This window comes from Rhodospirillaceae bacterium (genome assembly GCA_028819475.1).
In the GTDB taxonomy this organism is placed as follows: Bacteria; Pseudomonadota; Alphaproteobacteria; order Bin65; family Bin65; genus Bin65.
Window position 1 is genome coordinate 1 of record JAPPLJ010000013.1, and the last position, 57,671, is coordinate 57,671.

Sequence of the window (57,671 nt, forward strand, 5' to 3'; positions counted from 1 at the left end):
TGCTGGAGTTCCTCGGCAACATCTGCCGCCAGCCGCGCTGGGAGCGCCACCGCGAGGCCCGCGCCGCGGTGCGCGATTGAATTTGGTGGGAGTTCGGTGACCTGCCTGCACCGACTGGTCCAGATTGAAGGAACTGCCTGGAGTTGCAGGTTCCAACCTGCCCGCGCAGTCGGACAAAATTTTTTCGTAAGATGGTTTGCCGAAGACAGATTGTATGAGGCGCGGCGAATACAGAAGACGTGATTTTCGCACGGTTGTGCCAAACAAGTTCGATCACGGACACGAGTTTGATGCCGGAAGCTTCCTAAGAGATGACGGACACCAGTGCGTGTTTGTGCGAGTGGAACGAAGAAGCGACAAATTCCGCTGGATTGAGCGGGCCCTCGCCGGATCGAATAGTCCTACGCAACGAAACCCGCATACATGCTGCGATGCCTAGATCCGCGCAGTGGCGAAAAACGCGTACGCCCTAGTCGCGTTTTCCGATGGTGCGAGATACATCCCGGTGCTGCGCCGGTCGGTTAAGGTCCTGTGCGCAGTTGCTTAACGGGGCATAGACCCGATGTCTGAGGAACACTCGGTGGTGAGCACGGCTTTGGGCTTGCCGAATTGGGCGCAGCCTAGCGGTTGGCACCCGCGGATTCTGGATCGACCTCGGACGGTCGCGGCCTCCCGTGACGATTCCAACCTTCGTGTTCAAAATCTCGGTGCTCATGGTGTGCATCCCTCATCGCGTGGCAAGCGGCATTTGTTCCCGTCCGGCTGGCGGCCTACGGTACCTAGAGAACCGCGCCGACATCCTAGGTAACGTATCCCTATCGTCATCCCTGCACGAGCACGAGCGATCAGGCGAGGACGGCGCTGCCGCGATCTGCCGGCATTCCACAACCGGCTAACTGATCGCGCGCCGGGGTCGATCCAGCGGCGCGCGACGCGTTCGACGTTTGGTACGAGACTGGGCACCTGCCTGACGCCGTCGCGGCCCTGGGCTCGGCGGACGCCTTGGCCGATTGGAGCAATGTCGAGGAGTACGTCCATTTCTCCTTCTACGAGTTTCCGGACCTGCCTGCGGTGCTGCGCGTCGCGGCGTCGGTTGCTCTCATGGGGGATGATCGCCGCGTTCAGCCGCCACTGGGACGGCAAGGTCACCCGGTCCCGCGACGCGATGGAGCCGATCCCGAAGATCTGAGATTCCGTTCACGAAGCGCCGGGGCAGGAGAGCCGAAGTCGAGAAGCGGTCGGAGCGACGAGAGAGATGCAAACATGAGGGGTCACAAGTTCAATACAATCCATTTGCGTTACGAAGACAAAAGAGGCGGTCGAATTATGCATGACATGACACAATCTTGCTTAATCGAAGCGCTACCTGCCGTCAGAATTCTGTGCCAATGTGATGGTCTCGAATTCGGTTCGGGAAACGCAACGCGGATGGCGGCAACATGACTGACCTATTCATCGAGAAGGGATCGGGGCCGGCTGTGGTATTCAGTCACGGGACACTCATGGACGCGACGATGTTCGCACCGCAACTCGATTATCTTTCTGCTCGCTACAGGGCTATTGCCTATAACAGCCGGGTTCTTGTCGGACCGAATGTTGTGCATTCGCTTGACGACCTGGCAGACGATTGTCATGCATTACTTGATCGATTACATATCGAAACCTGCGTTTTGGGCGGAATGTCCGTCGGCGGATTTATGGCCACGACATTCGCTTTGAAATATCAGAACCGTCTCGACGGCCTGGTTCTTATCGGCGCCCCGTCGGTTTCGTTCAGTGCGGAGGACCAGGCAGCCTTCCGCAAGAAATTCAGCGAACTCGATGTCGAGGGGATGGTGCCTCGAGACTTTGCCGAATGGGTTGCCCCGCATTGTTTCGGCGAGACCACGCGTGCACGCAACAGGGCATTGGTCGACCATTGGATCGAACGCTGGACGACCGAAATTCCGGCCCGTGCCGTCTATCACCAGGGGCTTTCCTGGATCGCCAAGAGCGATGTTACCGAACGGCTTCGCGAGATCGCCGTGCCGACCCTCATTGTGCACGCCGAAGAGGATTTCCAGAACCCGATCGAGAACGTGCTGCCCATGCTGGAAATGTTGCCGAACGCGACGTTGGCGCGCGTGCCGGAAGCGGGTCATAGCTCGAACCTGGAGAATCCGGATGTGGTCAACGATGCCATAGGCCGGTTGCTGGAGACGATCTACTCATAGGCGGCCTACTCATGGGCGGCACGCGCACCCGGGATGCGCGCGGCGGCTCGCCATTGCCGCCGGTCATCGGCATGCCCACTCGCCGGTCGAATCGTTTCAATCCGTCGGCCCGGCTTCCGGAGCCACCCCCTTCCCGCGACAATGCGAGGACGGAGAGTTTCAGGCGCGGATTCAGGCGGGTGCGGGCGCACGAGGTTGTTGCACCGCCTGCGGCGTGATATGCTTGCGCACAAAGCTGGGAGGGGAAAATGTTTCGCAAAATTCTTGCTGCGTTCACGGCGTTTGGCCTGGCGGCCCTTGGAGCCGGACACGCATCGGCACAGTCGTTCGATTGTGCGGGCGGGGCTATCACCATCGGGATGGCTAAAGCGCAAACCGGCGGTTTCGCCTTTTTCGACAATGTCGATGCGCGGGGCGCGCTTATCGCCATCGAACAGATCAACGAAAAGGGCGGTATCGGAGGCTGCCCGATCAAGGTCATACGCGGCGATACGCAATCCGATCCGGCCAAGGCGCGTCAGGTTGCCGAAGAACTGATCGCACAGGGCGCTCAGCTTCTGATCGTGCCGGCGGATTTCGACATCGGCGTGGGTGCGTCTCAGGCAGCGCAGGCGGCCGGCATCCTCAGCTTCTCTTGCGCGGCATCGTCGACGGCGTGGACACAGGCGGTCGGGCCGCATCATTTTACGGCCGCGATTACGATTGAGGATTCGGGCAAGGCTCAAGCGGTGTTCGCCAACCAGAAAGGCTGGAAGCGGATGTACGTCGTGGTCAACGCCGCTTTCAACTTCTTTACGGCGTTGGAAAAGACCTTTCGCGATAACTTTGCCGGTGAAATCGTTGCCACCGACACCGTCGCCAACGATGCAACCGACTACTCCGCGAACGTGTCCAAGATTCGCCGGCTTGGCGACAAGGTCGACGCGGTTTACCTGAACGACTACTTCCCGCATGTGGGAACTTTCATCCGGCAGCTCCGCGCTGCCGGCGTCAATCTGCCGATTCTGGGGAATTCGACTTTTTCTTCCAAGGCGCTGCCCAAAGTTGTCGGCGCGAAGGCGCTGAGCAACGTCTATTACATTGCGCAGGGCTTTTATGAGGGGCGAAACCTCGATCCGGCGGTTGCCGATCTCGTGAAGCGCTACGAGAAAAAGTACGGAACGTTTCCGGAGAACCTGAATGTGCTCCCCGGTTATCAGGGGATGCTGTTGCTGGCGGATGCGTTAAGAAAAGCCGGTTCCGTGGATGCCGCAAAGATCTCTGCGGCTCTGAGTAGCCAGACCAACGTTGCGCTGCCAGGATCCACGCTTTACCGCTGGAAGAATCGCCATCCGGTACGCAGCGCAACCGTGATCGGGTTCGATGCCAAAGGCGAGTTCGTGAAGGTGCAGTCAGTCGATCCTCGCTGAACGCGACAATGGGCTCGCCAGCGGCTGGGCGGACATCGCCGGCTCCGGCACTTAGCGCTCTTGGCATCGAGAAACGGTTTGCCGGCGTTACCGCCCTCGACGGGATCGACATCGAGGTCGGGCAGGGAGAGACGTTGGGGTTGCTCGGCCCCAACGGGTCGGGAAAGACGACGCTGGTCAATTGTGTCTCGGGCGTCGTCCGCCCGAATGCCGGCCGCGTCCTGATCGACGGGATCGAGATCGGTCACCTGTCTCGCGACCGCCGGGCTCGTGCCGGTCTGATACGCACCTACCAAAACCTGCGGCTGTTTACCGATCTGACGGTCGCGGAGAACATCGAGGTCGGGCTCCTCGCGCAGCGGGGCCGTCCTCGTGAGCAACGTCGGAACCTGGTTCGTCGCTCCCTTGCCGATCAGGGTCTTGAAGACGTTGCTCGATTGCCGGTCAGCGAACTCCCCTATGGCGCCCAGAAGCGCGTGGAGGTGGCGCGAGCGCTTGTGTCGGAACCGAAGGTCCTGTTGCTCGACGAACCGGGGGCGGGGCTGGGTAGCAGCGAAACGGAACTTCTCTCGGAAGCGCTTCGCTCCGCCCGCTCGAGGTTCTCCTGCGCCATGCTGATGATCGACCACAACGTTAACCTCATCATGGGCCTGTCGGACCGGATCGTGGTTCTTTCCGACGGGAAGGTGCTGCGTTCCGGAACACCGGACGAAATCGCCGGCGACCCGGAGGTCATCAGCGTGTATCTGGGCCAGGTTCCGCAGAAGCCTCCCCGATGATCGAACTCCGAGGCGCAGCGACAGGGTACGGAGCGATCCCCGTCTTCGAGAATATGAGCTTTGCCGTCGGGAAGGGGAGCGCGATGGCGATCGCGGGCCCGAACGGCGCCGGCAAGACGACGCTCCTGCTCCTCATGGCGGGTATGCTTCCGCTGTGGCGGGGCGCCATGCATGTCGCCGGGAACGACGTGAGCGCGCTCGGCGCCGAAGAGAGAATTGGGGTCGGCGTCGTGCTGTGTCCGGAAGGGAGACGGATTTTCTCGACACTCACAGTCGAAGAGAATCTTCAACTGGGCGCAACCACGATACGCCGCAGCCTGCACAGGTCCGGTGTCCGCCGTGCGATCAACGACGGTCTCGAACAGGTCTATTCCATGTTTCCCATTCTGCGCGAGCGCCGTCATGGATCGGGCGGGGCGCTTTCGGGCGGGCAACAGCAGATGCTGGCGATCGGGCGCGCCCTCATGTCGAGGCCGGCGGTATTGTTGCTGGACGAGCCGTCGCTCGGACTTGCGCCGCTCATTGTCGACGAGGTCTACGCGCACCTCGAGGAGCTGAAGCGGAGCGGTTTGACGATCGTCGTGGTCGAGGAAGCGGCAAGCCGGGTCATGAGCTTTGCAGACACTGCGCTCGTTCTCAGGAACGGTCGGGTGATCCTGCAAGGCGATGCGAAAGAGGTTTCGGAACACCTCGATCTCGCCAAGGCCTACGTTGGCGGCGGCGCCGGATGATGGTCGCTTCGTTACAGGTCATCGTCGACGGCCTCAGCATCGGCTCGACCTATGCGCTGCTTGCGTTGGGCCTCAGCCTTGTCTTCAGCGTAATGGGCTTCGTGAATTTCGCCTATGGATCGCTCATCGTCTGGGCGGGGTACGCCATCGCGGTAACGGATTCGGTGGGCGCGCCCTATGCGTTGACGATCCTGGTCATGGTGGTGTTCACGGTTGTCCTTTCCATAGCGATGGGGCGTTTTGCCTTCCGTCCCTTCATCACGGCACCGCCGGCCACTCTCCTGCTGACTTCGTTCGGCGTTGCCCTCGCTCTCCAGGCGGTTGCGATCTTCGTCTTCGGCGAGGCGCCGAGGCATGTGCCGACCCCACCCGTGTTGATCGAATCGGTCTCCGTCGGCGGGGTCCGAATCTCGCTGCTTCAAATCCTGGCGCTGGGGCTCAGCGTAATCGTGCTGGTGGCGCTGAATCTGCTTATTCAGCGGACGACGTTCGGTATCGAGATTCGGGCCGCTGCCGAGGACAGCAAAGCGGCACAGCTTATGGGCGTCCGGCCGCCGAAGGTTCTGCTTGTCGTCTTCGCTATCAGCGGAGTCGTCGCCGCCGTCGTCGCCTTCGTTTGGTTTGCCCGCATCGGGACCGTCGACCCGAGAGCAGATCTGACGCCGACGCTCAAGGCGTTCATTGCTGTCGTGCTGGGCGGCCTCGGGACCATTCGCGGGCCGGTGATCGGCGGTCTTCTGCTGGGCCTGTTCGAGAGCGTCCTCGCCAGCTTCCTGACCACCGATCTCCTTGCGTTCCAATCCGCGTTCGCCTTCGGCCTGGTGATTCTCGTCCTGATTCTGCGGCCCCAGGGCGTGGCCGGCCGCGTCGTCGAACTGGCCAAGTGATGCGGCTCGGCCTTACCCACGACCGCGGGCCCGGCCCATTTGCTCTCCTGGGCACCGTCACCGGCGGAACGACGATTGTGATCGCGATTTCCATCGCGGTTCTGATCTGGGTCTGGGCGGCGGGCGGACGGTCCGAAAGCCTGCTGGTCAACGTCGGCATCACGGCGATCATGGTCATCGGCTATCAGGTTTTCGTCGGCAACACCGGTATCGTTTCATTCGGTCACCCCGCCTTCGTTGCGATCGGCGCCTATGTCGGCGGCCTCGTCGCTGTCCCGTCCGGAATCAAGAGCGCGATTCTGCCCGACCTGCCTCATTGGCTGATGAATCTCTCGGTCGGATTCTACCCGTCGATTCTCATTGGAGGTGCAGCCGCCGGGCTCGCGGCGCTGGTCGTCGGGCCCATCGTCATGCGGCTTTCGGGCGCCACGGCGGGCATCATGACCTTCGGCCTTCTCGTCATCACCAACGAAGTGATCCGCAACCTGGATCAGTTCACGCGAGGTACGCAGACCTTTTTCGGGGTACCCAAGGCTTCGGGCCTCCTGGACGTTTACGGTCTTCTTTGCGCGCTGACCGCCGTGAGCCTGGCGTACAAATTTTCCCGTTTCGGACTGCGGACAAGGGCGGCGCGGGACGATCCTCTGGCTGCCGAAACCTCGGGCATCAACGTCGTGCGGACCAGGGTCGGCGCCTGGGTATTGTCTGCCTCGATAACCGGCGTCGCCGGCGTGCTGCTGGCGCACCAGCTCACGGCCTTCTCGCCGCAGTCCTTCTTCATAACCATGGTTATTCCCGTCATGGTCATGGCGGTTCTCGGCGGGACCGCGAGCATCATAGGCGGCGTCGCCGGCGTCGTGGTGATTTCCGCCTGGCTGGAGTTCATGCGCGGCATCGAAGGGGGCTCGCTGTTCGGCCTCGTCGAGATTCCTTCGATCTTCGGCATCTCGCAACTGACGCTGGGAGTCGGATTGATCCTGGTTCTCCGGTTGCGGCCGCGGGGCATTTTCGGGTCGACGGAGTTCGCCTGGCGGCTAAGTGGCAGCAGGCCCAGAGACCGGGACCCAGACCGAGGCGCCACACAGGGGCAGGGAGAGTGAGACCCTTCGAGACTGAACGGTCGAGATCGAAGGTCCATCACGGACAGCGGGCATTGACTTCGACGATTGCCTCTCGGATTGAGCAGGGGCGTGCCCCAGGAGGACCGACGTCCGGAAGTGTGTTCGCTGCGTTCGTCGCGAGGCATTGGCCGGTCCGCAAGGGCGCCGCCGTCCCGGTCGCAACCGGGCTGACCCCGATCGGCATCCGGCGCAGCCATGACTAGAGGCGACTGGCGCCTCGGGATCGACATCGGCGGCACGTTTACGGACTTCGCCGCTTTCGATCAGCGCCGCGGAAAACTGCACATCCACAAGCAACTCACCACGCCGGGGGATCCGTCGGAGTCGGTGTTGTCGGGGATACCGGTGCTGTTGGGCGAGGCCGGCATCGGCATCGCCGAAATCGACAGCATCGTCCACGGCACCACGCTGGTGGCCAATGCGCTGATCGAACGCAAGGGCGCCAGGACCGCCATGCTGGTAACCGCAGGGTTCGCCGATGTTCTCGATATCGCGCTCGAGCGGCGCTACGATATGTACGACCTGCGCACACGCTATCCCGCGCCGTTGGTGCCGCGTCGGCTGCGCATCGAGGTCGGGGAGCGGATCGGCGCCGATGGCAGGGTGTGGGTGCCGCTCGATCCGGCCTCCCTTGTCGGCGCGGTCGCCCGGCTTGTCGCCGACGAAGACATCGAGGCCGTGGCCGTCTGTTTCCTCAACTCTCCCGTCAACCCGGCCCACGAAGCGGCGGCGGTAGAGCGCCTTGGCGAGGCCTGTCCCGGCCTCACGGTGACAAGCTCGGCGGATGTCATACCGTTCCTGCGCGAGCACGAGCGTTGGTCCACGACCGTCATGAATGCGTTTGTCCAGCCGATGTTCAGCCGATACGTCGCGCGTCTGGAAGCGGGACTGGGCGATCTCGGCTTTGTCGGTTCGCTGGCAATCACCACCTCCTCCGGCGGCTGCCTCGATCCGCAGACAGCGCGCCGCTACCCGATACGCGTGCTGGAAAGCGGGCCCGCTGCCGGCGCTCTCATGGCGTCGCTGATCGGCCGACGTACGAAAACCAAGGACCTGCTCGCCTTCGACATGGGCGGCACCACGGCCAAAGGGGCATTGATCCGCGGCGGCCGGCCGCTCAAGCGGTACGATATCGAGGTTGCACGGGTTCACGACTTCAAACCCGGCAGCGGACTGTCGGTGAAGACGCCGGTCGTCGATCTGATCGAGATCGGCGCCGGCGGCGGCTCGCTGGCGGGCGTCGACGCGCGCGGACTGATCAGGGTCGGACCGCAAAGTGCCGGCGCCGATCCCGGCCCGGCATGCTACGCCCGCGGCGGCGACAGGCCGACGCTGACGGACGCCAACCTTGCGCTCGGCTACCTCGATCCCGAATCGTTCCTGGGCGGCGGAATGACCCTGGATCGCGCTGCGGCACAGGCGGCGCTCACGCGAGAGTTCGGCGATGCTTTCGAGATGCGGGCGGCCACGGCGGCCTGGGGCATCCATGAAACCGTCAACGAACAGGTGGTGCGCGCCTTTCGCAACCATGCCGCCGAACGCGGCTTCGACTATCGCGGCGCGACGATGGTCGCGTTCGGCGGAGCGGGTCCGTTGCACGCGCTGCGGGTCGCACGCAAGCTAAGGATCGGGAAAGTCGTCTTCGCCGTCGGCGCCGGCGTAATGTCGGCAATCGGGCTGCTTGCAAGCCCGCAGGCGTTCGAGCTGCTGCAAAGCGATTGGGTCGATCTGGACGCTCTCGATGCCGCGTCGTTCGACCGGCGCTTTGCGTCGCTCGTCCAGCGGGCGGCGGCGCCCCTCGACAACGCCCACAGGGGCTCGAGGAACGGATTCGCTGTCAGGCGCGCTATCGACATGCGCTATAGCGGCCAGGGCTACGAGATCGAAGTCGTGCTGCCGGATGGCGGAGGCGCAGACCTTCTGCCCCGGCTGTCCGGCCTGTTCGACGAATGCTACGCGCGCGTCTTTGCCAGGCCTTTCTCCAAACGGCCTATCGAGATCGTCAATTGGAAGGTCGAGGTCAGCGTCCCGGCGCCGCCCGGAGTCGCGGATTACCGTCCCGTCGTTCGTCGCCGCGCGGGCAAGCGAATCGGTGCGCGGCCGGCCTGGCTGCCGGAAGATGAAGATTTCGTGGAAACGCCGATCTACGACCGCTACGCCCTGGAGACGGGCGATGAAATTACCGGTCCGGCGCTGATCGAAGAGCGCGAGTCGACCATCGTGCTCGGTCGCGACGACAGCGCCGTGGTCGCCGCGTCCGGCGACCTGATCGCCACACCCGCCGCCGTCGAGGCCATGACATGAACCGGACGATCGATCCGATCGCGCTTGGCGTGGTCTGGGACCGGCTGATTGCAATCGCCGACAGCATTCTGCTGTCGATCGTGCGTTCCGCCTTCTCGGTCGGTGTCCGCGAGGCCTGGGACGTCGCCTGCGTGGTCTTCGACCGCGAAGGCCGCTCGATCGCGCAAGCGGGCTTGAGCATGCCGGCTTTCATCGGCACGGCGCCCTATACGATCGAACACCTGTTGGCGCGGTTCCCGCCGGCGACGTTGGCCGAAGGCGATGTCCTGGCGACCAACGATCCCTGGATGGGAACCGGACATACACCGGACCTCTGCGTTGTCAGACCGGTCTTTTACCGTGGCAGTCTGGTCGGCTTCGTCATGACGATCAGCCACCTCCCCGATATCGGCGGCAGGGGGCTGACCATCGACAACCGCGAGATCTACGAAGAGGGATTGATCCTGCCGCCATGCCGGCTGTACCGGGAAGGGCAACCCAATGACGAGGTTCTCGACATTCTGCGCGCTAACGTCCGGGTCGTCGACGAGGTCATCGGCGACATCGAGGCGAACGTCGCCGGCGGCGCGGTCGGGGAGCAGCTGATCGGCGAATGTCTTGACGAGTTCGGTCTCGAGGACCTGCAGGCCGTTGCCGACGGCATCGTCCGCCAGTCGGAAGCTGCCACGCGGGCTGAACTGAAGTCGGTTCCGGATGGCACATACACGAACCGGCTAGAGGTGGAAGCCCCTGACGGGCCGGTCATTCTCGCTTGCGCAGTCACGATTGCCGGCGATACGGCGACAATCGACTATACGGGAACCGGCGCGGCGGTCGGCAAGGCGATCAACGTGCCGCTGTGCTACACGCGTTCGTTCACCGGCTACGCGATCAAAACGCTGACCACGCCGGCGATCCCCAACAATCAGGGAATGCTGGCGCCGCTTCGAATCACGGCGCCGCAAGGCTGCATCCTCAACGCGTCGCGTCCGTCGGCGACGGGCGGACGCCACACCGTCGGCTGGTTCATCGTGCCACTCGTCTACGGCGCGTTGGCGGAAGCGCTGCCGGACCGGGTCCAGGCCGACTCCGGCATGGTTTCGCTGTTCATCGTCGCCGGCGCCCGCGCGGACGGGCGCGAGATTGCGACCCAGTATTTTCTCGCCGGCGGACTCGGCGCCATGCACGGTCTCGACGGGCACCACACGACGCCGTCGCCGACCAACAATGCCGTCGTATCGAGCGAAGTCTGGGAGGCCGAGACCGGTGTGCGCGTGGTGCACCGCAGGCTGCTTCCCGATTCCGGCGGCGCCGGCCAGTGGCGCGGCGGACTCGGCCAGGAAGCGGTGCTGTCCAACGATTCAGACATTCCGGTCACCGTTTCGATGTTCGGTATGCGATCCGAATTTGCCGCACGCGGCCTGTTCGGCGGCCGCTCGGGCGCGTTGCGCGAGTTCCGGCTCGATGGGCAGCCGATTCCCGCCAAAGGCCGGGTGACGCTCGGACCGGGCCAGACACTGACCGTTCGCGAGGCCGGCGGCGGCGGTTATGGCGACCCGCGGCGGCGCGACAGCGCGGCGCGCGCGGCCGATCTGGCGGCAGGTTTCGTCACGGCCGAAGGGCTGCTCCGCGACTACGGCGACGAACCGCGGAAGGGCGCCTGACTCCCCGGCAACCGCTTCGGACACGCCGGATAGGTTTCCGAACGAAGTCATCGCACTCTAGCGTGCCGCGATCTCCGCCAGGGCCTTGAGCAATGTCCGAATTTCCGCCAGCGAATTGTAGTGGCAGAAGGTGATGCGCAAGCAGTCGTCCATACCGAGTTCCCGGAGAATATGGCCCGAGTAACCGTCGTCGACCCGGGCATGGACGCGAATGCCGAGCGCCGCCAGGTCGCGCACCAGTGCCGTGGACGCGAAGCCTTCGAGCCGGAACGAAACGATGCCTTGGCGGTCCGCCATTTGCGGCGGCCCGATCAGCGAGACACCGGGAATGTCGATGAGACCCGCAGCGGTCTCGTCGCCGAACAGGACCAGATGCAGCAAGGCCCGCTCATGGTCGGCCATCGCCGCGGCGCCGGCGAGCAGCCTGCCGCGGCGGTCTTCCCTCTCGGTGAAGTGGTCGCCCAGCCAGCACAGATAGTCCACCACGGCACTGTGGGCGGCAAAGATACCGGGGTCGCGCGAGCCGAACTCCCAGTAGGTCTGCGGCTTGCCGTGCATGCGGTCGTGCGGCAGCGACGACAGCCGCGGGCTGAGCCAAGCGAATCCCGTCGATAGCCGCGAGAACGCCTTGTAAGCCGAAAACACGTAGGCGTCGCAGTCGTAGTCGTCGACGCGCAACGGACCGTGCGGCACCGACTGGATGCCGTCGACGATGATGTAGCAGTCGGGAGCGACCGCGCGGATGGCGCGAACGATGCCGGGCAGGTCGACCTGGAAACCGGTCAGTTGGCTGGTGTGGATGACGGTCGCGATGCGGGTGTCCGCGGTTACGGCGCGGGCATAGTCGTCCGGGGTAACCGTGGCGGCGCCGGCGTCGAAGCTGATATCGTACGAACGCCGCCCGGTTGCCTCCGCCCAGTATAGCGCGGCGTCCCGGCTCGCCGGGTGCTCAAGCGTGCTCGACAGGACCGGACCCTGCGGCGCAACCAGCGCGACGGCGCGAATGAACCGGTGCAGCAACTCGGTCCCTGTCTCGCCGGAGATCGCCTGCCCCGCGGTCGCGCCGAAATAGAGCATCAGGTCCTGGCGCCCGCTTTCGATAATACCGGTGAGGAAGCGCGACGCGTCGTTGTCGCGGCCCTCCTGATCCGGCAGCAGCGCAATTTCGGCGCTGCGCTCGACCGCCGCCTTCAGCTTCAGCGAACCTCCGCCGCTCTCCAGGAAGATGCGCGGCTTTCCCGTAATCGGGCAGCGGTCGGTATGGGCGAAGCGGTCACGGACGGCATTCATCAACGCCGGCGCGAAGGCACGCCCGGGATTGTTGCGGGCCGCGTCCGAAGTATCGAGCGTTTCAGGAAGGGTGCCGGTCACCTGCTCTACGGCGTGTAGACGCGGTCGAGAAACGCCTCGAGGGCGCGATTGGCGGCGACCGGATTCTCAAGATTGGACGTGTGGCCGGCGTGCGGGATCTTGACCAGACGGGCATCCGGGATATTGGCCTGCATCTCGCCGAGATGGTCCATATTCATGCGCACGTCTTCGTCACCGCACAGGATCAGCGTCGGTACGTCGATCTGCGCCAGCGCCTGGGTCAGGTCCGGCTTGTCCAGCCACGACAGCGCCTGGTGGTAGACAGAGCGCGCAGGAATGGACGTGCACCAGCGTTCGACCCAATGATCGACCAGCGCCGGATTTTCGCGCTGGGTGGTTTCGCCGAAACACAGCGGCGCCACCCATTCCGCAAACGCCCTCGGCAGCATGCCGTCGCGATCGAGCGTGCTGAAGCGCTGGCCGAACTCGGCCCTTTCCTCGGGACTGAACGCGTAAGCGAACGCGTCGATCAGAACCAGCCCGTCGAGGCGATCCTGGTAGCGCAGCGCAAAATGCATCGCCATCATCCCGCCGACCGACATCCCGACAAGAACGCAGGTCGCAATCTGCAGCCGGTCGAGCAGGTCGCGGCAATCGTCGGCGAGATCGTCGAGCGTGTGAGGAACGTTGGGGCCGGCCAGCACGCGGCTGTTGTAGGCGATCGTGCGGTAGGAGTCCGACAGCGCCACGATCTGCGGGTCGAACATAGTCCGGTCCATGAAGGTGCCGTGCGAGCACACCACGGCGGGGCCGGTGCCCCGCTCGATGTACAGGTCGTGCATGTCGGCCGCCTCCTCCAGCCCGACGCCGGGCCGCGCGCGAAACCGCCGGGCCTGCCCTCTTGCCGCCCGTCTATTGCGATGCGATCCGTTCGAGGAAACTGCCGATCGCCTCGTTTACCACCGCCGCTTGCTCCAGGTTTGCCGTATGCCCCGCTTTGGGAATGCGCGCGAGAGTCGCGTCGGGGAGGACGTCGAGCATCGGCAACGCGCGTTCGATGGGAATCGGGACGTCTTCCTCGCCATGGATTATCAGCACCGGCACCTCGATCGCGCCCAGGCGATCGGTGATGTCGTCCTTCTTGATCCACGACTTTCCCTGGCAGAAAACGGAGCGGGCCGGCACCGTCGTCGCCCAGCGGTCGATCCAGTGGTCGACCAGCGCCATGTTTTCCGCATACGTGGTCTCGCCGAAACAATAGGGCGCGGCCCACTCCGCGAATTCTCTCGGCACCATGCCGTCAACGTCGAGCTTGTCGAACTCGGCGCCGAAGGCCACCTGCTCTTCGGGCGTATATCCCTGCGACGTCGTATCGAGAAGGATCAAACCGTCCAGGCGATCCTGATGCTTCAACGCAAACGGCAGCGCCATGAAGCCGCCCACGGACATGCCGGCGACGACGCATTTGTCAATCCCGAGCCGATCGAGCAGTCGACGGCAGTCTTCGGCCAGGTCATCGAGCGTGTGGAGACCGGGTTCACCGGTGAGCACACGGCTGTTGTAGGCGATGGCGCGGTAACCGCGTTCGGCCAGATAGTCGATTTGCGGTGCGAACATCGTCGCGTCCATGAGCGTGCCATGACTGAAGACCACGGCCGGTCCGGCCCCCTTTTCGACGTAGTGTTCGTGGTAGCTCATGACGTATCCCTTCCCTCCGTGGATTGGCCGGCGCAACAGTCCGACGCCGATCGGAACGCTAAAGCACTGACCTGGTTTGATTGTGAGGGGGTTAAAGCCCCACGCGAACAACAGTCTGCATTCCTACCTCATAGTCCGCAAGATCCCGTGGAATCGACAATCGATGAACGACAATACAGATGTAGAAAATAGACAACATAGTCTGTCACAGCAGCCACGTTACAAAATGTACTGACTGCCGGGCGGCACTCTTGCCGGCTGTCTATTGAAAGTCGATCCGTTCAAGAAAACTGCCGATCGCCTCGTTGACCGCCGCCGCCTGCTCCAGATTCACCGTATGACCGGCTTTCGGAATGCGCGCGAGAGTCGCGTCGGGAAGGACGTCGACCATCGGCAACGCGCGTTCGATGGGAATCGGGACGTCTTCGTCGCCATGGACGACCAGCGCCGGCACCTCGATCTCCCTCAGACGATCGGTGATGTCGTCCTTCTTGATCCACGATCGTCCCTGGTACAGAACGGCGCGGGCCGGCACCGTCGTCGCCCAGCGGTCGATCCAGTGGTCGACCAGCGCCATGTTTTCCGCGTAGGTGGCGGCTCCAAAACAATAGGGTGCGGCCCATTCCGCGAATTCTCTCGGCACCATGCCGTCGACGTCGAGCTTGTCGAACTCGGCTTCGAAGGCCGCCTGCTCTTCCGGCGGATACGCCTGCGAGGTGACGGCGATAAGGATCAGTCCGTTCAGGCGATCCTGATGCTTCAACGCGAACGGCATCGCCATGCAGCCGCCCACGGACATGCCGGCGACGACGCATTTGTCGATCCCGAGCCGATCGAGCAGTCGGCGGCAGTCTTCGACCAGATCATCGAGCGTGTGGGCGCCAGGTTCACCGGTGAGCACACGGCTGTTGTAGGCGATGGCGCGGTAGCCGCGCGCGGCCAGATAGTCGAGCTGCGGCGCGAACATCGTCGCGTCCATGAGCGTGCCGTGACTGAAGACTACTGCCGGGCCCGACCCCTGTTCGACGTAGAGTTCGTGGTAGCTCATGACATATCCCTTCCTTCTGTGACGGCCATTCCCGGTTCGCTTGTGTTGCTACCGGTATACCGCGACAATGAAGGTCAGACCGCGCGTCACTCGGGGTGAGACACCCGGCACCTGCGGCCCGGAAATGATTCCGGCCGGAGACGGGTATTGCAAGTGGGATTTCGATTGTCCCGCGGTTCTTGAAGCGCACGGTTGGCGGTCGCCCGTCGAAATAGATCCGGCCTGCAGGATGGGCGAGCGGGCAGGACGTGTCCGGCCGCAGACATGGTGTCGTGGGGGTGTCCGAAATGGTCGCGAAAGCGCGGAAGAGAGAAGAAGGGCCGTATCCTTTTTCGGTTGACGAATATGAGAGCCGCTTGAAGAAGGTCCGCGAAGGGTTGCAGGAAATTCGTGTGGACTTTCTGCTCGTTACCAGTTCCGTCGATATTTTTTACCTGAGCAACTTTCAGAACTCCGGTCAGGAGGCCTTCCAGTGCCTGATCGTGCCGGTCGACAGCCCGCCGCACTTCGTCTTGCGGCGGTTGTACTTCACGGCGGTCGCCGGTCTGTCCTGGATCAAGGACGGCACGCCGGTGCCGGACACCGGAGAGCATCTCGATGTGCTCGTGGCGAGTCTCCGCCGAATGGGCGCGGACAGGGCCCGGATCGGATACCAAGACCGGAGCCTCAGCCTGCCGCCCGCGATTCTCGATGGTTTGCGCAAGGCCCTGCCCGAGGCCAGCCTGGTTCCCGCGAGCGGCATCGTCGAGCGCTGCCGGGCGGTCAAGTCGCCGGCGGAAATTTCATATATCCGGCGTGCCGCGGCTCTGTCCGTGAAGGGCATGGAGGCCGGCATCGCAGAGATCCGGCCCGGCACGGACGAGAATCAGGTGGCCGCCGCCGTCTACGACACGATGGTCCGGGCCGGAAGCGACTATGTGAGCGCGCAGCCGATCGTCGTCTCGGGTTCGCGTAATCCGCCCTACCGGTGCGTGACCGAGGGCCGGGTCATTCAGAACGGGGAAAGCGTCTGGTTCGAGGCTTCGGCCAGCGTGCACCGATACGGCGGTCCGATCATGCGGACAATCTCGGTGGGGGAGCCGTCGGCAGACCTGAAGAAGGCTTCCGACGTCATGCTCAAGGCCCTCGACCGGCTGCTCGACGCCGCCGGGCCCGGTGTCACCTCCGGCGACGTCGACCGGGCCGCGCGCAGCTTCGTCGAGGAACGGGGCTACGGACAATACTGGCTGCACCGCTCGGGCTATTCCGTCGGCGTGGGTTTCCCGCCGAGCTGGACCGAGGGCGAGGTCATGGACCTCAAGCCCGGCGATTCCCGGCCTCTCCTGCCCGGGATGGTGTTTCATTCGGTGCCCTGGATCCTGCTGCCGGGTGTCGGTGCGGTGGGAAACAGCGAAACTTGGACGGTGACAGACGACGGGATCGAAGTGCTGACCGACACGCCGCGAGAGCTCAGGATTCGCAGATGATCCGGGCGGCCAGTTGCGATCCTTCCTAGAGACCGGATAACGGCCGGGACGCTGCGATAACTGCGGATCTGGAGCCATTTCCGGCACGGGTGCCGCTAGTTTGCTGAATTGCCGATGGCAATCGAAGGGCAGAAAACCATGAAACCGGACCTGAAAATCGCCGACAGCATGCTCGATCTGATCGGCGACATTCCCCTGGTTCGTTTGAACCGTGTCGGCCGGGAGAGCGGGGTCGAAATTCTCGTCAAACCGGAATTCCTCAACCCCAGCGGCAGCATAAAGGACCGGATCGCCAAAAGAATGGTCGAGAAGGCCGAAGCTCAGGGGGATCTCCGCGAGAATTATCGAATCATCGAGGCCACAGGCGGAAACACCGGAACCGCGTTGGCGTTTGTCAGCGCTGTCCGGGGCTATGATTTCGTCGCCTATGTTCCGGACAAGATCGCCGATCCGTCGCGTGTCGCGATCATGCTGGCCTACGGTTGCGAGGTCGTTACCGTCGATACCGACGCCTACGAAGCCGCCCGTACGGGCGAGAGCCCCGCGGACTCGGATACCGGAGCGCACGGCGGGTACCTGGAGCTGGGCGGGCGGCAATTGTGCCTCGATGCCGAACGCGAACAGGCGGACGTGTGGTATGCGCGGCAATATTCCAGTCCCGCCAACGTCGCCGCCCACCGCGAGGAAACGGCAAAGGAGATCCTGGACAAGACCGACGGTGCGCTGGATGCCTTCGTCGCATCCGTGGGCACCGGCGGCACGCTGTTCGGCATTGCGCAGGCGCTCAAGGAACACGATCCGGAAATTTCGGTCTGGGGCGCCGAACCGGCGGGAAAGCCGATGGTTGGCGATCCGGGCGCCTATCCCCTGATCCCGGATATTTCCGACGGCATTATTCCCGACATCCTGGAGAGCGGGCTGATCGACGGAGTCTTTTCGATTAACGACGAGGAGGCGATCGGCATGGCCCACCGACTGGCGGAAAGCGAGGGAATATTTTGCGGCATGTCGGGCGGCGCCAATGTCGAGGCCTCGCTTCGCCTTGCCGGAAGACTTGGTTCGGGCAAGCGCATCGTCACCGTCCTGCCGGACAGTCGCGATCGCTATCTGCAGTTCGAGAAATACACGACGTAAGCGGCCCGTCGGTCCGGCGCCCGAGCCGTACGCCGTGGCTGTTGCGAGAAATCCGGGCTAGAATTCTTGCGGGCGAGAATTGCCGAGACCAGGGGAGAGACCGCCCATGGAACCGGTTGACGTCATCGTTGTCGGGAGCGGCGGGGCGGGCCTGCTGGCGGCCTGCGTGGCGGCGGAGATGGGTTGCCGCACCCTGCTGGTCAGCAAGGGTCAGGTGGCGCGGTCCGGCGCGACCGCCACCATAACCGGCGACACCTGTGTCGATGGCCAAACCGCCGTCCACGAACTCGGCCTCAAGGCGGACGACAGCGATACTCAGGACGCCTTTTTCGAGGACACGGTCGTCGCGGGAAAGTTCATTAACGACCGGCGACTCGCTGCGGCCATGGTCTCGGAGATCGGACCCGAGGTGAAGCGGCTCAGGGAGGACGGTCTGCGCATGTCCGATCCGGTCCTGACCCCCGGCCATCGGACGGCGCGCGGGGTCTGGTTCTCGGGCATGGAACTGATGCAGGTCTTGCGCAAGAGAGCGCTCAAGGCCGAGGTGATGGTTCGGGAGGAGTTCTTCGCCACCGATATCCTGACAACCAACGGTGTGGTCGCGGCGCTTGGCGGGCTCGATCTCCGAAGCGGGGCGGTGGCCTGCATTCAGACCAGGACCGTCGTGATCGCCTGTGGCGGGGGCATGATGGTGTATCCCGTGCAGACGGCGCCCGAGGAGCTCACCGGCGATGGATATCGTCTTGCGCTCAGCGCCGGGGCCGAGCTGATCGACATGGAGATGGTGCAGTTTCTGCCGTGCGTGCTCGCTGAGCCGCAGATCTGGCGGGGCATACAGTTCCCGTGGCTGCTCGGCCCGCAGGCCGGCGTTCGTGCCTGGCTGCTCAACCGGTACGGCGAGCGGTTCATGGAACGCTGGGATCCGGAGCGCATGGAACTGTCGACCCGCGATGTCATCGCGATCGCCTGCATGAAGGAGGTGCTGGAGGGTCGCGGCGGACCGAACGGCGGGGTGTATCTGTCCTGGGCGCACCTTCCCGGCAATATCATCGACTTCATGCAGGACTGGTCGTTCAAGACGCAGATGCGCGGGCAATGGCGCTGGGAAGGGTTCGATTTCGCCGGGCTGGTCGAGGAAATAAAGGCCGGCCGGGCAGTGGAAGTCATCTCGGGGAGCCATTTCTTCATGGGCGGAATCGCGGTCGACGAGAACTGCGCGACGCGGGTCCCGGGGCTTTATGCCTGCGGCGAGGCGGCGGGCGGGGCCCACGGCGCAAACCGGCTCTCCGGCAACGCGGGCAGCCAGATTCTGGTTCAGGGCCGCCGGGCCGGCGTTGCAGCGGCGGCTCACGCCGCTGCAACGGGTCAGGAGCCGGTTCGCCGCGATAGCTGGGAAAGTGTCTCCGCCGGGCTCATGGCGCCCCTGGAGCGCGACGGCGAACTACGGCCCTTCGAGTTCAGGGAGCGGATCCAGGAGATTGCCCAGCACCACGTCGGTGTGGTGCGTACGGGGGCCTCGCTCGCCGCGGCGATGGACGAGGTGAGAGACCTGCGCGAGAACGCGTTGCCCCAAATCTCCTGCCGAAGCAAGGAGCGGCGCTACAACAAGGAGTGGGTGGAGGCCATCGAATGCGAAAGCCTTCTCGATACGCTCGCGGCGATCGTGATCGGTGCGGACGGGCGGACGGAAAGCCGGGGCGCCCACTACCGGGAGGACTTTCCGACGGAGGATAGCGGTGCCGCTCCGGCAAACGGCTTCATCAATCGGCATAATGGGGCGCTGGTCCGTACGACCCGTCCGGCGGACTGCCGGCGCATGGCGTACCCGTCGGACACGGCGTAGACCGGGAAGATGCGTCTCACCGTTGTCAGAGGTCCGCCGGAATGCAATGAGGGCTCGAACGAGCAGTCATTCGAACTGCCGGACCTCAGCGGCGCCAGCGTCAGCAATGCCCTGCAATATATCAATCGCCATATCGACGGCAGCGTCGCCTATTATCTTTCGTGCCGGCGCGGTCTCTGCGCGTGCTGCGTGGTGCGGATCGACGGCAAGATCGAAAAGGCGTGCGTCGTGCCCGCGCGGGACGGAATGGTCCTCGAGCCGGTGAAGCAAAGTCTCCTGATCAAGGATACCGTAGTGCATCTCGGCATGCCGCGAACGTCCGAGTTTCCGCTCGTCGATGCTGCGTGCCACGCGCAGCCGTCGCGAAAGCCCGCCTCGGGAGTCGCCGACGACAGCGAGAAGACGCGTGAATAAAACCCGGGTTCGCGATGAGAGGACCCGACGGCGAATAATCGGGAAGCAGGCAACGATGGGAGGCCTCCGAACCGTCCGATGATGCGCTACATCGCCCGCAGACTCCTGCAAGCGGTCCCCGCCGTCTTCGGGATCATCATCATCAACTTCTTCGTGCTGCACCTGGCGCCGGGCGACGCTGCGGACGTGCTCGCCGGCGAAGCGGGCGCCGCCAACGAGGCCTATATGAAGCAGCTGCGCGAGACCTTCGGCCTCGATCAGCCGCTTCACGTGCAGCTCTACGAATATGTCGCCAATATCCTACAACTGAATCTCGGATACTCCTTCCGCCACAACATGGCGGTCGTCGACCTGATCGCCGAACGCCTGCCGGCAACATTGTGGCTCATGCTCTCGGCCGTCTTTCTGGCCGTCGGGCTCGGCATCCTGCTCGGCGTCACCTCGGCGCGCTTCGTCAACACGATCGTCGACCGCATCGCCTCCGTATTGGCGCTGCTCTGCTACTCGACGCCGGTCTTCTGGATCGGCCTGATGATGATCGTGCTGTTCTCGGTCGAGCTGGGCTGGTTGCCGAGCGGCGGATTCGAGACGATCGGCGCTGACTACACCGGCCTGGAACGGGTGCTCGACGTGCTCTGGCACACATTGATGCCGGCTCTTGCACTTTCCCTGTTTTATCTTGCCGTCTACGCGCGTCTGATGCGTGCCTCCATGCTGGAGGTCTATCGCCTGGACTTCGTGACCACGGCGCACGCCAAGGGCCTCTCCCCGGCGCGCGTGGCGTTCAAGCATGTGCTGCGCAACGCCCTTCTGCCGGTCGTCACCATGGCGGGGCTTCATCTGGGCGGCATGCTCGGGGGCGCCGTCGTCGTCGAGGTCGTCTTCAGTTGGCCCGGAATAGGCCGGCTGGCGTTCGACGCGATCTTCCAGCGCGACTTCAACCTGGTGCTAAGCATCCTGGTGCTGAGTTCGGTGCTGGTTATCGTCACCAATCTGGCGGTCGATCTCCTGTACGCGTGGCTCGACCCGCGCATCGAGATTCGCTGAACCATGAGGCGGCTGACCGAGTTCTGGCGCCGCTACCGCCGCAACGTGCTGGCGGTACTCGCTTTCGGGGTTCTCCTGGTCGTCGCCGCCATGGCGGTTTTCGCCGACCTGCTCTATCCGCAGGGCCCGTGGGAAATGGTCACCCGGCCGTTCCTGTGGCCGGGAGACCGTTCGCAGCATCTGCTCGGGTCGGACATGCTGGGCCGGGACGTCATGGCCGGAATCGTCCACGGCTCGCGGGTGTCTCTTCTCATCGGCGTTGTGGCGACCGCCGTCGCTTTCATCATCGGCACCCTGGTCGGCGCGACCGCCGGATATTTCCGCGGCTGGGTCGACGACGTTCTCATGCGCTTCACGGAAATCTTCCAGACCATCCCGCCGTTCATGTTCCTGATCGTTCTGGTTGCGATCTTCAAGCCGAGCGTGACGACCATCACGCTGGCCATCGGCATCGTCTCCTGGCCGACACTGGCGCGCCTCGTCCGCAGCGAGTTCCTGACCTTGCGCGAGCGCGATTTTGTCCAGGCCGGCTTCGTGATCGGGATGAGCAACACGCGGATCATCCTGACCCAGATTTTGCCCAATGCGCTGCCGCCGGTGATCGTCACTTCATCCGTTATCGTGGCGACCGCGATCATCAACGAATCGGCGCTTTCATTTCTTGGTCTCGGCGATCCCAACCTGATGAGCTGGGGGACGATGATCGGTGCGGGCCGCCAAGTGCTCCGGAACGCCTGGTACCTGACTGCCCTGCCCGGCATCGCAATCCTGCTGACGGTTCTGGCCCTCAACATTGCCGGGGACGGCCTGAACGATGCCCTCAATCCGCGGCTCAAGAGCGGATGAACGGCGTCGCCCCGCCGCTGCTCGAAGTGCGAGCGCTGGAGACACGCTTCTCCACAGAAGCCGGTCTCGTTCACGCTGTGGACGGGCTTTCGTTTGCCGTGAACAAGGGCGATAGCCTGGCGCTCGTCGGCGAATCGGGATGCGGGAAGTCGGTCACCGCACTGTCGATCCTCTGTTTGGTGCCCGACCCTCCAGGACGCGTGGCCGGCGGCGAAATCCTGTTCGAGGGCCACGACCTCCTGAAGCTATCGCGGCGCGACATGCGCCACATCCGGGGCGGCGAGATTTCGATGATCTTCCAGGACCCGATGACCTCTCTCAACCCAGTTCTTACGATCGGCGACCAAATCAGCGAGGCGCTTCGTACTCATGAAGCGGTTTCGCGGCGATCGGCATGGCGGCGATGCGTCGAGCTCCTGGAACTTGTCCGGATTCCAGATCCGCACCGGCGGGTGCACGACTATCCCCATCGCCTGTCGGGAGGCATGCGCCAGCGGGCGATGATCGCCATGGCGGTCGCCTGCGCGCCGAAGCTGCTGATCGCGGACGAACCGACAACCGCACTTGACGTGACCATCCAGGCCCAGGTGCTCGGTCTGCTCGACCGGTTGAAGCGCGAACTCGGCATGACGGTGCTGTTGATCACCCACGATCTCGGGGTCGTTGCCGAGTGGGCGAACCGGGTGGTCGTTATGTACGCCGGAAACAAGGTCGAAGAGGGGCGGGTCGACGAATTGTTCGCACAGCCGCTCCACCCCTATACCCAGGGACTGCTGGGGGCGATCCCCCAAGCCGGGCAGGTTCACTACACGAATGCCCAGTTGCACGAGATTTCGGGCACCGTGCCGAACCTGATCGATCCGCCAGCCAGGTGCCGCTTCGCCGAGCGATGCGCCAAGGCGATAGACATCTGCCATCGCGAATGTCCGGTGCCCTTTCGGCCTGTGGCCGGGCGCGAGGTCTCCTGCTTCGTGGCCGAACGGGATCTCGCCTGACCATGACCCCGCTCCTTCAGGTCGAAAACCTGACCAAGCATTTCGTCACCCGCCAAGGGACGGTGCAGGCAGTGGACGATGTCTCGCTCAGCATTGGCGAGGGGGAGACGGTCGGTCTGGTCGGGGAGTCCGGTTGCGGAAAATCGACTCTCGGCCGGATGATTGTGCGGCTGCTTGAGCCGACGAGCGGCACGATCACCCTCCAAGGCAAGGAGGTCGCTCATCTCCGGGGCGAGGCATCCAAGCGGTTTCGCCGCCGGGTTCAGTTGATCTTTCAGGATCCCTTCACATCGCTCAATCCACGATCGACGGTCGGGCGCATCCTCGAGGAACCATTGATCGTCCATCGCCTCGGAGGACGCGACGAACGGCGCGCGAAGGTCGAGGAATTGCTCCGGCGGGTCGGGCTGTCGCCGGGCGCCGCGGACCAGCTTCCCCATGAGTTTTCCGGCGGGCAGCGCCAGCGCATCGGGATCGCCCGGGCGCTGGCGCTCTCCCCCGAGTTGATCGTTTGCGACGAACCGGTCTCGGCGCTCGATGTCTCGATCCAGGCCCAGGTTCTGAACCTGCTCTCGTCATTGAAGCGGCAGACCGGCATCGCCTACCTGTTCATCTCCCACGATCTGTCCGTGATCCGATACATCGCCGATCGCATCGTCGTCATGTACCTCGGAAAGATCGTCGAGGTTGCCGGTCACGACAGTCTGTGGGACAGGCCGCTCCATCCCTATACCCAGGCGCTTATGGCAGCGGTGCCGCTGCCGGATCCACAGGCAGCGCGTAGCCGCGAGCGCGTGGTTCTGGAAGGTGATCTGCCCAGCCCGGTTTCGCCCCCGTCAGGTTGCCGGTTTCGGACGCGCTGCCCACATGCAGTCGACAGATGTGCCCGGGAGGAGCCCGCGTTGCGTGAAGTGGTTGACGGTCGATTCGTCGCCTGCCACCTCGTGACCGCGGAGAACGACGCGACGGCCATTGCGCCCGGCGACAGCGCCCCGCCGCCGCCTGCCGCCTGACGATTTTCCCGCAGCCGCTCTGCGCGGGGATTCAATCGAACAGTGTTCGCACATTGGGCAACCTTTCGATCGAAGACATGCGCGAGAGCAGCCGTTCGGTTTTCTGCGGCGACAGGATATCGCGGGCGCAGTCGCGGAACTTGCGTTCGAGGTCTGCGGTGGCGAACGGGCGAACCGGCGTGCCTGTCGCGGACCGATTTTCCAGTTCGAATGTGCGCCCATCCCGCAAGACGATCCGTACAGATGCGCCTTCGGGGCTGGTCTCGGAGACTGTGGGATCGGCTGCCATTTCTTCGGAGAGGCTCATCCCGACCTTGTTCATGGCCGCGACGAGTTGTGGATGATCGAGAATTTCCGGGTCGAGCTGCTCTATGGTGAGACGTCCGAAGACGAGAGCGCAGGCGACCGCGAAGGGCAGGCAGAACTGGGCCTGCATCACGGTCGACGGGCGCTCGCAAGTGAGCAGGTGGAGGACGAGAGGCGCGACCTCGCAGTGGACCAAAGCGACCTCGCCGGCCTCGATCGCATGGTCGCGGCACAGGGTGAGGGTCGCTTCCACGGCGGCCTGCGCGGCGCTGCAGACGGGATAGAGCTTGTAGGCGATGCCCGGGGTAACGAAAGCATAGGACTCGCCCAGCGAAGCGATCGTTTCGACAGCCGACCGGCCGTCGTTGTAGACTTGGAAGAAGCCGCTTGAACGCTCGAAACCGTCCAAAGGAGCGGAGATACCCTCCCGCGCCAATTCCGCGGCCAGGACGCCGCTCTCGGCGGCGCGAGCCGCACTGTAGGGCTTCGCCGCGCTGCCGAGCAGGGCGCGCGTGCTGCCGTTCTGAGCCAGGGCCAGGCCGATTGCCGTCGCCGTTGCCGCCGCGTCGAGCCCGAACGCCCGCGAGGCCGCGGCGGTCGCGCCGACGGCCCCGAGGACGGCCGTCGTGTACCAGCCCTTGTCGTACAACGTGCCGGTCGCAATCCGTCCTACTGCGTAGCTGACCTCGGATCCGGCGATAAAAGCGGCGAGCAATTCGGCTCCGTCGATATCCGCGCTTTCGGCAGCAGCCAGCGAGGCGGGGAACACGACCGCCGAAGCGTGCACGATCCCGTCGAAGCAGGTGTCGTCAAAATCGAGCACCTGGGCCGCCATCGCGTTGGCAAGCGCAGCGCCGCCGGCGCTTGCCTTGCGTTCCTCGCCGATGACTGTGGCGCCGCCGCTCCCGTACTGGCGGCGGACGGTCCGGCGAACTGCCTCAGCGGTCGCGTTTTGCGTTCCTGCGAGCGCGACGCCGAGCGTGTCGATCAGGGACCGCTTGGCATTCTCGACGACCGCATCCGGGGCCTGCGCCAGCGTGAATCCGGATGACCAGCGCGCCAACCGTTCGGCGAGCGGGTCGCCGGGCGACGCATCCGATAGGGCCGCTGATGATCGGGACTCGGAACCGCGGCGTGGCAAACCGCCCTCCGCCCTTGCTCCGCTCGCGCAGTGGAGGCTGCGCTACGCGCCGAGCGCGCGGCCGCCCCACACGTAGGCAATGACCGAGGCGCCGACCAATGCCGTGATCGATGAAATGTCGCGCTTCGAGTTGACCTCGTTGAGCGCAAACAGGCGGAGTTTGGGTTCCCGGCCGAGCATCCGGGCGGCCGCATAGGCGTCGCGTCCGTTCATGCCGCCCGGATTGCGCATCACCTTGCCGGGCGCATAGTGCTGGTCGAGGACGTCCACGTCGAAATTGACGTAGATGGCTTCCGTACCGTCACTCGCCCTAGCAATCGCTTCGGTCATCACGTCCTCAATCCCGCGTTCATAAACCTCGTCGGCGGTAACCAGGCCTACACCCTGGTCCCTGGCGTATTGCGCGTATTCCCGGGCCGCGAACCAGCCGTTCGCACCGATATGCGCGATGTTTTCCGGCCGGACCTGGCCGTCGAGTTCATCCATGATGCGGCGATAGGAGGATCCGCTCGCCGTTTCCAGGTCGTACAGGTAGCGCATGTCGAGGTGGGCGTCGAAGCCGATGACGCCGACCTGCCCGTCGGTTGCCCGGCAAAGACCGCGGCACGCAGCGAAGGTCAGCGAATCGTCGCCGCCCATCGTGACCGTGAGCGGGACCTCCGGCACGACCGACGACAATGTCTCGGAGACGACGTCATGCACCTCCTGCACGGACATGGCGTCGTCGATGCGCACATTGCCCAGGTCGCGGCCCGTCAGCCTGTCGGAGATATCGACGTCGAGAGGAATGCTGTAGCAGTTGAGATCGCCCAGGCACTGCCGCAAGGCGGCCGGACCCCCCGCCGAGCCCTTGCGGGCCGGAACCACGGTCGCGCCGTCGAAAGGGATACCGATCAAGACGGTATCGGGGCGGTCGGACGTCTCCGCCAGCCATTTCCCCATCGGGCGATCGACCGGATCCCCCGAGACGACGGGAACGGATTCTGCCGGCGGCGTAAACTTGTCGATCGGAAGCGGTGTTGCCATCGATGACTCCCAGGGTTAGACGCGACCCGGGCGCAATCAGCGCCCGGACCATGACGATCGGGCCTGCGGCTTGCCGGATTTCACGGTATCGTGGTGCCTGAAGACCGAACGCCACGGGCGCCCGGCCGAGCGGCGTCGGCAACGGCAGCGGTGACGAAAAAATCAAGCTCACGCCGGGAACGGCCTGCACTGTATCCGCAAATTGACTTGCGGAAGATGCAAGCGGGCAGGCGGCGCATTCGGCCGTTTCCGGACTGTGCTCCAACTCCCTACCGGGCCCGTTATTTCGCCAGATAGACGTCGGCAAACGACTCGTGGATGCCCAGCGGCGTGATCGCGTGGTTCTTGACCTTCTTGTTGTAAATTGTCACCAACTTCGTGAAGTTGATGTCGATCGCCGGCAGGTCGGCGACGACCTTTCGTTGAAACTCCTTGAACAGTTCCGCCCGCTTCGCGGCATCCGTTTCGACCTGAGCCGCTTCAAGCAGTTTGTCGACTTCCGGATTCGAATAACCCGAGCCGTTGGAGAACGGTACGCCGGGCTTGAAGTTCTTGGACCAGTACAATCGTTGCACGCCCAGCGTCGGATCGGCCGTGTTGTTCATCCAGTGATTGGTGAAATCGAACTTGCGCTGGATATAGACCGTGCGAACGTAGGTCGGGAAATCCGCACTGCGCAGTTCCAACTCGATCCCGATCTTGCCCAGCACCTGTTTCAGATACTCTGCGGTTCGCCTGAACGTATCGCCGAACGGCAGGAAATTGTGCGTCAGCCTGAAGCGGACGCCGTCGCTCCCGCGTTTGAATCCTGCTTCGTCCAGCAATTGCTCGGACTTTTTGGGATCGAGGGGATAGGTCGGTGTGTCCGGCGTGTAGTAGCGCGCCAGATCGCTGTGAATCGGGCCCGTCGCCGGTTTGCCGAAGCCGTACCAGATGTTGTCGACGATGAACTTCTTGTCGATTGCGTGTGCGATCGCCTGGCGCACCTTGCGATGCTTCAGATACTTGTTCTCGAGGTTGAACTCCATGCGCGCGACAATCGAGAGATAGCTGTATCCGCGCAGTTCGACACCGAGATGATCCAGCGACCCCAGCCGCGCCACATCGGAGAGCGGGACCGGGTTGTTGCCGCCCAAATGCGCCTCGCCCGTTTCGAAGGCCACCGCGCGCGCAGCCGAATCCGGGATCAGCCGGAAGATGATGCGGTCGAGATACGGCTTGCCCTTGTCCCAATAGTCCGGGTTGCGCTCGACGATGATGCTCTCGCCCTTCTTCCAGCTTACGAACTTGAAGGGTCCGGTACCGACCGGCGCGTTGCTCGTGGGATTGGCCTTGATATTCGTCCCCTCGTACAGATGCTTCGGGATGATAGGCGACTCTGCCGCTGCCAGGGCATTCATCATATACGGCGCCGGCTTGCTCAATTTGAGCACCACGGTATGGGAATCGGGTGTCTGAATGCCGGTTACGTTGGCGAAAGTCGCGCGCCCTCGCGGATGATGTTGCTTGAGTGTGTTGATCGAAAATGCGACGTCCGCGGCCGTAAAGTCCTTGCCGTCGTGCCATTTCACGCCTTGGCGGAGTTTGAAAGTAATTTCCAGTCCGCTCTTGCTCACTGCCCACGAAGTTGCGAGCGCAGGTTTGAGATTGTAGTCGAAATCGTAACTGACGAGTCCCTCGACGATTTTCGGCCCGACCACATAGGTCGGACTCGCGCTTGTTGCGGCGCCGACCAGCGTGGACGGCTGGGGATGCAATGTCATTACCAGGGTTCCGCCCCGGTTCGGTGTTTGCGCGTTGGCGCCGCCAAATGCGAGAACGGCAACCGCGACAAAGGCTGCCCCGGCAAACGCGGACATTGAAAACTGCCGCAGATTCGGCTTGGAAACAGTCATCAGGCCCTCCCGTCGCACCGCCAACCGGTCGCCCGATCGCGACACGGTCGGAATGCAGTTGAAAGCCCCCCCGACAAGAACGCTAGGACCCGCTTCCATTCGCTAAGCGGTCACTTCATTCTTGGTGTGGTTGATTCCGGGAACCGGGCCTGACTGTGGAGGACTCGACGACAAGTGTATCGGAAAATCCTCGAGTCTGCAATCGGCAAGCGGATCCGGCCACGATCTTCGCGGCCCTTGAGGCAACGGTCGGCTTGATATCGAACCGACCGCTTCAGCAGGCATTCATGAGATCTCTCCTATGCCAAAGCACCGAAGAATCGACCGGTGCGGGATCATGACCGTCAGCTTGCATCGGATGGCCCGGTGCGCCAAGGCGAAGCCGCCAGTGTAGCGGCACACCCTGACCAGTCGGCACCGGACCGGGGACCCGCCGCGCAATGGTGTCGGCTCAGGCCCTCAGGTAGCGGCCGAAGCCGAGTCTGAAGACGGCCTGTATGCCGTAGTTGCAGATCAGGCGGACCGCCCCCTGCGCCAGGATGCCGAGAAATATCGGGTCCGTCGCCATGTAGAGGCGGCTGGTGAAGATCAGGAAACCCAGGCCCATGTCGGAGGCCAGCATCTTTTCCGCGATCAGCATCATGGCGTAATTCGGTGTGTGCATTGCCCGCCGATCGGCGGGCTGAGCCATCGATTGTTCGCAACCCCATAGGGTCAAGTACGGGTGCCGAATTACACAGTCGCTACGAACTGCCATGGAGGTTCATCTGCCGAACTGATGCCAGTCCTCGCCCAGTATATCGTCCGCGATGCTGTCGGATATCCGGATCGCAGCCTGCCGCACGGAGTCGTCCGCCAGGTGGGCGTAACGCGCCGTCGTCTCGACCCGGCTGTGGCCGAGCAGCCGGCCGATCGCTGGCAGGGTCTCGCCGAGCGCCAGGGCCCGGGAGGCGAAGCTGTGCCTCAGGTCGTGCAGGCGCACGTCGCGCAGGCCGGCCCGCGCGCGGACCTTCTGCCAGGAGCCATCCAGGCTGCGCAGATGGCGGCCGGCGCGGCCGGCGACGACGAAGGGATTGCCCGGCACCCGGGGAATGCCGGCGAATACGTCCGCAGCCTCGGGCGACAGGGACACCGTCCGGGCGCCGGTCTTGCTGTCGGTCAGGCGAATCTCTCCGGTGTCCGGATAGATCGCGTCCCTGCGCAACGTCAGGATCTCGTTTCGCCGGCAGCCGGTCAGTAGCAGCAGGCGCAGTGCCGCCGCGGCATTGACGGCAATCTCGCCGTTCGCTTCCATCTCGTCCAGGGTTCTGCCCAGACGGCGGAACTCCGCCTCGGTCAGGAAGCGCTCGCGCCGGCGCGCACGGTATTTCCGGATCTGCCGGCACGGGTTGCTGCCCGCCGGCACCGCGCCCCGGTCCTCGGCCGCCCGGTAGACGCGCGCCAGCAGGTCGATCGCCTGGTTGGCCATGACCGGCCGGTCCCGGAGCGCCTCGTGGAACGAAGCAACCTTGGCTCGGTCCACGGCGAGGGCCGACAGTTTGCCGAAGGCCGGCAGGATGTGTTTTTCGATGGCGAACCGGTACGCCGCCGCCGTGGCCGGCTTGCAGCGCGCCGCGACGTGGTCCTCGAGAAACCGCCGGGCGAGCTCGGCGACCGTCGGGCCGTTGGCCTGCCGTACCGTCATCGGCTCCGGCACCGGTTCCTCGCCGGCCTTGATGCGGGAGACGATGAGGGCTGCCCGGCGCCTGGCCTCCTCGGCGGTGACGACGCCGTGCCGGCCGATGGCGATACGCCTGGCCGGCTTCCCGCCGGCCCGGGTCTGCACGACATAGGTTTTGCCGCCGTTCGGATAGACCCGCACCCCGAAGCCGCTGAGTTCGCTGTCCCAGAACACGGTGTCCTTCTCGACCGTCAGTGCGTCGACCGTGCGCCTGGAGATGGTGCGGGTCTTGAGAACCGCCATTGGATTCCCTCCGGTGTCTCAGGCCGCGTCCGGCGCCAAGATGGCCTTGCCGATGCTGCCGCCGACCCGGGCGGCGGACGCCTTCTCGCTGTCCCGGGACAGGTGGGCGTAGCGCGCCGTCGCGCTCACCGTGGCGTGGCCGAGCAGCTTGCCGATCATCGGCAGGCCCGCGCCGAGCGCCAGGGCGCGCGAGGCATAGGAGTGGCGCAGGTCGTGGAGCCGGACATCCTGCAGGCCGGCCTGCGCGCGCAGGCGCTTCCAGACTTGGTGGATCGCCACATATCGGCTGCCGGGCTTGCGGCCGGCGAAGACCCAGGGACTGTCTCCAGCGCGGGACATTCCGGACAGCACCGCCTCGACCGCCGGGGTCAGCGGCACTCGCCGGGCGCCGGCCTTGGCATCCGTCAGCCGCAGTTCGGCTGCAACGTGGTCGACATCGTCCCATTGCAGGCTCAGGATCTCGTTCCTGCGGCAGCCGGTCAGCAGCAGCAGGCGGATCGCCGCGACGGCAACGGGATTCTCCGAGCCGTCCCTTTCGGCCTCGGCCAGCGCCCGGCCGAGCCGGCGGTACTCGTCGCGCGACAGGAACCGTTCGCGCGGCGTCTCCTTGTAGCGCCGCACTCCCTTGCACGGGTTTTGGCCGGGCGGCACCAGATCCCAGGCTTCGGCCAGCCGGAACATCGCCGACAGCACCGCCAGCGTCCGGTTGGCCTGGTAGGGCATGGCCGACAGGCCGTCGTGCAGGGCGACGACATGGCGCCGCTCGACGGCCGATACCGCAAGGTCGCCCAACGCAGGAACAATATGGTTGCGCACAATCAGGCCGAAGCTGTCTCCGGTGTTGGCGCTGCAGTTCACCTCGACATGCTCGCGTAGGAATCGCTCCGCTAGGGCGGCGACCGTCGGCTCCGCTTCGGGCGCGGCCGGAAAGGGCGGCTCGCCCCGCTTGATGCGGTCGATGACGATCACCGCCTGGCGGCGGGCCGCATCGGCCGTGATGTCGCCATGCCGTCCCAGGGTGACACGCTTCGGTCCGGCCGGCCCCCGGGTCTGCACGCAGTAGACTCGGCGCCCGGTGCGATAGACCCGGACGCCGAATCCGGGGAGGTCCGAATCCCAGAAGACCGAATCGCGGCCTTCCGCCGCCAGCGCTTCGACGCTACGCTTGGTAAGCTTGAAGCTGGTCTTTCCAGGCATCCGTCTCTCCTTGCCGAACCAGGGCTGCCCACTGCGAAACCGGCAACATGCGTAATCGTATCGCAACCGACAGAGGACGCGTCACCGGACGTTGGCAGGAGGCATGCGGCGTCGAAATGGGTAGCCGGAATGCAGTCAGATTGTCAATAAGATTAATTACTACAACTAGTTATGCTACGCGTGACGAAACGAGTTGACCAATGACGAGCCGTGGCGAAACAAGAAATATCTAATGAAATGTCATGATTCGTCACGATCCCGCATTGCTCCCTTCCTTGCCGCCCCGGACTCGATGCGGGGCCCAGGGCCGACCCGAAAGGCCTTTGCATGTGGCCCCTTCGACAGGCTCAGGGCAGGCTCCTGGACCCCGGATCGTCGCTCCCCGGATCGGGGTCCGGGGCAAGCCGCTCCGTCCGGGGTGGCAAAGGGGAGTGGCGGTGAGTCCGGGAAATGTCATGTTTTGTCATGATCGGACCTCCGCCGGACGACGGCGGAACGAGCAGGATGTTCATATATTGTTCTTTTCGTGCGTGTCAACCCGGTGCCCGCGCTAATTAATAGCGACTCGAAACTGTTTGGCGCCTGACTGTTTGGCCGGCGGACAATTCATGCTATGCCCCGGGCCCATGAATGCCCCCGATTCCCTGAACGAGCCCGCCGCCGGCCGCGCCGCGCCCGAGGGACAGGCGGTCGATCTTGGCCGGCTTGCCGGCCTGCTGGGCTACCGTCTACGCCGGGCGGAGGTGTTCGCCTTCCAGAATTTCGCCGCCCATCTCGGCGCCGACGGGATCAGCCCCGGCCAGCTCGGCGTGCTGCTGCTGGTCCAGGCGAATCCCGGATCCAACCAGACCCGGATCGGCCGGGCGCTCGGCATCGACCGGTCGACCCTGGTCTCGATCGTCGACACGCTGGAGGCGCGCGGCCTGGTCCGGCGCGAGCCGTCGCCGACCGACCGGCGCTCCCACGCCCTAGTGCTGTCGGACGAGGGCGCCGCCTTTCTGCGCGCCATCCGGCCGCGGCTCGACGCCCACGAGGCGGAAATCGCGCGCAACCTGTCGCCGGCCGAGCGGGCGCAGCTGATCGACCTGCTGCAGCGGCTGGCGGCGCCGTGACGCCGGCGGTGACGTCCGACGGGCCCGCGGACTTCCCGCAGACCTTCGGCGCCCTGCTGCGCGAGAGCGCCCGGCGCCACCCGGACAGGGCGGCGGTCGTCGGCTATCGGGACGGTGCCCGAAGCGAAAACCGCGTGGCGATGACCTATGCCGGGCTGGACCGGGCGGCCGACCGGCTGGCTCGTGCGCTGGCCCGCGCCGGCTATGCGAAAACGGCGGACCGGCCGGGGCGCTGGCTCGCCATCCTGTCGCCCAACGAGGTCGACTACGCGGCGGTCCATTTCGGGGCGGCGCGGGCCGGCTGCCCGCTTGCCCACGTCTCGGTGCGCGCCAATGCAGCCGGCCGGGCCGAGATGTTGGCCGGGGTCGGCGCCGAACTGCTGTTCGTCCATGCCGATCTGGCCGGGGACGCCCGCGCCCTGCTCGCCGGTTTGCCGGCGCTCGAACGGATCGTCGTCATCGGCGGCGCGGCCGGGCCGGACTCGCTGGACGCCTTCACCGCCGATGCGCCGGACGGCGACCCGCTCGTCGCGGTGCACCCCGACGATCCGGCGGCGGTGACCTTTTCCAGCGGCTCGACCGGCGCGCCCAAGGGCGTATTGGTCTCGCACCGCAACCGCACGCTCGCCTCGTGCCTCGGCGCGCAGGCCTTCGAGCTGGCCGACGATGACGTCATGGCCTGCACCACGCCGCTGTTCCACGTCGCCGGCCTGTTCATGTGGCTCCAGATCGGCATCAGGCGCGGCCTCACCGTCGTGCTGCTGGAGAAGTGGGCGCCGGACCTGTTCGCCGACGCCGTCGAGCGCGACGTCGCGACCGCCGCCTTTCTGGTGCCGTCGCAGGTGACGGCGCTGCTGGACGATCCGGCGGCGGCTGCGCGAGTGCGGCAGGAAGACGGTGGCCTGCGCCATCTCAACATCAGCGGCGCGCCGATGCCGTCGGGCCTGCTCGAGCGCGCGCTAAGCGCCTGGCCGGGCCTCGAGATCGTCGAGCATTACGGCCAGTCGGAAAGCTGCCCGCTCGCCTACCGGCCGGCCGCCTTCGCGCGCTCCAAGCCGATGAGCGCCGGGCGGCCCTGCGTCGAGATGGCGGTGCTGGACCGGGACGGCCGGCCCCTGCCGCAGGGGGAGGCCGGCGAGGTCGCGAGCCGCGGCGCGCACACGCTGCTCGGCTATGTCGGCGAGGACTCCGGCGAGGATATCGGCGGCGGGGCGGAACTGGCGGCCCTGCGCGCCGGCGACGGCTGGCTCAGGACCGGCGACATCGGCCGGATCGACGAAGACGGTTTCCTCCACCTGATCGACCGCTCGAAGGACGTCATCGTCTCGGGCGGCGAGAACATCTTTCCCGCCGAGGTCGAGCGCGCGCTCTACCTGCATCCAGCGGTCCGCGAATGCGCCGTCTTCGGCGTGCCCGACGACCGGTGGGGCGAGGTCCCGGCCGCCCATGTCGTGGCTAACGGCGCGGGCGGTGGAGGCGACGACGAAACTGCGGGCGGCAGCGGTGCACTGCCCGACGAAGCCGCCCTGATCGACTTCGTCGTGGCCCGGATCCCGCGCTACAAGCGCCCGCGCTTCGTCAAATTCGTCGACGCCCTGCCCCGCACCGCCATCGGCAAGATCCAGAAGAACCGGATTCGGGCGGAGTACTGGAAGGGAAGGGACCGGGCGATATGAGGTATTCTCAAACAGCTACTGTCGTGTCGTGTAACATAGATTTTTGGTTTACAATAGATGAGCAATGCATGCACGATTTCATGACACTATTGACATCAAGCTCTTCTAGAAACTACATTGTCAGTGAGACTAGTATAGGAGTTGGATCATGAATGGAATTTACGCCATGTTTTATACGGGGATTTCCGGTATTGGAAACGCCGTTTTCATCATGGTGGATGGAAAAATCTCTGGTGCTGATGTTTCGGGAGGTATTCTTGATGGGGAATATACAGCAATAAAAAATAATCGTGTAACTTTCCAAGCACGGCTTACTACACCAGTAGGAGCCACACTTGTCACTGGCCAGACAGTTGCTGATAAACCAATTACCCAAGAAGTTTCTGCTACTTTATCGGCGAATTTCGCAAATGGCAGTCCTGTTCAAATTCAGATGCCAATGGGTCCTGTCAATGTAGCTTTTAGGAAATTGAGAGACCTGTGATGTCAGATGGTCAGGTGATCCTTTCGATTTGTACAATTTTGGCCATTATTTTGGGGCCAATATTTGCTGTTCTTGTTACAAGATATGTTGATAAGCAAAGAGCGTCTGAAACAAGAAAGATGGATATTTTTCGGACCCTAATGAGAACTAGAAAGATGCCAATTCACTTCGAGCATGTTGGTGCATTGAATTTAATTGAAATAGAATTTGCGAACGAGACGAGAATAATTAGTGCATGGAAAAAATACCTCCAAAATCTCAGCGAAAATCCTCCTCAAGCATTGTCTGGGAGTGAACTTCAGGCATTTGAAAAAAAGCGCGATTCTTTACTCACAAAATTGATTTACGAAATTGCTACAAGTTTGGATTTTAGAGTCGAGCAGCTTGATATTCTAGAGGGAAATTACTTGCCTCAAGGATGGGACGATGACGCCCGAGAACAAAAATTGGCAAGACAAGGACTTATCGAAGTGCTTCAAGGTCGGCGCCCACTTGTCGTTCAACCATATACTCACCAAACGACACAATCGCCCTTCCCGCCACCTCCCGAAATTCCTCGGGCAGAGCAAGATTAGTTTGCGATCGCATCGAATTCATACGAGCTAACGTGATGCCTTGCGGATTTTTTGTCCCACCAACCACTTAGCTAATTCGCCTCGACACTCTAATCCGTCTGTTATCATTCAACTGGCACCACCCCCCACAACCCCCTCCGGCGCGGGCAGCATCGGCGCATGGCCGGGTTCCGCCGCGACGCGCGCGAGCCAGGCGGTGACGTTGGGATAGGGGGCAAGGTCGAAGCCGCCTTCGCCGGCGACGTGGGTGTAGGCGTAGAGGGCGATGTCGGCGACCGTCATGGCCGCGCCGCCGAACCAGTCCACGCCGCCGAGATGCCCTTCCATCACCGCGAGCGCGGCATGGCCGCCGTCCTGCTTCGCCGGCAACTGGGCGCGCTGCAGGTCGGTCATGTCCGAATGCTGGATCCAGTGGCGCGCGACGGCGATGTTTGGCTCGTGGCTGTATTGCTCGAAGAACAGCCATTGCAGGGTCAGCGCCCGGTTGAGCCGCCCGGCCGGCAGGAAGCGCGAGCCCTCGGCCAGATAGCACAGGATCGCGTTGGATTCGGCGAGGCAGGTCCCGTCCTCCAGCACCAATAGCGGAATCCGCCCGTTCGGGTTGAGGGCGAGGAAATCCGCCGTCCGCGTCTCGCCCGTCATGATGTCGAGTTCGATCCGCTCGTAGGTCAGGCCGAGATGGGCCATCAGCAGGCGCGGCTTGTAGCCGTTGCCGGAGAGACGGTTGTCGTACAGGCGGAGCATGGGCAGAGTCCTGAAGCGATGCGGGGTCGCGCGTTTTCCGAAACCTTGCCGCGACTGACGAGTGGCGCAAATGCCGAATATCGGTAAGATTACGCCAACATGCCCGACCACCCGCCCCATTCCACCGTCGTCGCTCTGGCCTATGACGGGCTGTGCACCTTCGAGTTCGGCTGCGCCTACGAGATCTTCGGCCTGCCGCGGCCGGAACTGGACCGGCCCTGGTACCGGTTCGAGGTCTGCGCCGCCGAGCCGGGGCCGCTCGCGGCGGCGGGCGGGCTTGCGGTCCGGGCACCCTATGACCTGGGCCTGATCGAGCGGGCGGACACGGTGATCGTGCCGGGCTGGAAGAGCCCGGATGCGCCGGCGCCGCCGGCCCTGCTCGCCGCGCTCGCCGGCGTGGTCGAGCGCGGCGGCCGGCTGGCCTCGATCTGCTCGGGCGCCTTCCTGCTCGCCGCCACCGGGGTGCTGGACGGCCGGCGCGCCACCACCCACTGGCGCTATACCGGGGCGCTGGCGCGGCGCTATCCGCAAGTCCGGGTCGATCCGGACGTGCTCTACGTCGACGAGGGCCCGGTCCTGACCTCGGCCGGCAGCGCGGCGGGGCTCGACCTCTGCCTCCATATCGTGCGCCGCGACCACGGCGCGGCGGTCGCCAACGCCGTCGCCCGGCGGCTTGTGCTCGCGCCGCACCGCGACGGCGGCCAGCGCCAGTTCGTCGAAACCCCGGTCTCCGCCGGGGCGGACGCCGGCCGGCTGGCGCGGCTGCTCGACTGGCTGCCCGCCCATGTCGACGAGCCGCTCGGCGTTGCCGACCTCGCCGCACGCGCAGGTATGAGCGTGCGCAACTTTCAGCGGCGCTTTCGCGAAGCGACGGGCTCGACGCCGGGCGACTGGCTCACCCGGCAGCGCGTGGACCGCGCCCGCCGCCTTGCGGAGACCACCGATCTGACCGTCGAACAGATCGCGACGCGCGCCGGCTTCGGCACCGTCGAGACGCTGCGCCATCACTTCCGGCGCCTTGTCGGGACCACCCCGACCGGCTATCGCCGCACCTTCGGCCGGGTTCGGGGATGACCATGACAGACACCGACGACTTTTCCGATGACCGTGGGCCCGATCCTTCCGGGGAGCCGCTCGGCCGTTTTGTCCGCGCCTTCTACGACGCCCGCCGCGCCGCGGCGCGCAGCGGCGATCTCGCCCCGCTCGACGCCTTCATCGCGCCGGACGTGCGCTGGGCCGAGCCCGACGTCGGCGACCATATGGGCGACCTGCGCGGCCGCGCGGCGGTGCTCGGCATGATCCGCCGCGCCCTCGCGACGACCGGCGGCACCTTCGACCTGCGGGTGACCGGGACGGTCGAGACCGGCAGCCATGTCGCGGCGCTGATCGCCTGGTCGGCGGAGAAGGACGGCGGGCGAATCGAGGGGCGGGAACTGGCGGTCTACGAGGTGCGGGACGGCCGCATCGCCGCGGCGTGGTTCCATCCGGAGAACATCGCCGACGACCGCGCCTTCTGGGGCGAGGCCTAGCCCGGATTTCTCACCGCAGTCACGGTCTGCGAGGCGTTTCGGCCGGCGCGCGCCGACTGTGCCGCCAGCGATGCCGGCGCCGGAAAAGCCGGCGATGCCCTGCGGCGGTCCGCCGATTACGGCCTTGCCCGAATCCGCACGGCTCCCCTACCCTTTCTGCCAGCGCCGGTTTTGCCAGCACCGGCTGGGGCCCGGACCAGGGAGAACGGCATGGCCTATCTCGACGACAGCGCGTGGCGCTATTTCTGGCATCCGGTCTGCACCCTGCCGGAACTCGCCGCCGCTGCGTCCGATAACCGGGCGCTCGCGGTCACGCTGCTCGGGGAGCCGATCGCCGTCGCCGAGATCGCCGGCACCCTCGCCGCCTTCCTGGACCGCTGCATCCATCGCTCGACGCGCCTGTCGATCGGCTGCGTGGAGGCGGGCGGGCTGCGCTGCGCCTATCACGGCTGGCTCTACGACGCCGGCGGCATGTGCGTCGAAATCCCGGCGATGCCGGACTACAAAATCCCGCCCGGCTTCCGGCTCCGGAAGATCGAGGCCCGGGTCGCCTACGACCTGGTCTGGCTGCGCCTCGATCCGGAGGCCGGCACCGAAATTCCCGGCTGCCCGGCCTGGGGCGACGAGGCGTTCCGCTGCGTCGCGGGCGAACCTTACACCTGGCCGACCTCAGCCGGGCGCCGGCTGGAGAATTTCGTCGACCTGTCGCATTTCCCCTTCGTCCATGACGGCTCGCTCGGCGACCGGCGGCACACGACGGTGCCGATCGCCGAGACCGCCCGCGTCGGCGGCGAGCTCCGGTTCCGCTTCGAACCGGAACCGGACATGGACCTGCCCGACGTCGCGCTGATGGCGCCGACCGACTACCGGCTCTGGATGCCGTTCACGGTCAATCTCGAATTCTTCTTTCCCGACGGCGAGCGCGGCCAGCTCTGGATGACCGCCTCGCCGGTCGAGTCCGGAACCTGCCGCAGCTTCTGGTTCACCTGCCGCACCGCCGACCGGGACGGCGACGACCGCCCCCATCTCGAATTCCAGGACCTCGTGCTCCGTGAGGACCTGCCGGTGATCGCGGCCCAGGACCCGCCGGAGATCCCCGGCCCGGCGGGCGAGCAGTCCGTGCCGGCCGACGCGGTCTCGCTGGCCTATCGCCGCTGGCTGCGCGAACTCTCCGGGGCGGCGCAGAAAGGGGCGGCCGAAGTCGCCCGGAGTCTGGCCGCCGGCAAGCGGCAACGGCGGCCAGGCGCCGCGGCAGGCGCCTGACGCCGCAGGGTTCCGCAATTCCGCAATGGGCCCGTCAGGCGCCCTCGGTCTCTTCTTCGGGCAGCACGGCGTTCAGGACCGCCGCCACGACGCCGGCGACGACGATGCCGGAGACGAAGAGCGGCAGCGACCACTGCGGCAGGACATCGGCCGGCAGCGGGCCGAAGCCGGCGGCGCCGGCAAGCTGCTGGACCTGCCACAACCCCATGCCGAGGCCGAGGGAGATCGCCGCGATCAGCATGTTGCGGGTCGAGAGCCCCGACCGCGCGACGAGCTTGAGGCCGGCGGAGACAATCAGGCCGAACATGATCACCGCCGCGCCGCCGAGCACCGGCTCGGGCATCGCGCCGATCACCGCGGCCAGCTTCGGAATGAAGCCGCAGAGCAGCAGGAAGACCGCGCCGACGGTCACCACATGACGGCTCATCACCCGGGTGAAGGAGACCAGACCGACATTCTGGCTGTAGGAGGTGTTGGGCAGACCGCCGAACAGGGCGACGATCGCCGAGCCCAGGCCGTCGGCCATGATGCCGCCCTTGAGCTCCTTGTCGGTCGGCTCGCGGTCCGCGCCGCCGGCGGTGACGCCGGAGATGTCGCCGACCGTCTCGACGGTGGTGATGAACGCCATGATGACCATGAGGCCGATCAGGCTGAGCGCCGCCGGGGTCGAGAATTCCAGGCCGAACCACTCGCCGGGCAGGCCGATCCAGTCCGCCTTGGCGATGCCCTCCACCTTGCGCGGATTGAACATGCCGAACGGGATCGCGACCAGGTAGCCGATCACGATGCCGATGAAGACCGACGCGGTCGACCAGATTCCCTTGCCGAACCTGCGAATCAGCAGGATCACCAGGATGACGAACAGGGCCATTGCCCAGTTGCCGATGTCGCCGAAACCGGCCTTCTTGCAGAATCCGGCCGGATAGGCGCCGCAGCCGGCGGAATATTTGATGCCGACGGGCAGCAGGGTGAAGCCGATGGTCATCACCACAACGCCGGACACCAGCCCCGGAATGAACTTCCGGATCTGCGGGATGAAATAGCCGAGAAGGATCTGGAACAGGCCGCCGATCAGGCTCGCGCCGAAGACGGCCGCCAGGCTCGCGCCGCCCTTGATCGCTCCGGTGAGAATGCCGACATAGGCGAAGCTGGTCCCCTGGACGATCGGCAGCCGCGACCCGACCGGCCCGATGCCGACCGTCTGGATCAGCGTCGCGACGCCGGCCGCGAGCAGGGCGATCTGGACGAGCACGGTGATATATTGCGGCCCCGCGGCGAGGGCGATGAGCAGGGGCACCGTGATGTTCCCCGCAAACATGGCGAGGACATGCTGGATGCCCAGCGGAATGGCATCGCGCATCGGCGGCCGGTAATCGGGATTCTTGAGATTTTCGTCCATGACCAGCGTTCCGTTGATCGGGTGATCGAGGCGCCGGGACTTTTCCGAGGCGCCAGCGGCTGACACCGAACCGGGCCAAGCGTGCCATCGTCGCACGCCCGTTCCCAGCGAATCAAGTCACCGATCCGTCAATTCCCGGCCCGACAGAAGCCGAACGAAAAATCCCGCTTGCCCAACATCGGAGGGCCGACTTACGCTGTCGGCAATCGCGCGGCAGGGCGGATCGACAAGGGACGGGGGCAGGGCCGATGCCGGTCGAACAGGCGGAGAGCGGCGCACCGGCGGAAGAGGGCCACCTTTTCGCCGGCTACGAGACCGACCCGGCCTTCTACGACGAGATGTTCGATGCGGACGGCGCGCCGCGCGCCCATTGCCGCGCATTGCTGGAGTCGCTCGGCGAGACGCCGCACGAAGAGATCGCCGTCATGCAGGAGCGCGCCGAACGGTCGTTCCTGCACGAGGGCATCACCTTTTCCGTCTACGGCGAAGCGGGCGCGCTGGAGCGGATCATCCCGATCGACATCATCCCGCGCATCATCGCCGCCGAAGAATGGGACTTTCTCGAACGCGGGCTGCGCCAGCGGCTCGAGGCGCTCAACCTGTTCCTCGCCGACATCTACGGGCCCGGGCGGGTCATCGCCGACGGCGTCATCCCCGCCGACATGGTGCGCGGCTGCCCGCAGTTCCGGATCGCGATGCGTGGCGTGGAGGTTGCGCACAGCACCTATGTCTCGGTCTGCGGCACGGACCTGGTCCGGACCCATGACGGCTTCCTGGTGCTGGAGGACAATCTGCGGGTTCCCTCGGGCGTGTCCTACATGCTGGCGAACCGGGCGGCGGTCAAAACCAGCCTGCGTAACGTGTTCCGGCGGCACAAGGTGCGCGGCATCGAGGATTACGGCCGGTTGCTCCGCCGGACGCTGGCGGAGCTGTCGCCGCGCGGCGACCGCGATCCGACCATCGTCCTGCTGACCCCCGGCGTTTACAATTCGGCCTTCTACGAGCACATGTTCCTGGCGCGCGAGATGGGCATCGAGCTGGTGCAGGGCAGCGACCTGGTGGCCCGCAACGGCTTCGTCTACATGCGCACGACCGGCGGGCTGCGCCGCGTCGACGTGATCTACCGGCGGATCGACGACGATTTCCTCGATCCCCTGGCCTTCCGGCCGGATTCTGTGCTCGGCACGCCCGGCCTGTTCAACGCCTACCGGCTGGGCAACGTCGCCATCGCCAACGCGCCCGGCACGGGCGTCGCCGACGACAAGAGCGTCTACGCCTATGTGCCGGAGATCATCCGCTATTTCCTCAACGAGGAGCCGCTGCTGGCCAACGTCGAGACCCACCTGTGCCGCAATCCCGAGGGCTTGGAATACACGCTCGACAATCTGGACAAGCTGGTGGTCAAGGAGGTCGGCGGCTCCGGCGGTCACGGCATGCTGGTCGGGCCGCACGCCACGCCGGAAGAGCGCGAGACCTTCGCCGAAGCGATCCGGAGCGATCCGGCGAACTACATTTCCCAGCCGACCCTCGACCTTTCCTGCGCGCCCTGCCTGGCCGAAGGCGGGGCGGCGCCGCGCCATGTCGATCTCCGTCCGTTCATCCTGCGCGGGCAGGAGACGCGCCTGGTCCCCGGGGCCTTCTGCCGGGTCGCGCTGACCCCCGGTTCGCTCGTCGTCAATTCGAGCCAGGGCGGCGGCGGCAAGGACCTCTGGGTGCTTTCCGGGTAACGCCATGCTGTCGCGCAGCGCACAGGGCCTGTACTGGATCGGCCGCTATCTCGAGCGGGCGCAGCATGGCTGCCGGCTGATCGCCGACCAGTTCGAAACCATGAAGGACCGGCCGGTCGACGAAATCGACAAGAGCTGGCGGCGTCTCTATCAGGGGCTCGGGCGCGTGCCGCTCGGCGGCGAGCTCCGGTCGAACCTGGACGACGAGCAGTTCATGCTGGTCGACGCCTACACGCTGGCCGACGACCTGACCTTCGAACCCGCCAACCCGGATTCGATCCGCAACTGCCTCGCCAACGCGCGCGAGAATGCCCGCCAGGTGCGCAACGTCGTCGACGAGGATCTGTGGTCCTGCCTCAACCTCGCCTTCCTCGACCTGCGGGATATCGAGATCCCGGACATCTGGAAAGACCGCCCGAACGAATTCTATCGCCGGACCGAAGATGCGGTGCGCACCTTCTTCGGCATCGCCGAGAGCAACATGTACCGCGACAATGGCTGGCACTTCCTGCAGCTCGGCCGGTTCGTGGAGCGGGCGCAGCTGCTGGCGGCGCTGATCGACGCGCAACTCACCGTCTATCCGGTCGGCGGGCCGCAGGCGGACCCGGACTGGCTGTCGCTGCTGCGCATCTGCGCGGCGCGGGATTCCTACGGCCGTCTGCATTCGATGCAGTTCGACCCGGCCGCCGTGGTCGACTTTCTGGTCGCCGATCCGCTGGTTTCCCGCTCGGTCCGTTATGCCGTGGCCCGGATTTGCGAAGCGCTCGATGCGGCTTCGGCCGGGCGGCCGCTCGCCTTCGAGGCCGGTCGCCGCGCCGGCAGGCTGGCGGCGCTGATCGACTATGACTGGCCGAACCGCGATCCGGCCGACGACGAAGCCATCCGGGCGACGCTGCATGCGCTCGGCGACGACTGCCGCCGCCTGCACGACGATATCGACTCCGCCTATTTCAGCTACGGGATCGAAGAGGGCGCGGACGCGTAACGGCGCGGGGCGTTTCCCAGGAGCGTGTCCCTTATTAACCCCACATTTTTCACAAAACCTGCCGCCCCGGCCTCCGAACCGGGGCCCAGAGCCGCAGGGCAAAGCGGCGGATACGGATCCGGGCGACGGCAACGATCCGCGGCGCGGATTGGACTGCAGGGCTGCGGAAACCCCTGACGCCCATCTCTGAGTGCACCGACCGTCGTGCGATTCCGGACCCCGGCTCGGGGGCCGGGGTAACATGCTTCCTTATGTTAACCCGTTAGTGCGAAAGAATTTTCTTGCACACAAGTCTTCGGCGCCCCGATTTCCTGTGAGAAACCCGGGCTAGGCAGGCGCCGATTTCGGCAGTTCGACAATCATTTCGGTGAATTGGCCGGCTTCCGTCTCGACCCGGATGCTGCCGCCGTGCTGACGGATGATGTCGCTGGACAGCGCGAGGCCGAGCCCGGTGCCCTGGTCGGTCGGCTTGGTCGTGAAGAAGGGATGGAAGATCTTCTCGACCAGTTCGTCCGGGATGCCGCCGCCGTTATCCCGGATGCGGATTTCTACGCTCTCGTCGAGGCTCCGCGTTGTCAGCCGCAGCAGCGGTTCGTAGTCGGCGCCGCCCTCCTTCAGCTTGACGGCGTCCGGGTCGGTCTCCTTCAGCGCCATGCGCTTTTCGCGGGTCGCGTAGCAGGCGTTGGTCACCATGTTCAGGAAGACCCGGCTGAGATCCTGGGGGATCACCTCGATTTCTCCGACCGCGGAGTCCAAGTCCTCCTGAATCTCGATATTGAAGTTTGAATCGCTGGCGCGCGCGCTGTGATAGGCGAGCCTGGCATGTTCCGACAGCAGGGCGTTGATGTCTGCCGGCCGGCGTTCGCCCGAGCCGCGGCCCATCTGGAGCATGCTCTGGACGATATTGTTCGCCCGCTGGCCGTGCTCCTGGATCGCCTTGAGGTTGCCGGTGAGATCGCCGGCGATTTCCTCGATCAGCCCGGCCGTGTCGTCTTCGTCGTCTCCCTCGCGGTCTTTCAATACGGCGCGGACCTCCTCGAGCATCTCTTCCATCAATTCCACCGAGACTTCAGAGAAATTCTTGATGAAATTCAGCGGATTCTTGATTTCGTGGGCGACTCCCGCGGTCAGTTCGCCGAGTGCGGCAAGCTTCTCGCGCATGACGATCTGATCCTGGGCCTTTTCGAGTTCGCCCAGCGCGGTCTCGAGCTGATCGTTCTTGCCCTTGAGTTCCTCGGCCAGCTTCTCCACCAGGTTCAGGCGCTGCACCTCGAGCGCGTGGCGGCGGAAGACTTCGAGCGCCGCCGCCATTTCGCCGACCTCGTCGCGCCCGCCGATATCCACCTCGGCCTCGAGGTCGCCTTCGGCCATGCGCCGCATTCGGTCGGACAGGCGCCCCAGCCGGCGCGAAAGGAAGCGGCCGACATAGATCCAGGACAGCAGCACCGCACCGACCACGCTGGCGGCGCTGATCAGCAGCAGGAGATTGCGCCCGGTCAGGATCGCCTCGGCCGAGGCGAGGGTCGCCTGCTGGACGTTGGCGCGGGCGGCCCGGACCAGGCCCTCGGCCCCGGCGACGAGCTCGACGGCCAGGCTGCGGTTGCGCTCCAGGAGATTGCGCTGGCGGCTGTCGACGGCGAGTTCCCCGGCGCGCAGCCCGAACACATTGTCCGGCCCTTCGCCCAGCGCGATCAGCCGCGCAAACGGCGCGGTCAGCCGCTCACCCAGCGATGTGGCGTTGAGACTCGACAGGCGCCGCTTGATGCCGCGGGAGGTGGCTTCGAAGCTCTCGCGCAACGGTTCGAGCAAGGAGGCGTCGGAAATGTTCAGCGCGGTCGCCAGAAGCTGGACGCCGGTCGTCGCGTCGGACCTGAGTTCGGCGAGATGGCGATAGCGGGTGATCGCCGCCTCGGAGGCATGTTCGGCGCGCGGCGCCGGCGGCTGGCCGATTTGGCGGTACCCGGTCACCGCGAAGAACAGTTGGTCGTCGATCAGCGGAATCAGGTTGCCGACCAGCCGGCCGCGCAATTCCGTCAATTCCCGGAGCCGCGCCTGGCGCTGCCCGGCCAGGTCGAAGCGTTTGGCCATCGAGACCTCGATCGCCTCGATATTGGCCATCAGGGCTTCGCCGCTCCGGCGCAGGGGCCCGGACCGGGACGCCACGCCCTCGATGTCGGTCAGCGCCTTGAGCTGCGCTTCGAACGCCTTTCGGTCCCGGGCGATGCCGCCGGCGATCCGGGCCAGTTCGCCGGGCGTGGCGGCGGCGGTCAGGCGCGGCGCGGCGGCGACCAGCGTGCCGCTTTGCTGGGCAACCGCGAACGCCGCGGCCATTTCGGGCACGCTGCCTTCGTTCACCCGGTTCTGCACGTCGCCGACGCGGTCGAAGGAGATCCAGCCGACCAGGCTGGCGACGATGGTGAAGGCCACAGCGCCCCCGATGCCGAGGTAGAGCTGCGTCGACAGGCTTCTGGGAAGGGGGATCACTGTGCCGCCGAATCCCGGAGTGTCTCGACCGGGCGGTACCGGCCATCCCTGTCGATGACCGTCAGGAAGACGCTGTCCGATCCCTGGTTGTCGCTGGCGCCGAAGCGCAGTTTGAACCCATCCAGGTCGATCTCTTTCTTGCGCCTCAGCCGATCCAGGAAACAGGCCCTGTCCGGCTGCGGACCGCAGTCCCGGAGCGCGGCGATGGCGAGGCGCCCGGCCAGATATCCTTCGAGGGAAACGAAGCCGGGCTGCCCGCCCTTCGCATGCCTCGCCAGCGCCCGGCGGTAGGCCTTGAGAACGGGCGGCCGGTCCGCCGTCGGAAACGGGACGACCTGAGTCACGAAGACGCCGGCGCCGCCCGATCCCAGCTCGCGGCGCAGGGCGTTGCTGCCGACGAAGGAGATGGTCATGAACACCGGATCGAAACCGATATGGCGCGCCCACGCGATGAAGGCCGCCACCGGCCGGTAGGCGCCGACCAGGACGACCGCGCCGGGATTGGCGCTGCGCAGATCGAGCAGGGCGGTCTTGACCGCCGTGGTGTTGCGCGGATACACGCCGGTTCCCGCCGGTTTCAGCCCGCGGCGTTCGAGCGCGCGCATCACGCCGCGATACCCCGCCCGGCCGAATGTATCGTCCTGGTACAGCACCGCGATCCGCTCGATGCCGAGATCGCCGATCAGGCGCGCCACCATTTCCTCGGTTTCCTGGTAGTAGGAAGCCCGCAGGTTCACGACGATCCGCAACTTCGGATCGCGCAGGAATTCGGCGCCGGTAAACGGCGCCACATAGGGCACGCCGGCAGATGCCGCGACCGGCACCGCGGATCGCGAGGTCGGCGTGCCGACGGCGCCGATCAGGGCGAAGACGCCCTCTTCCTTCGCCAGTTTCGCGGTATTCGCGATGGCCGCTTCGGGCTCGTAGGCGTCGTCGAGCGACCGGAGTTCGAGCCGCCGGCCGTGGACGCCGCCTTTTTCGTTTATCTCGGCGAAGGCGGCTTCAATGCCCAGCCGCATGTTCCGGCCCAAGTCACCGGCAGGGCCGCTGAAGGCGGCGGACTGGCCGAACAGCACGCGTGCGGCGGAAACGCCCTGTTCGGCTGCGCCGGCGGGGCCCGCCGCGGCGGGCGCCAGCGCGAAAAGCGCCGCAGCCAGCAGTGCCACCGACCACCGGCTCGGCGGACGCGTCATTCCTCTCTCCGCTTGACCAGCGTCAAACGGTTGAGGTTGCCGTCCCGCCGATAGCTCGCCTCGTCCATCATCGTGAGGACCAGATGGACGCCGAGCCCGCCGATGGCGCGATCCTCGACGGCCGACACCGTATCGGCGTCGGGCGTATCGACCAGCGGGTCGAAAGGCCGCCCGCTATCGGCCATTTCGATGGTCAGCCGGCCCGGTTCCGACACAAAATCGATCTGCACGGTTTCGCCGGGGCAACCGCCATAGTTGATGACGTTGGTGAACAGCTCCTCGACGACCAGCTTCACCTCGAATTCGAGCTTGGACGTCCAGCTCTGCTGCGCCGCAAACGCCTCAAGCTCCTCGTGGAGCCGCGCAATGTCGTCGAGCGTCGCCGACAACTGCAGGGACAGCTCCGCGCTCACTCAGCCCCCTCTCCGCGCCGCAGTATGAGGCAGGTGATGTCGTCGAACTGGGGCGCGCCGTCAGCGAACACCTTCACCGCCTCGAGAACATCCGCCGTGGCCGCGCGGGCGTCGCTGGGCGGCGATTCGGCGAACACATCGTAGAGACGGTCGAGCTCGAACTGTTCGCCTTCCTCGTTTTCCGCCTCGGTCACGCCATCGCTGTAGAGAATGGCCGAATCGCCCGGCGCAAGCGTGATCGCATTCTCCTGAAAGGCGATGTCGGGGAAGATGCCCAGCGCGATCCCGTCAGTCGTCGGCAACAGGCTGGGCGTGCCGTCGGCCCGGAAAATCACCGGCGGATTGTGTCCGCCGTTGGCATAGACGAATTCCCCCGTGGCCGGATCGAATACGCCGAGAAACAGCGTGACGAACATCGCCGTGTCGTTGTTCTCGCACAGCAGCTGGTTGACTTCGCGCAGGATTTTCGACGGATCGGACTGGCCGATCGCGGCGCCCCTGAGCAGGGTCCGGCTCGACATCATGAACATCGCCGCCGGGATTCCCTTTCCGGATACGTCGGCTACCGCCAGGCCGATGCGACCGCCTTCCATCGGCATCAGGTCGAAAAAATCGCCGCCGACGTCGCGCGCCGCCTCCATGCTGGCAAAGACCTGATACTGATCGGTCTCGGGGAAACTCGTCGGCAGGATGGATTGCTGCATCCGGTTGGCGAGGCTGAGTTCGTTCTCCAGAACGACGAGCTTGTCGCGGGATTCGAGCGCCGAGCGCCAGAGTTCGATCGTCTCCAGGGTTCGCGAAATTGTGATCCGCAGGTCGTCGAAATCGATCGGCTTGGTGACGAAATCGAAAGCGCCCCGGTTCATCGCCGTGCGGATATTCTTCATGTCGCCATAGGCGGACACGACGACCGAGCGGACATTGGGATCGACCGACGGTATCTGCTCGAGCAAGGTCAGGCCGTCCATCTCGGGCATGTTGATGTCCGAGAGGACCATGTCGATATCCTGGTGTTCCCGAAGTTCCCTGAGCGCTTCGACACCGTTGCCGGCAAAGACGAACTCGTATTCGCCGGCGCGAATCTCACGCCTCATGCGCTGACGTACGAGCCGTTCGACATCCGGCTCGTCGTCCACAACCAGGATCTTGTTGGCTCCCCGTTTGATGGCGCCCTCCTCGTCGTTTCGCCGCCCGAAGTCCCGTTCCGGAATCGGGCCGAACCGGATGTGCCGGAGGCGGTCCCGTTCGGGCGATTGCGCTGACCGCCGCGTGGGCATCCCGGCGGCAGCGGAAACGCCGATCCGCGCCTGCCGGAAGTCTGGATGTCAATTGCTTTTTCGGAACAGCCTCATCGCGCGTTGAATTCGGACGTCGGGCGCGAACGGTGCCGCCGGTGTCAGCGGTTCAGCGAGTCGAGCGCTTCTGCCTTTGACGGGTGTATCGGCAGGATCTTGTCGAATCCGCTGATCTCGAAAACCTCGCGGATCCGGTCGGAAAGGGAGCACAGCAGGAGCTTTGCGTCGCGGTTCTGGAGGGACTTGGCGGTCAACAGAATGGCGCGCAGCCCCGCGCTGCTGATGTAGACCAGCTTTTCGAAATCCATGATCACGGCGCGGTCGCTGTCTTCGATCGCGGTTCTGACCGCTTCCTCGAACTGGACGACATTGGAGCCGTCGATGCGTCCCTCCACATCGGCGGACAGAACGTCGTCAATTCGTTCGGTCGTCACATTCACCATCGTTTACCCTCCGCGATATTCCCGCCGCGCCGGACGCTTCGTCCCGCACCCGCAGGCATCACCCCTTTTTTCCTGAAAAGACTGTCCTGTCCTCAATCGTCGCTCTCCGGGAGGACGACGAATTCGGGATAAGCCTCGATCCCCAGTTCCGCCACGTCCTGGCCCAAATCTTCGGTCACCGGCGCGACGCGCACGCCGACCGTCAGCTTGAGCACCGACCATATAGCCCATGAGGCGGCAAAAACGAAAGCGCCGATGGCCGCAATGCCGATGAGTTGTACAAGGAAATCGCCGCCGCCGGCAATGCACACCGCCAGAGTGCCCCAGATTCCGGCAAACAGATGGGCCGGCACCGCGCCGACGACATCATCGACTTTAAGCCGTTCGAGCAGCATCAGGCCGACCACGACGATCGCACCGCCGACGCCGCCGATGACCACGGCCCAATAGTGTTCGGCGATATCCGGCGCCGCGGTGATCGAGACCAGGCCGCCGATTGCGCCGTTCAGACTCGCCAGCAGGTCGACGCGCCCGAGCAGCGGCCGCGACAGGGCGATGGCGACCATCACACCCGCCCCTGCAGCGAGATTGGTGTTCGCCAGGATATTGGCGAGCGCCACGGCGTCGGCCGCGCCGCCGAGGGCCAGTTGCGAACCGCCGTTGAAGCCGAACCAGCCGAGCCACAGGATGAACACGCCCAGGGTTACCGCCGGCACGTTCGACGGCGGCGTCGACTTGACGCTGCCGTCGTCCCGGAACTTGCCCTTGCGCGCGCCGACCACGATGGCGCCGGCCAATGCCGCCCAGCCGCCGGTCGAGTGGACGATGGTCGATCCGGCGAAGTCCTTGAAGCCCATCGCCGAGAGCCACCCGCCGCCCCAGGTCCAGGCGCCGACGACCGGGTAGACGATCGCGGTCAGCACGGTGATGAAGGCGAAGAAGGACCACAGCTTGACCCGCTCGGCCATGGTGCCGGAGACGATCGAGGCGGTCGTGGCGACGAACACCATCTGGAAGAACCAGTCGGACATCGTCGAATAGCCGTTCTTGACCACGGCGGCGCCGGCCGCCGCCTTGGCCGCCGCGTCCTCGCTGGTCAGCAGCGTCACCTCGTCGGCCGTGGTGCCATAGAACAGCGTGAGCGTGCCGAACCAGCCGCCCTCCGGCACGCCGACATACATGATGTTGTAGCCGATGAAGTAAAACATCAGCCCGGCGATGGAGTAGAGGCCGATATTCTTGAGGCAGATGACCGACGCGTTCTTGGTGCGCACCGAGCCGGCTTCGAGCATGGTGAACCCGGCGCACATCCACATCACCAGTGCGCCCCAGATCAGGAACGAGAAACTGTTCAGAACGAACTGCGTTTCGTCGTTCAGCGCGGCGAAGGCGTGCGACGGCGCGAGCGAGAGTAATGCGGCAACGCTCAGCCCCGGGACAAGGACCGCCGGAATACGGCTGCGGATTCCGCAGCGGCGAAGGCTATGAAAAGTCATGACGGCCCCATTTCCCGTCGGTTCCCGTCTCGAACTCAGGAAACGAACCGGCGGCGACGACGCGAGCGACCGATCCGGCGACTGCCGCTAAAATGATTCGGCAGTTCTCGAACTATCCTGCGGCGGGTAGCAATTTGTCCCCGACCAGCCGTGCGCTGTCAAGCGGTGTTACCGGCGGAAGCGCTCAATTTCGCCGTTTGCCGCCGTGCAGATGGGAAATGCCGGCGCGATCCGGTTCCAATCCGGCAGATCGGCCGCGGCCCCGGGCGCGCCGCGGGTTCGGGCCTGCTTCGGCGCTTCGGCGAGTGCTGCAGGCGAATGGCGGATGGGGTGGGATTCGAACCCACGATACGGGATCACCGTATACACACTTTCCAGGCGTGCGCCTTAGACCGCTCGGCCACCCATCCGCCTGGCTCCGATATGTAGCAACCGCCCCCCGGCGCGCCAAGCCCCGCCGGCCGGCCCGTACTGGCGCCCGCACTGGCGCCCGTACTGGCCCCCGTACTGGCGCAGGGCGGCCGAACCTGCTAGCAAGCCGGGCGGGCTCGCAAAGCCGGCAAATTCAACGAGGCGCAATGATCGTTTTCCGCATACTCGCCTGGCTGCTGCTCCTGGCCGGGATCGGGATCTTCGGCCATGCCGCGGTCGAACTGCTCAAGACCGGCGCGTTCGAGCCCGTGGTCTTCGCCCAGCTCTGGCTGTGGATCGACCAGTCCGCGCAACTCGGCGCCGCGCACTTTCTCGAACAGACCTTCGGCGCAAGTTTCAACCAGTCGATACTCATCCCCTATTTCTGGGGCGCCGCCGCCTACGCCGTCTTTCTCGTGCCGGGTGTCCTGCTCTGGATGGTGTCCCGCCCGCGCTACTAGAGGGCAGCCCGAACAGAGCCGCGCGCACCCGGAATAGTGCAAAGAACTTTTCGTAAAGATTAGGTTAACGAAAGAATCATGTCTAAATTTTTCGTTATAGGGATACTAATGAAAGAATAGTGCGCTATATTTTCGTTAAGAAACGGCTAGCGAAAGAATTTTCCTTAACCATGTCGTCCGAATTGGAGCCATCGCGGCTCGGCCGCAAGGCGACGCTATCGACGGTCGGGGAGAGGGTCGAGGCCTTCATACCGCCGCCTTTGCCGCCGACGCCGCCGGTTCGAATGGACCGGCTCGGCAGCTTGCTGGAAGACGCCAACCTCGCGCTGGGCCGGCTCGACGGCATGACCTCGATCCTGCCGGATACTGACCTGTTCCTCTACATGTATGTCCGGAAGGAGGCGCTGCTCTCGTCCCAGATCGAAGGCACGCAATCGTCGCTGTCCGAGCTCCTGCTGTTCGAACGGGCGGATTTGCCGGGGGTGACGCTCGACGACGTCCAGGATGTCGCAAATTATGTTGCGGCCATGGATCACGGCCTCGCCCGGATCCGGGATGACTTTCCGATCTCGCTGCGCCTGATCCGGGAAATTCACGAGATACTGCTGTCGAAGGGGCGCGGCAGCAAGCGGCAACCCGGCGAATTCCGGCGAACGCAGAACTGGATCGGCGGCAGCCGCCCCGGCAACGCCGTGTTCGTCCCGCCGCCGCCCGGCCAGGTCCTCGACCTCATGTCCGACCTGGAGAAATTCATCCATGCGGACACGCCGGAGATTCCGGCCCTGGTCAAGGCGGGCCTCGTCCATGTCCAGTTCGAGACGATCCACCCCTTTCTCGACGGCAACGGCCGTCTCGGCCGGCTCCTGATCACCTTCCTGCTCTGCGCGCAGGGGATTCTCAAGGAGCCGATCCTCTATCTCAGCCTGTATCTCAAGACCTATCGGCAGACCTACTACGATCTCCTGCAGGCCGTGCGCGAACGCGGCGACTGGGAGGCCTGGCTCGCCTTTTTCCTGCAAGGCATCGCGGAAACGTCGCGGCAGGCCGCCGATACGGCGCGCGAACTGCGCGACCTGTTCGAGACGGACCGGCGGCGGATCGAACGCTTCGGCCAGTCCGCGGCCTCAGCCCTGCGGGTGCACCAGCGCCTGCAACGGCATCCCTTCGTATCGGTCCCCGAAGCCGCGCGGGTTTTGCAACTGTCGCCGCCCACCGTCGCCAGCGCAATCCGGCGCCTGGAACGGCTCGGCATCCTCCGGGAGACTACCGGCAAGCAGCGCGGACGCCTGTACGTCTACGACGCCTATCTCAATATCCTCAGCCGGGGGACGGAGGCCATTTGAGGGGCGAATCCGGCTGGAAGATATCTCACGATAGGTCTTTGGCAGATTTTCGAATTATAAATGGACATGCACGACACATCGGTAGTACATTGGATGGGTTGACGAGTTCTCTATTCTACGTAAGAAGCTTGTTTTAACGAACCGTTGTCCACCAAAACTATATGCAAAGAGCCATGCGAAGACTTAATGTCCCGTTATCGCAATTTGGAATGACATCTCAACCGTAATTTGTGCAAAATCGAAATGCCAAAGAAAAAACATCGACATGACTTGGAGAATTGGGAAGTCGCCCTAGTTAAAGCAATGCTTAAGAAGGGCAACTACAATGATCAAGAAATACTCGCATTTTTCACGCGTCCTACAAGAACCATTAATCATCGTGTAATTGGTGAAATACGTAAAGGAATACGTCGCGGCACTGTTGTACCGGTTACGGCTAATGAATTGAACGAATTTCTTGTGAACTGGCCTAGAATTGACTCTTCTACTGGATTAAGCATTGATAACGATGAGTTACTGATTAAAGCGCGAGAAGCTATGATCGCAGCAGTTCATATCTTCAATAGCGCTGGATTGAATTTTCGAGCTGAGTTGTTCATTGTAACTGCGGTAATTGCATGGACATATTTGATGCATGCGTACTTTAAGCGCGAAAAAATAGATTATCGGCACTACAAACATACTAATGGAAAGAAAACTATCGAGGCAACAAATTGCGGTGCAGAAAGATACTGGGACCTTTCTAGGTGCCTTCGCGCCGACGCATGCCCTCTTGAGAAGGGGATCAAGAGAAATCTTGAATTTCTGATAGAAATTCGCCATGAAATCGAGCATCGATCCACGAATAGAATAGATGAAGCGATTAGCGCTAAACTTCAGGCGTGTTGCTTGAATTTCAACAATTCCATCAAGAGGCTATTTGGTCAAGAATACGGTTTAGAGAAGAGATTGCCGATCGCTTTACAGTTTGTGACTTTCAGCTCTGAGCAAGCAGGTGTGATAATAGGAGCTCGCCATCTACCAGAACACATAGAAACTATGATAAATAAATTTCATGAAAGCATGACCTTGGAAGAGCAAATTGATCCAAGTTTTGCTTATCGAGTGGCTTTTGTTCAGAAATCGGCAAATAGAGTTAGTAGCTCAGATATGGCAATCGAATTTGTCAAACCAGGTTCAGAAGAAGAGGCAGAAATAAATCGCGTCTTACTAAAAGAAGTTGAGAAACCCAAATACAGACCGTCCGATATAGTGAATCAGATTCAGGGAGAAGGATATAACCGCTTCACAATTTCGAAGCATACGGATTTGTGGAAGGCTCTAGACGCTAAAAATCCAAAGAAAAATCTCGGCGTCCTTATTTCGGGTCAATGGTACTGGTATGACAGTTGGCTAAAAATTGTGCGTGAGTACTGCCGGAAAAACGCTGAGGACTTTATGACTGCGACGGAAGTCCAGGAAGAATAATTATTTGGCCAACTAAGCAGCCTGCCGGCCCCAGATATTCATTTGGTCTGAAATGCCTCGCACCCTGACGAAGACCATCGGTTCTGTCCGCTCCCCTTGGGCCGGCACCATTATCTTCATGTACGAAATGCGCTTGGGATCGTAGTCGAAGTGTGGAAATTCGGCGTGAAACGTGTCGCACACAAGGTGGCGCAGGCATTTTTCGGCAAACCCGCCCAGCACCTGTCCATCGTTCTCCCAACGCGACACCGTCGCCGGGTCGATTTCCAGCGTTTCGGCGAATGCCGATTGCGTCATCCCAAGGGCCTTGCGCATGAACCTGATTTCGCCGCCGGTCAGCTTTCCGGGCTCCAGGCACCGGTTGACCGCAATCGCGGCCACCAAGGCATCCATGTCCGGAATCGTGACGGTTTCGTCACCGGCGGCGTCGGTTTCGACGACCGCCGCGTCCTTCAGAATGACTGGCATGCCCATGAGATTTTCTTCATGGACCGCCAGCGTCTCGGACTTCACAATTCGGCGTTTGATTTCCATGTCTCGCTCTTCGGCAAACGGTTTCGGGATTGCCGACGGGCAGCGAACTAGTCCGGTTCATAGACCGTGACCACTTTGATGACGTTTTCTGACGGATAGGGCACAACCACGATCCTGAGGGCTCTCCCGTCCAGATCGTCGCCGGCCGCAAGCCAGGACGTCTCGCCTTCCCGCAACCCGGCATCGATGACCCGGCCATTTCGAAGCGCAGCCAAAACGTCAAGCTTCGTAACTTGACGCTGCATCATTCTTTCAGCGGCATGCCTCGTAAAGGCAAAATCGATCGCCGGATTCTTAGAAAGTGACCTCAATTCGCTGGATTGACGCCCATAGTCTGCAGAATTTGGCATCGAAACAACTCTGCCTTCCAATAAAATCGATATAGCGCATGGCGAATTCCTCCCTGCTCGGATTACTGACTGCATCGATATTAACATTCACAATTGGATTGGGCAACATGGATTTGATATTTTATCAAGTTCATCCATCACGGTCGCAAGACCCCGAATGCCTTCGGCGCATGGTGATCGGCAACGCCCTCAATCCTCCCCCATCCGCAGCGCTTCGATGAAGGCGCTCTGGGGGATGTCGACCTTGCCGAACTGGCGCATCTTCTTCTTGCCGGCCTTCTGCTTCTCCAGGAGCTTGCGCTTGCGGGTGACGTCGCCGCCATAGCATTTGGCGGTCACGTCCTTGCGCAGGGCGGAGATGGTTTCGCGCGCGATCACCTTGCCGCCGATCGCCGCCTGGATCGGGATCTTGAACAGCTGGCGCGGGATCAGCTCCTTGAGCCGGCCGCAGATCGCCCGGCCGCGCTGCTCGGCGGACTGGCGCGGCACGATCATCGAGAGCGCGTCGACCGGCTCGCCGTTGACCAGGATCTGCACCTTGACCAGGTCGCCTTCGCGATAGCCGTCCATCCGGTAGTCGAAGCTGGCATAGCCGCGGGTGACCGATTTCAGCCGGTCGTAGAAATCGTAAACCACCTCGTTGAGCGGCAGCCGGTAGACCGCCATCGCGCGCGACCCGGCGTAGGTGAGATCGAGCTGCTCGCCGCGCCGCTCGGTGCACAGCGCCAGCACAGCGCCGAGATAATCGTCCGGCGTCAGGATGGTGGCGCGGATCCACGGCTCCTCGATCGCGGCGATCCGGGTCTCGTCGGGCATGTCGACCGGATTGTGCAATTCGAGCGCAGCGCCGTCGTTCATGTGAAGCCGGTAGACGACGCTCGGCGCCGTGGTGATCAGGTCGAGATCGAACTCGCGGGCGAGGCGCTCCTGCACGATTTCCAGATGCAACAGGCCGAGGAAGCCGCAGCGGAAGCCGTAGCCCAGCGCCGCCGAAGTCTCCGGCTCGGTGTGGAAGCTCGAATCGTTCAGCGCCAGCTTTTCCAGCGATTCGCGCAGATGCTCGAATTCGCCGGTATCGACCGGGAAGATGCCGCAGAACACGACCGGCAGGCTGGGCTGGAAGCCGGGCAGCGGCTCGGCCGTGCGGCGGCGGTCCTCGGTGATGGTGTCGCCGACCTTGCAGTCCGCCACCGTCTTGATGCCGGCGGTGATGTAGCCGATCTCGCCGGGGCCGAGCGCGTCGACCGGCGCGCGCTTGGGCGTGAACACGCCGACCCGGTCGGCCTCGTAGACCCCGCCGGTCGCCATCATGCGGATGCGCTGGCCCTTACGCAGCCGGCCCTCACGCACCCGCACCAGGATGATGACGCCGAGATAGGGGTCGTACCAGCTGTCGACCAGCAGCGCCTTGAGCGGCGCGTCCGCGTCGCCCCGGGGCGGCGGCACCTGCGCGACCAGGGCGGCGATCAGGTCTTCGACCCCGGCCCCGGTCTTGGCCGAGACCGGCAGGGCGCCGGAGGCGTCGAGCCCGATCACGTCCTCGATCTGCCGGCGGATGCGCCCGGGCTCGGCCGCCGGCAGGTCGATCTTGTTGAGCACCGGGATGATCTCGAGGTCGGCGTCGAGCGCCAGATAGACGTTGGCCAGCGTCTGCGCCTCGACGCCCTGGGAGGCGTCGACCACCAGCAGCGCGCCCTCGCAGGCGGCGAGCGACCGGCTGACCTCGTAGGAGAAATCGACGTGGCCGGGCGTGTCCATCAGGTTGAGGAACCATGTCCGGCCGTCCGGCCCGGTCCATTCCAGTCGCACGGTCTGCGCCTTGATGGTGATGCCGCGCTCGCGCTCCAGCTCCATGCTGTCGAGGACCTGCTGCTTCATCTCGCGTTCGGTCAGCCCGCCGGTGTGCTGGATCAGCCGGTCGGCCAGCGTCGACTTGCCGTGGTCGATATGGGCGATGATCGCGAAATTGCGGATCTGCGCGATGTCGGTCGGGGAATTAGTCATCGGGGCGGGGCAGGAAGGACGGGTCCAGGCGCCGGGGCGCTTCGTCGCCGCACGGCTGGCCGGGAGGTAGCACCGCACCGCCGCGCCGCCAATGCCGGAATTCCGGTCCGCAATCCGGCGCGGCGGAGAATCCGGATCAGCCCATCCGCATGCCGCCGGAGATGGAGATGGTCTGGCCGGTCATGCCGTCGGATTCGGGCGAGGCGAGATAGACCGCGATATGGGCGATCTCTTCCGGCTGGAGCAATCGGCCCGTCGGTATCCTGGACACCATCGCCGCCTTGAAGGCGTCGAAGTCCATCCCCGCCCGCTCGGCATGGCTTTCGAACTCGCCGATCATGTCGGTCTCGACGAAGCCGGGGCAGATGGCGTTGACCCGGATGCCGGCGGCGGCGTTCTCCAGCGCGGCGCAGCGGGTCAGCGCGACGACCGCATGTTTCGAGGCGTTGTAGGCCGCCTGGTTCGGGCTCTCCCATTTGCCCGCGGTCGAGGCGATGTTGACGATCTTGCCGCGGCCCCGGTCCTGCATGTGGCGCAGGGCCCGCTGCATGACGTGAAACGTGCCGTAGGCGTTGACCCGCATGACCCGGTCGAACTCGTCCGCCGTGTATTCGGTGAACGGCTTGCCGGTGTAAATGCCGGCATTATTGACCACGATGTCGATTCCCCCGAAGGCCTCGACCGCCGCGGCGAACAGGGCCTCGACGCTCGCCTCGTCGGCGACGTCCACCGCCCCGGTTGCGACCCGGCGGCCGGCGGCGCCGACATGCGCCTCGATTTCAGCAAGGTTGGTGCGCGCAGTCGCGCTCAGGAACAGGTCGGCGCCCTCGCGGGCGAAAGCCTCGGCGATCGC

At 64.3% G+C, this 57,671-nt stretch carries 50 protein-coding genes and 1 tRNA gene (1 of these 51 running past the window's edge); 28 read left to right on the forward strand and 23 right to left on the reverse strand.

Translation table 11 applies throughout. The features are described 5' to 3' along the window. The first annotated feature begins 1,439 nt into the window (after positions 1-1,439). The 8 genes from OXM58_02930 (at position 1,440) to OXM58_02965 (ending at position 11,087) form a co-directional block, all read left to right on the forward strand. On the forward strand, positions 1,440-2,213 hold the full coding sequence (locus OXM58_02930) for an alpha/beta hydrolase (GenBank protein ID MDE0147301.1): 774 nt from the start codon (positions 1,440-1,442) through the stop codon (positions 2,211-2,213). A gap of 248 nt (positions 2,214-2,461) precedes the next feature. Next, a complete protein-coding gene (locus OXM58_02935) occupies positions 2,462-3,622 on the forward strand; it encodes an ABC transporter substrate-binding protein (GenBank protein MDE0147302.1) in 1,161 nt (386 codons plus the stop codon). A gap of 8 nt (positions 3,623-3,630) precedes the next feature. Beyond that, positions 3,631-4,401, forward strand: a complete 771-nt coding sequence (locus tag OXM58_02940) for an ABC transporter ATP-binding protein (protein MDE0147303.1) — start codon at positions 3,631-3,633, stop codon at positions 4,399-4,401. Further along, positions 4,398-5,132: an ABC transporter ATP-binding protein gene (locus OXM58_02945; GenBank protein MDE0147304.1), complete on the forward strand. Its 735-nt coding sequence runs from the start codon at positions 4,398-4,400 to the stop codon at positions 5,130-5,132. Before OXM58_02940 ends, OXM58_02945 begins: the two co-directional genes overlap by 4 nt. Further along, positions 5,129-6,019, forward strand: coding sequence for a branched-chain amino acid ABC transporter permease (locus OXM58_02950; protein ID MDE0147305.1), 891 nt, complete (start codon positions 5,129-5,131; stop codon positions 6,017-6,019). Before OXM58_02945 ends, OXM58_02950 begins: the two co-directional genes overlap by 4 nt. Then, positions 6,019-7,119, forward strand: coding sequence for a branched-chain amino acid ABC transporter permease (locus OXM58_02955; protein MDE0147306.1), 1,101 nt, complete (start codon positions 6,019-6,021; stop codon positions 7,117-7,119). The genes OXM58_02950 and OXM58_02955 overlap by 1 nt, the downstream gene beginning before the upstream one ends. A 216-nt stretch (positions 7,120-7,335) precedes the next feature. Continuing rightward, positions 7,336-9,444 carry a hydantoinase/oxoprolinase family protein gene (locus OXM58_02960; protein ID MDE0147307.1) on the forward strand — a complete coding sequence of 703 codons (2,109 nt, stop codon included), beginning with the start codon at positions 7,336-7,338 and terminating at the stop codon, positions 9,442-9,444. Continuing rightward, the gene (locus tag OXM58_02965; GenBank protein ID MDE0147308.1) at positions 9,441-11,087 is read left to right on the forward strand and encodes a hydantoinase B/oxoprolinase family protein; all 1,647 of its coding nucleotides are present in this window, start codon (positions 9,441-9,443) and stop codon (positions 11,085-11,087) included. The genes OXM58_02960 and OXM58_02965 overlap by 4 nt, the downstream gene beginning before the upstream one ends. Positions 11,088-11,144: 57 nt before the next feature. Here OXM58_02965 and OXM58_02970 read toward each other — a convergent pair whose 3' ends face one another. From OXM58_02970 to OXM58_02985, 4 genes are all read right to left on the reverse strand, one after another. Next, positions 11,145-12,458: an aminotransferase class V-fold PLP-dependent enzyme gene (locus OXM58_02970; protein MDE0147309.1), complete on the reverse strand. Its 1,314-nt coding sequence runs from the start codon at positions 12,456-12,458 to the stop codon at positions 11,145-11,147. A gap of 5 nt (positions 12,459-12,463) precedes the next feature. After that, positions 12,464-13,240 (reverse strand): alpha/beta fold hydrolase, encoded by a 777-nt coding sequence (locus OXM58_02975; protein ID MDE0147310.1) that lies wholly within the window; start codon positions 13,238-13,240, stop codon positions 12,464-12,466. 70 nt (positions 13,241-13,310) lie between these two features. Then, a complete protein-coding gene (locus OXM58_02980) occupies positions 13,311-14,096 on the reverse strand; it encodes an alpha/beta hydrolase (protein MDE0147311.1) in 786 nt (261 codons plus the stop codon). 262 nt (positions 14,097-14,358) lie between these two features. Next, positions 14,359-15,144 carry an alpha/beta hydrolase gene (locus OXM58_02985; GenBank protein MDE0147312.1) on the reverse strand — a complete coding sequence of 262 codons (786 nt, stop codon included), beginning with the start codon at positions 15,142-15,144 and terminating at the stop codon, positions 14,359-14,361. A 356-nt stretch (positions 15,145-15,500) separates the two neighbouring features. Here OXM58_02985 and OXM58_02990 point away from each other — a divergent pair, with 356 nt between their 5' ends. The 8 genes from OXM58_02990 (at position 15,501) to OXM58_03025 (ending at position 23,902) form a co-directional block, all read left to right on the forward strand. Beyond that, positions 15,501-16,610 (forward strand): Xaa-Pro peptidase family protein, encoded by a 1,110-nt coding sequence (locus tag OXM58_02990; protein ID MDE0147313.1) that lies wholly within the window; start codon positions 15,501-15,503, stop codon positions 16,608-16,610. Positions 16,611-16,748: 138 nt separating this feature from the next. Then, the gene (locus OXM58_02995) at positions 16,749-17,744 is read left to right on the forward strand and encodes a cysteine synthase family protein (protein MDE0147314.1); all 996 of its coding nucleotides are present in this window, start codon (positions 16,749-16,751) and stop codon (positions 17,742-17,744) included. 106 nt (positions 17,745-17,850) lie between these two features. Continuing rightward, positions 17,851-19,587, forward strand: a complete 1,737-nt coding sequence (locus OXM58_03000; protein ID MDE0147315.1) for an FAD-binding protein — start codon at positions 17,851-17,853, stop codon at positions 19,585-19,587. 9 nt (positions 19,588-19,596) lie between these two features. Next, positions 19,597-20,001: a 2Fe-2S iron-sulfur cluster-binding protein gene (locus tag OXM58_03005; protein MDE0147316.1), complete on the forward strand. Its 405-nt coding sequence runs from the start codon at positions 19,597-19,599 to the stop codon at positions 19,999-20,001. A 78-nt stretch (positions 20,002-20,079) separates the two neighbouring features. Continuing rightward, a complete protein-coding gene (locus tag OXM58_03010) occupies positions 20,080-21,048 on the forward strand; it encodes an ABC transporter permease (GenBank protein ID MDE0147317.1) in 969 nt (322 codons plus the stop codon). A 3-nt stretch (positions 21,049-21,051) separates the two neighbouring features. Next, a complete protein-coding gene (locus tag OXM58_03015; GenBank protein MDE0147318.1) occupies positions 21,052-21,894 on the forward strand; it encodes an ABC transporter permease in 843 nt (280 codons plus the stop codon). Then, positions 21,891-22,889: an ABC transporter ATP-binding protein gene (locus tag OXM58_03020; GenBank protein MDE0147319.1), complete on the forward strand. Its 999-nt coding sequence runs from the start codon at positions 21,891-21,893 to the stop codon at positions 22,887-22,889. The genes OXM58_03015 and OXM58_03020 overlap by 4 nt, the downstream gene beginning before the upstream one ends. Before the next feature lie 2 nt (positions 22,890-22,891). Next, on the forward strand, positions 22,892-23,902 hold the full coding sequence (locus OXM58_03025) for a dipeptide ABC transporter ATP-binding protein (GenBank protein ID MDE0147320.1): 1,011 nt from the start codon (positions 22,892-22,894) through the stop codon (positions 23,900-23,902). A 31-nt stretch (positions 23,903-23,933) separates the two neighbouring features. Here the strand turns inward: OXM58_03025 and OXM58_03030 are convergent, their stop codons facing one another. The 6 genes from OXM58_03030 to OXM58_03055 form a co-directional block, all read right to left on the reverse strand. Further along, positions 23,934-25,271: an MmgE/PrpD family protein gene (locus OXM58_03030; protein ID MDE0147321.1), complete on the reverse strand. Its 1,338-nt coding sequence runs from the start codon at positions 25,269-25,271 to the stop codon at positions 23,934-23,936. Positions 25,272-25,391: 120 nt separating this feature from the next. Further along, the gene (locus tag OXM58_03035) at positions 25,392-26,375 is read right to left on the reverse strand and encodes an agmatinase family protein (protein MDE0147322.1); all 984 of its coding nucleotides are present in this window, start codon (positions 26,373-26,375) and stop codon (positions 25,392-25,394) included. Between the two features lie 281 nt (positions 26,376-26,656). Then, the gene (locus OXM58_03040; GenBank protein ID MDE0147323.1) at positions 26,657-28,270 is read right to left on the reverse strand and encodes an ABC transporter substrate-binding protein; all 1,614 of its coding nucleotides are present in this window, start codon (positions 28,268-28,270) and stop codon (positions 26,657-26,659) included. A gap of 451 nt (positions 28,271-28,721) precedes the next feature. Continuing rightward, on the reverse strand, positions 28,722-28,934 hold the full coding sequence (locus tag OXM58_03045) for a hypothetical protein (protein ID MDE0147324.1): 213 nt from the start codon (positions 28,932-28,934) through the stop codon (positions 28,722-28,724). 99 nt (positions 28,935-29,033) lie between these two features. Beyond that, positions 29,034-30,233: a tyrosine-type recombinase/integrase gene (locus OXM58_03050; GenBank protein ID MDE0147325.1), complete on the reverse strand. Its 1,200-nt coding sequence runs from the start codon at positions 30,231-30,233 to the stop codon at positions 29,034-29,036. Between the two features lie 18 nt (positions 30,234-30,251). Further along, on the reverse strand, positions 30,252-31,430 hold the full coding sequence (locus OXM58_03055) for a site-specific integrase (GenBank protein ID MDE0147326.1): 1,179 nt from the start codon (positions 31,428-31,430) through the stop codon (positions 30,252-30,254). 626 nt (positions 31,431-32,056) lie between these two features. Between OXM58_03055 and OXM58_03060 the strand changes: the two genes are divergently transcribed. The 4 genes from OXM58_03060 to OXM58_03075 all read left to right on the forward strand — a co-directional run bounded on the left by OXM58_03060 (position 32,057) and on the right by OXM58_03075 (position 35,277). After that, on the forward strand, positions 32,057-32,542 hold the full coding sequence (locus OXM58_03060) for a MarR family transcriptional regulator (GenBank protein MDE0147327.1): 486 nt from the start codon (positions 32,057-32,059) through the stop codon (positions 32,540-32,542). Further along, positions 32,539-34,218, forward strand: a complete 1,680-nt coding sequence (locus OXM58_03065) for a class I adenylate-forming enzyme family protein (GenBank protein MDE0147328.1) — start codon at positions 32,539-32,541, stop codon at positions 34,216-34,218. The genes OXM58_03060 and OXM58_03065 overlap by 4 nt, the downstream gene beginning before the upstream one ends. 148 nt (positions 34,219-34,366) lie before the next feature. Continuing rightward, positions 34,367-34,702: a hypothetical protein gene (locus tag OXM58_03070; protein MDE0147329.1), complete on the forward strand. Its 336-nt coding sequence runs from the start codon at positions 34,367-34,369 to the stop codon at positions 34,700-34,702. Then, entirely contained in the window at positions 34,702-35,277 is a 576-nt protein-coding gene (locus tag OXM58_03075; protein MDE0147330.1) for a hypothetical protein, read from the forward strand. The genes OXM58_03070 and OXM58_03075 overlap by 1 nt, the downstream gene beginning before the upstream one ends. 108 nt (positions 35,278-35,385) lie before the next feature. Here OXM58_03075 and OXM58_03080 read toward each other — a convergent pair whose 3' ends face one another. Then, positions 35,386-36,021, reverse strand: coding sequence for a glutathione S-transferase family protein (locus OXM58_03080; protein ID MDE0147331.1), 636 nt, complete (start codon positions 36,019-36,021; stop codon positions 35,386-35,388). 99 nt (positions 36,022-36,120) lie between these two features. Here OXM58_03080 and ftrA point away from each other — a divergent pair, with 99 nt between their 5' ends. The 3 genes from ftrA to OXM58_03095 all read left to right on the forward strand — a co-directional run bounded on the left by ftrA (position 36,121) and on the right by OXM58_03095 (position 38,813). After that, entirely contained in the window at positions 36,121-37,095 is a 975-nt protein-coding gene (gene ftrA, locus OXM58_03085; GenBank protein MDE0147332.1) for a transcriptional regulator FtrA, read from the forward strand. 2 nt (positions 37,096-37,097) lie between these two features. After that, positions 37,098-37,550, forward strand: coding sequence for a nuclear transport factor 2 family protein (locus OXM58_03090; GenBank protein ID MDE0147333.1), 453 nt, complete (start codon positions 37,098-37,100; stop codon positions 37,548-37,550). A gap of 210 nt (positions 37,551-37,760) precedes the next feature. Then, positions 37,761-38,813: a Rieske 2Fe-2S domain-containing protein gene (locus OXM58_03095; GenBank protein ID MDE0147334.1), complete on the forward strand. Its 1,053-nt coding sequence runs from the start codon at positions 37,761-37,763 to the stop codon at positions 38,811-38,813. A 34-nt stretch (positions 38,814-38,847) separates the two neighbouring features. On the opposite strand, the gene OXM58_03100 is transcribed toward OXM58_03095, so the two are convergent. Then, complete coding sequence (locus OXM58_03100; GenBank protein ID MDE0147335.1) at positions 38,848-40,278, reverse strand: nucleobase:cation symporter-2 family protein; 1,431 nt, start codon at positions 40,276-40,278, stop codon at positions 38,848-38,850. A gap of 182 nt (positions 40,279-40,460) precedes the next feature. Between OXM58_03100 and OXM58_03105 the strand changes: the two genes are divergently transcribed. Together OXM58_03105 and OXM58_03110 are read left to right on the forward strand one after the other, a co-directional pair. Continuing rightward, entirely contained in the window at positions 40,461-41,939 is a 1,479-nt protein-coding gene (locus tag OXM58_03105; GenBank protein ID MDE0147336.1) for a circularly permuted type 2 ATP-grasp protein, read from the forward strand. A gap of 4 nt (positions 41,940-41,943) precedes the next feature. Continuing rightward, positions 41,944-42,924: an alpha-E domain-containing protein gene (locus OXM58_03110; GenBank protein MDE0147337.1), complete on the forward strand. Its 981-nt coding sequence runs from the start codon at positions 41,944-41,946 to the stop codon at positions 42,922-42,924. 327 nt (positions 42,925-43,251) lie between these two features. Here OXM58_03110 and OXM58_03115 read toward each other — a convergent pair whose 3' ends face one another. The 7 genes from OXM58_03115 to OXM58_03145 form a co-directional block, all read right to left on the reverse strand. Then, the gene (locus OXM58_03115) at positions 43,252-45,408 is read right to left on the reverse strand and encodes an ATP-binding protein (GenBank protein ID MDE0147338.1); all 2,157 of its coding nucleotides are present in this window, start codon (positions 45,406-45,408) and stop codon (positions 43,252-43,254) included. Then, entirely contained in the window at positions 45,405-46,601 is a 1,197-nt protein-coding gene (locus tag OXM58_03120; GenBank protein ID MDE0147339.1) for an ABC transporter substrate-binding protein, read from the reverse strand. Before OXM58_03120 ends, OXM58_03115 begins: the two co-directional genes overlap by 4 nt. After that, complete coding sequence (locus OXM58_03125; protein ID MDE0147340.1) at positions 46,598-47,014, reverse strand: ATP-binding protein; 417 nt, start codon at positions 47,012-47,014, stop codon at positions 46,598-46,600. Before OXM58_03125 ends, OXM58_03120 begins: the two co-directional genes overlap by 4 nt. After that, a complete protein-coding gene (locus OXM58_03130) occupies positions 47,011-48,150 on the reverse strand; it encodes a SpoIIE family protein phosphatase (GenBank protein ID MDE0147341.1) in 1,140 nt (379 codons plus the stop codon). The genes OXM58_03125 and OXM58_03130 overlap by 4 nt, the downstream gene beginning before the upstream one ends. Positions 48,151-48,410: 260 nt before the next feature. Next, entirely contained in the window at positions 48,411-48,752 is a 342-nt protein-coding gene (locus OXM58_03135; GenBank protein ID MDE0147342.1) for an STAS domain-containing protein, read from the reverse strand. 92 nt (positions 48,753-48,844) lie between these two features. Next, positions 48,845-50,248, reverse strand: coding sequence for an ammonium transporter (locus OXM58_03140; GenBank protein MDE0147343.1), 1,404 nt, complete (start codon positions 50,246-50,248; stop codon positions 48,845-48,847). Positions 50,249-50,567: 319 nt separating this feature from the next. Continuing rightward, positions 50,568-50,658: transfer RNA gene (locus OXM58_03145), tRNA-Ser, on the reverse strand. 168 nt (positions 50,659-50,826) lie between these two features. Between OXM58_03145 and OXM58_03150 the strand changes: the two genes are divergently transcribed. The 3 genes from OXM58_03150 (at position 50,827) to OXM58_03160 (ending at position 53,930) form a co-directional block, all read left to right on the forward strand. Further along, positions 50,827-51,120 (forward strand): hypothetical protein, encoded by a 294-nt coding sequence (locus tag OXM58_03150; GenBank protein ID MDE0147344.1) that lies wholly within the window; start codon positions 50,827-50,829, stop codon positions 51,118-51,120. A gap of 170 nt (positions 51,121-51,290) precedes the next feature. Continuing rightward, positions 51,291-52,463 carry a Fic family protein gene (locus tag OXM58_03155; GenBank protein MDE0147345.1) on the forward strand — a complete coding sequence of 391 codons (1,173 nt, stop codon included), beginning with the start codon at positions 51,291-51,293 and terminating at the stop codon, positions 52,461-52,463. Positions 52,464-52,706: 243 nt separating this feature from the next. Continuing rightward, a complete protein-coding gene (locus OXM58_03160) occupies positions 52,707-53,930 on the forward strand; it encodes a DUF3644 domain-containing protein (GenBank protein MDE0147346.1) in 1,224 nt (407 codons plus the stop codon). A 12-nt stretch (positions 53,931-53,942) separates the two neighbouring features. Here OXM58_03160 and OXM58_03165 read toward each other — a convergent pair whose 3' ends face one another. The 4 genes from OXM58_03165 to OXM58_03180 form a co-directional block, all read right to left on the reverse strand. Then, positions 53,943-54,464 carry a helix-turn-helix domain-containing protein gene (locus OXM58_03165; GenBank protein MDE0147347.1) on the reverse strand — a complete coding sequence of 174 codons (522 nt, stop codon included), beginning with the start codon at positions 54,462-54,464 and terminating at the stop codon, positions 53,943-53,945. 47 nt (positions 54,465-54,511) lie between these two features. After that, entirely contained in the window at positions 54,512-54,814 is a 303-nt protein-coding gene (locus OXM58_03170) for a DUF4258 domain-containing protein (protein ID MDE0147348.1), read from the reverse strand. A gap of 189 nt (positions 54,815-55,003) precedes the next feature. Then, complete coding sequence (gene lepA, locus OXM58_03175; protein ID MDE0147349.1) at positions 55,004-56,818, reverse strand: translation elongation factor 4; 1,815 nt, start codon at positions 56,816-56,818, stop codon at positions 55,004-55,006. A 136-nt stretch (positions 56,819-56,954) separates the two neighbouring features. After that, positions 56,955-57,671: the 3' portion of an SDR family NAD(P)-dependent oxidoreductase gene (locus OXM58_03180; protein ID MDE0147350.1), read on the reverse strand. It continues 87 nt past the right edge of the window; the window shows 717 of its 804 coding nt (coding positions 88-804); its start codon lies beyond the right edge, outside the window; the stop codon is at positions 56,955-56,957.

What these genes read in the sequence shown, in the direction of transcription:
- OXM58_02930 (MDE0147301.1), top strand. Translation starts at nt 1,440, where the DNA reads ATGACTGACCTATTCATCGAGAAGGGATCGGGGCCGGCTGTGGTATTC.
- OXM58_02935 (MDE0147302.1), top strand. Translation starts at nt 2,462, where the DNA reads ATGTTTCGCAAAATTCTTGCTGCGTTCACGGCGTTTGGCCTGGCGGCC.
- OXM58_02940 (MDE0147303.1), top strand. Translation starts at nt 3,631, where the DNA reads ATGGGCTCGCCAGCGGCTGGGCGGACATCGCCGGCTCCGGCACTTAGC.
- OXM58_02945 (MDE0147304.1), top strand. Translation starts at nt 4,398, where the DNA reads ATGATCGAACTCCGAGGCGCAGCGACAGGGTACGGAGCGATCCCCGTC.
- OXM58_02950 (MDE0147305.1), top strand. Translation starts at nt 5,129, where the DNA reads ATGATGGTCGCTTCGTTACAGGTCATCGTCGACGGCCTCAGCATCGGC.
- OXM58_02955 (MDE0147306.1), top strand. Translation starts at nt 6,019, where the DNA reads ATGCGGCTCGGCCTTACCCACGACCGCGGGCCCGGCCCATTTGCTCTC.
- OXM58_02960 (MDE0147307.1), top strand. Translation starts at nt 7,336, where the DNA reads ATGACTAGAGGCGACTGGCGCCTCGGGATCGACATCGGCGGCACGTTT.
- OXM58_02965 (MDE0147308.1), top strand. Translation starts at nt 9,441, where the DNA reads ATGAACCGGACGATCGATCCGATCGCGCTTGGCGTGGTCTGGGACCGG.
- OXM58_02975 (MDE0147310.1), bottom strand. Translation starts at nt 13,240, where the DNA reads ATGCACGACCTGTACATCGAGCGGGGCACCGGCCCCGCCGTGGTGTGC.
- OXM58_02980 (MDE0147311.1), bottom strand. Translation starts at nt 14,096, where the DNA reads ATGAGCTACCACGAACACTACGTCGAAAAGGGGGCCGGACCGGCCGTG.
- OXM58_02985 (MDE0147312.1), bottom strand. Translation starts at nt 15,144, where the DNA reads ATGAGCTACCACGAACTCTACGTCGAACAGGGGTCGGGCCCGGCAGTA.
- OXM58_02995 (MDE0147314.1), top strand. Translation starts at nt 16,749, where the DNA reads ATGAAACCGGACCTGAAAATCGCCGACAGCATGCTCGATCTGATCGGC.
- OXM58_03000 (MDE0147315.1), top strand. Translation starts at nt 17,851, where the DNA reads ATGGAACCGGTTGACGTCATCGTTGTCGGGAGCGGCGGGGCGGGCCTG.
- OXM58_03005 (MDE0147316.1), top strand. Translation starts at nt 19,597, where the DNA reads ATGCGTCTCACCGTTGTCAGAGGTCCGCCGGAATGCAATGAGGGCTCG.
- OXM58_03010 (MDE0147317.1), top strand. Translation starts at nt 20,080, where the DNA reads ATGATGCGCTACATCGCCCGCAGACTCCTGCAAGCGGTCCCCGCCGTC.
- OXM58_03015 (MDE0147318.1), top strand. Translation starts at nt 21,052, where the DNA reads ATGAGGCGGCTGACCGAGTTCTGGCGCCGCTACCGCCGCAACGTGCTG.
- OXM58_03020 (MDE0147319.1), top strand. Translation starts at nt 21,891, where the DNA reads ATGAACGGCGTCGCCCCGCCGCTGCTCGAAGTGCGAGCGCTGGAGACA.
- OXM58_03025 (MDE0147320.1), top strand. Translation starts at nt 22,892, where the DNA reads ATGACCCCGCTCCTTCAGGTCGAAAACCTGACCAAGCATTTCGTCACC.
- OXM58_03035 (MDE0147322.1), bottom strand. Translation starts at nt 26,375, where the DNA reads ATGGCAACACCGCTTCCGATCGACAAGTTTACGCCGCCGGCAGAATCC.
- OXM58_03040 (MDE0147323.1), bottom strand. Translation starts at nt 28,270, where the DNA reads ATGACTGTTTCCAAGCCGAATCTGCGGCAGTTTTCAATGTCCGCGTTT.
- OXM58_03045 (MDE0147324.1), bottom strand. Translation starts at nt 28,934, where the DNA reads ATGCACACACCGAATTACGCCATGATGCTGATCGCGGAAAAGATGCTG.
- OXM58_03050 (MDE0147325.1), bottom strand. Translation starts at nt 30,233, where the DNA reads ATGGCGGTTCTCAAGACCCGCACCATCTCCAGGCGCACGGTCGACGCA.
- OXM58_03055 (MDE0147326.1), bottom strand. Translation starts at nt 31,430, where the DNA reads ATGCCTGGAAAGACCAGCTTCAAGCTTACCAAGCGTAGCGTCGAAGCG.
- OXM58_03060 (MDE0147327.1), top strand. Translation starts at nt 32,057, where the DNA reads ATGAATGCCCCCGATTCCCTGAACGAGCCCGCCGCCGGCCGCGCCGCG.
- OXM58_03070 (MDE0147329.1), top strand. Translation starts at nt 34,367, where the DNA reads ATGAATGGAATTTACGCCATGTTTTATACGGGGATTTCCGGTATTGGA.
- OXM58_03075 (MDE0147330.1), top strand. Translation starts at nt 34,702, where the DNA reads ATGTCAGATGGTCAGGTGATCCTTTCGATTTGTACAATTTTGGCCATT.
- OXM58_03080 (MDE0147331.1), bottom strand. Translation starts at nt 36,021, where the DNA reads ATGCTCCGCCTGTACGACAACCGTCTCTCCGGCAACGGCTACAAGCCG.
- ftrA (MDE0147332.1), top strand. Translation starts at nt 36,121, where the DNA reads ATGCCCGACCACCCGCCCCATTCCACCGTCGTCGCTCTGGCCTATGAC.
- OXM58_03090 (MDE0147333.1), top strand. Translation starts at nt 37,098, where the DNA reads ATGACAGACACCGACGACTTTTCCGATGACCGTGGGCCCGATCCTTCC.
- OXM58_03095 (MDE0147334.1), top strand. Translation starts at nt 37,761, where the DNA reads ATGGCCTATCTCGACGACAGCGCGTGGCGCTATTTCTGGCATCCGGTC.
- OXM58_03105 (MDE0147336.1), top strand. Translation starts at nt 40,461, where the DNA reads ATGCCGGTCGAACAGGCGGAGAGCGGCGCACCGGCGGAAGAGGGCCAC.
- OXM58_03110 (MDE0147337.1), top strand. Translation starts at nt 41,944, where the DNA reads ATGCTGTCGCGCAGCGCACAGGGCCTGTACTGGATCGGCCGCTATCTC.
- OXM58_03120 (MDE0147339.1), bottom strand. Translation starts at nt 46,601, where the DNA reads ATGACGCGTCCGCCGAGCCGGTGGTCGGTGGCACTGCTGGCTGCGGCG.
- OXM58_03135 (MDE0147342.1), bottom strand. Translation starts at nt 48,752, where the DNA reads ATGGTGAATGTGACGACCGAACGAATTGACGACGTTCTGTCCGCCGAT.
- OXM58_03140 (MDE0147343.1), bottom strand. Translation starts at nt 50,248, where the DNA reads ATGACTTTTCATAGCCTTCGCCGCTGCGGAATCCGCAGCCGTATTCCG.
- OXM58_03150 (MDE0147344.1), top strand. Translation starts at nt 50,827, where the DNA reads ATGATCGTTTTCCGCATACTCGCCTGGCTGCTGCTCCTGGCCGGGATC.
- OXM58_03155 (MDE0147345.1), top strand. Translation starts at nt 51,291, where the DNA reads ATGTCGTCCGAATTGGAGCCATCGCGGCTCGGCCGCAAGGCGACGCTA.
- OXM58_03160 (MDE0147346.1), top strand. Translation starts at nt 52,707, where the DNA reads ATGCCAAAGAAAAAACATCGACATGACTTGGAGAATTGGGAAGTCGCC.
- OXM58_03165 (MDE0147347.1), bottom strand. Translation starts at nt 54,464, where the DNA reads ATGGAAATCAAACGCCGAATTGTGAAGTCCGAGACGCTGGCGGTCCAT.
- OXM58_03170 (MDE0147348.1), bottom strand. Translation starts at nt 54,814, where the DNA reads ATGCCAAATTCTGCAGACTATGGGCGTCAATCCAGCGAATTGAGGTCA.
- lepA (MDE0147349.1), bottom strand. Translation starts at nt 56,818, where the DNA reads ATGACTAATTCCCCGACCGACATCGCGCAGATCCGCAATTTCGCGATC.